This is a genomic window from Litchfieldia stipae (assembly GCF_014837155.1).
Taxonomy (GTDB): Bacteria; Bacillota; Bacilli; order Bacillales; family Bacillaceae_L; genus Litchfieldia.
Map to the genome: position 1 here is coordinate 1 of NZ_JACYHA010000025.1, position 48,298 is coordinate 48,298.

The window sequence follows — 48,298 nt, forward strand, 5'->3', positions numbered from 1 at the left end:
GGTCTGTAAGCTAAAGAAGGAGTTATTCTAGCCTATAAACGGCTAAATACATCAAAGTAAAGAAGCAGAAAATAACTGCTCTTATTAGAGTTGCCCAAAAAGAACGTAAATCATAATTTAGAGTGGGAGCCTTGACAGTTTCGTTCATATCAGGAGGCTCACCGTTCACCCCACAGGACGCGGAGTGTATTCATGCTGCGGGTATAACAAGTAAAAAAATTCATACAAAAACAACCTACATAAAAAACGGCCCTCAAGGAAAAATTCCCCCGAGGACACTTTAGCTACTAATCAGCTTACTTTTATATTCAGTCGGTGTGACGCCTGTATGCTTTTTGAACACTTGACCAAAATAGCGTGGATTGGTGCCGAAGCCTACTTCTTCTGCAATTTCGATCACCTTGACTTGATCAGATTGATTAATAAGCTCAATTGCCTTATCTACTCGCTTGTTAATCAAGTAGGTTGAAAATTTCTCATTCATCTCTTTTTTGAACAGCTTCCCGACATAATCCGGATTCATATAAAGGATCTCATTCGCAATCTTTGTCAGTGATAAGTCCGGATCTGATAAATGCTCATCGACATATGTAATTAAGAGCTTAAGCATCGCGTTTTGAGTTTGCTTTGTTTTTTCATAATAATCTTGCGTAATTTGAGTCGTCGTATATTCTATAAATGCTTTAATTTCCTCAAAGGACTTTGAACTATGGAAAAACGTGATTTGTTCAAAATATTGATCTAGTTGATCTTTAGTTGACTGTTTGATGATCGTCAAAAACAGCTCTAGACACTCTGATTTCACAATGTTCTCGTTATACTGCTCGATTTTAAATGCCTTAAAGAATTTCTCCAGATAGTCTTGCACTTGCTTCACATTCCCACTTTTAATAGAGAAGATTAATTCTTCGTGGTCTAGCTGGAAGGTTTCATACTCAGACTCATCATGAGTGATGTCGTCTGAGGTAATCACACTACCTTCGCTTAGGTAAAATCGTTGCGCCAAGCAATTAAGAGCTTCCTTATACAAGGATTTTAACTTATCGATTGTGCCTGTATGGCTAACTGCTGTTGTAAATGTCAGATGATAAATCTGGTGAAAGCTTTCCTTCACATGAGAAAATGTCAGAAAAAGCTGTTCAAGTGACGTACATTTTGACATCATGACCACCTTCTCACCAATGGTCGTTAACAGGACGGGGTGTTCCTTTCCCATTTCCTCCATTAATAATTCCTTAATAGCAAATACATGCTCATAATCATGCTCACCATCAACACTAATGACAACAATTCGGAAATTATCACCATCAACATCTAGCTGGAATAACTGTCGGTAACTATCCCAATCATGAACAAGGTATTTATGATTTATGAGTAAATCTCGCAAAAATTGCTCCTTTGCCTGTGGAATCACACGTTGCAAATTCCTTCGCATATTCGTGATAAAGGCTTCTTTCCCTCTCAACTCGTTCAATTCTGTAGTGATCTTTTTTAAGACCTCTTCAATTTTCGTTTCATTGCTTGGTTTTAACAAATAATGCTTCACATTGCACTCCATTGCCGTTTTCGCAAACTCGAATTCATCATGTCCTGACAACACAATAAACTTAATATCCGGAAAGAGGTGATGAACCTTTTGAATAAGTTCAATCCCATTCATTCCGGGCATTTTCACATCGGTTAAAACAATGTCTGGCTTTTCCCTTGAAATATAATCGAAGGCTTCTCTCCCATTATATGCTTTGAACACAAGCTCTGTTTGGCACGAAGCCCAATCAACAGTTGATGCAATCCCTTCTAAAATTGCGATTTCATCATCGACCAAAAGCACTTTGTACATCGACATCACTCCATCATATTTGGTAATGTTATGATTACTTTGGTTCCTTTGGATACAACACTTTCAATCTGAATCCCATATTCCTCACCAAACATTAATCTGATTCGCTCACGGATATTGTTTAACCCAATTCCCGAACTCTTTTTTGAAACAACCTCACCTGAAAGAATCGCTTTCACTTTACTTTCCTCCATACCAGGTCCATTATCTTCAATGAAGATGATTAGTTCATCCTCTATCGCTTCTAGTTTGACAGAAATATGGCATTCACCAATAATCTCTTCTAATCCATGCTGGATTGCATTTTCGATCATTGGTTGAATGGTCAGCTTCGGTATTTTAATTTTTTCATAGTCTTCATGCGTATCCAATGTAAAATGAATGCGGTCACCATATCTAAACTTCTGAATCGTAATATAGCTTTGGACAATTTCTAATTCTTCTTTGATTGAAATCATTGGCTCCTTTTTACTGATAATTTTGCGCATCATATTTCCAAGTGCTTCTGCTAGCCCTGAGATTTCATGCTGCTTCCGGCTTCTTGCAAGCCAGTTTATTGAGTCTAATGTGTTATATAAAAAATGAGGATTAATTTGAGACTGAAGTGCTTTATATTCGGCTTCTTTGATGACCAATTGCTTTGTGTAGTTTTCACTAATTAAGCTTTTAATTTTTTCGAGCATGACTTGGAAATCATGATGTAGGATTCCGATTTCGTCATTATAATAACGCCCCTCTAACTGATGGTTATTCTCAAAATCCCCTTGTTGAACCAGTCTCATTTTTTCAGTGAGCTGCTCAATCGGCTTTGAAATTCCCTTCGCTGCAAATCTACTTAATATCAAGGTAAGAGCGAGCATTAAGATAAAAAGGGCAAAAATAATTTGTTTAATTTCAGTAGACTGCTGAGTAATATTGTCATAAGGCAAAATATTATAATAGACTAAATCAGAGTAGCTCGAGTGTTTGTAGGAAACTAAAAACTCCTTGTCGTCCATAACCACCTTATTGTAACCGTTATCATTTTTTGTCGAAATAAGGTCTTCACGAAACGGAAGATCGGTTGTTTTGTAGATAATTTCATCATTATTGGTAATGACAAAGTTCTTCGTAGGTGAGAAATCTAAGGTTTCATTTAGTAGCTTGCTAACATCAATTGTAACGATTAGAAGACCCAGCTTAGCTAGGCTAACATTGACTTTTTCCCGGATGACTCTAGCCACAACGAGATGATTTTCCTCTGCCTGTGTCCATATTGACAAGCCCTCTGCAGCCTGAGCAATTTCTGCTAATTTCTTTAGATCTGTCTCAATCGTGGTATCAAACCCTAGCTTATAATTGCCACCTAGGTTATCGAGTACTTGAACAGATGCGATGTATGGTTCTGAGGTTGCATGTCCTAATAATTGTGTCAACAGCCTTGATTTGGCTTGATATTCAAGAAAGTCCATGTCGTTTGCATTAATCTTTGTTAAAGAATTTTGAATCGTATCCTCTGTACCGATTTGAAAAGTCAGTTGTTCAATTTTCTTAAATTCCTTGTCCAATACAGAAGAAGACAGCTGAAGCATATCCTCTGATTCTTCAAAAATACGTTTTTCATATAAATTGATGAAAGAGTCATAGGCAAACAATCCGATACTTGAAAAGATAAAAAGGAGCAGTAGGGAAATAGAGAATATCTTATTTTTGATATTCAGGTTCTTAAAAATAGTAACCATGGGAGACCCTCTTGTCTTTTATTTTGGCTGACTGTTTTTCTAAAAGCTTATTGTTTTAAACATTAATAAATATCAATTAAATTCTCTAGCAGCCTGAATACACGGAGACTCCCGCGGGAATAGTGGGCAAAGTGAGACCCCGCAGGAGTGTGCGACGAGGAGGCTCACCGGTCACCCCGCAGGACGCGGAGTGTATTCAGGCTGCGACACTCAATACGAAGACAGCCTTTTATTAGTTATAATGACACACCTTAATTATTATAACATTATGAATATTACTTCATGAAATAGAATCTTTTAAATATTTTTTCCTAGAAATCAATGCCTTTAAAGTCATTGGGCTGCTATGTTCGTGATTGTGTCGACTTAATTTAAGAACAATCCACGATACGACAATTAATCCCGCTAGCTCTCCTAATGACGCCGCGATTGCTCCATTTATCCCATTCCAATGTGGGTAAAAGTGAACGAGTAGTATGAGACTACCAATGACGATAGCTAGGTTCGCAATTTGAGAGATGACCATGAGGCTCGTTCTCCGTTGCAGCATCAAAAACCCATTCAAGAAATCAACAATCGGGAACACGAGTGTTTTTAAAATAAAGAATTTCAATACGCCCAATGTTGTTGTCGCTAGCACAGCATCAGCCCCCATTACCCCCTGCATGAACCATAGTCCAAGTGGTGAGTAGCATAATAAAATGAGGACGAGACTCGGAATAAAGCTAATTGTCAGCGTAAACTTCACAACTCTTTTTTTATTTTTTTGATAAAACTGCATTACGATTTGATGTGTATACATGAAGAAGCTTAAAATCATATTCGTGATGCTAAATGCAAGTGCAAAAGAGGCGATTCCCATTTGGAGCTGTTCCGTTTTTGCTAGAAAAATATAAATGATCGGAATCATAATCGTTTGAATTAAGAAATAGAAAACGAGTGGTGTGTAGAATTTAGCGATGTCCTTTTTTCTTAGCGTTGTTGATTTATCATTCTTAGGATAATCTTTTACTAAAAAATGACCTTTCCACACACTGATGACACATTCAATCATCATCCCTGCAAGGAATATGATTGAGCCCACTGTACTTGTTACATAATCTAGCGCCACGAAGAGGTAAGCACATGCAAACATCGTGACTAATCTTGCAATCACACCAATCGTCAGCCATTTCGTTTCTAGATGATTAATAATGATTCCTTGATAAATCCCTCGAATCCCCGAAAAAACCAGCACCAATGTAATCACTTTAAACGCCTGTGAAATGGTATGAACCATGTCTGGATCGGCATGAAAAAACTGAACATAAATCCAGTCACCAAATGGGGAGAACGCCATCATCCAACTAAAAATCATAATTCCTAGCATCACATACAGCAGAAACAAATTTAACAGTTTAAAAGACTTCAAATCTTTGACAAGGGCCGAGCTTGTTTGTCTAAACACAATGATCGGCCGCTCAATGATTCCAAAAAGCGCAAAAGCAACCGCATAACATGCAATAATAAAGGCTGCATTCTCCCCTCTTGCAAGAGTCCCATTAATAATGACATGTGTAATAGCTGTTAAACTAGCCGAAATCCCCAACGGAATAAAAAAGGCTGACAGTTGCTTATAAGAAACCTGACCACTCAGGGTACTCAATGAAAAAACCTCTTTTCGTATAGTTTTGGTCTTAAACTTTGGTGAACACCCTTCTAGCTACGTTCGTGCCGTGTCATGCTGTAAAGATCGAACAAGCCAATCATATGACCTACGTCCACTGATCTCATGTGCCCCTTCAAATAAATCATATGCAAAGTCTTCAGGAGTATTAGTTTCACCATACGTTTCTTCTAGAACAGAGATGGCCTGCTTCACATGATCTACTGGAAAAATAGGGTCTCTTTTACCCGATTCAACAAAAAGCTTTCGTGGTGCAATCAAACCGATGATGTCAGGAAGCTCAGCAACATTTAATAAGCCGGGTATGTAGTTACATAAGCAATGATCCGAGGCGAGAATGCTCCCTTTAAATGTATTTGTAAATCCACATAGGACGGTTGAGTGAATCCGCTCATCAAGTGCTGACGTATAAGCCGCAATAAGCCCTCCACCGGAGAAACCCATGATACCAATTTTCCCTTGTTCTACATCCTCTTGCTGCGAGATGTAGTCGATGAGATGCCGTGCCTCAAAGACACGTAGACCCGCTAATGTCTTTCCGGCCATTAATAGATGCGTAGACATCGTATAACAAGAATGGTTTTTACCTTGCCTTTGATCCTGCTCTAGTCTTCGTTCACCCATTCCGATGACCTCTGGTGCAAACACCTTTAATCCCTTCTTCACTAATTTCACAGCAAAATGCTGATGAATTCCAGGGTCCCCCTCATCCTCTAATCCTTCAGCTGTAAGCCCGACAATCTCCTTTACTCCATAGCCATGCCCATGGAGAGATAACACAGCCGGGTAAGCATATTGATTCAGCTTCGGTGTAAGCACATATAGTGGGATTTCTAACCCACCGGTCGACTGAATCAAGATTTTTTCCCGTGTGTATTCATCAAATTCCTTTTTCTCGAGAAACACTGGATTAAATGCCTCTGGCTTATGAAAGGTTCCTATTACGCTCTCTAAATGCTCCTTCACATGTTGTTTATGTTCAGGAAATGTATCCGCATACATTTTCTCAAAAAACTGATCGGTTTGCAGCATGAAACAAGCCCCCTCACCATGTTCGTTAACCTTAGTTTAACGCATTCTTTACAAACTTTGGGTAATTATTTCATTATTTTGGAAAAATAGTAGCGGAAATACAAGCTAAAACGGCGTATTTCTTGCACCTTTCTTATTGAAATTCACAGAAAAAAACCTACTGGAACAAATCGTTCAACAGTAGGTTTCTTCATATTATACCCTGCATGAATACATCACTCTCATCGTTCTAGATATAGCTTATCCACAATAAAAAATGCAAGCGTCCCAGCAATGACCGTTCCGATAAATGGAAATACATTTGACCCACCAAATACAACCTCTTGACTTAAGAGTACATCACCCGGGTTCAACTCAGGTGTGTAAAAAGCCGTTAACAAATACCCTGAACCTATTTGAACTAATAAAAGCAATAAGCAAAAGCTTACTATAAATACTATGTACTTCTTCATCGTATTCTCCCCTTTCCCCTTCATACGAACTTGTTGTAAAAAATGTTTCATCTCTTTTACTAATTTTTCTCATTTTTTTCTTTCTAAAAATGACGTTATTTTCTCAAAATTTGTTATGATAGAGTGAATCCCAAATTGATTAATTAACAGAAACACCAAGAACAGGCGGGAGGGCTGAACGCATGAAGAAATTTGTACTTATTTTATTTTTACTAATGATGACTGGATGCGCAAGCCATGAGGATATCCTCCACGGGATCGAAGATGGGAAAATCTATGTGGCTGACCCCATCATCACCATCGATGAAGATTATCACGGGGACTTCCAACTGCTTTTAAATGGAGAAACAATAGAGCCTGGGCACACCGTCACTGAAAATGGAGACTATACACTTGAGCTAACCACAAAAAAACTGTGGATGGAGAAAACAACAACTTACTCATTTTCACATGATGATATTCAACCGAAGGCCCCTTCATTCACAACAAACCCTAAACCGGTTTATTTCAAGGAAGCCGTGTTTGATTATAAAAAAGAAAAAAACGTCAGTTATGAAACATTTCTAAATGGGGAACCTGTTGATCTTTCAAAACCCATTACCGAAGAAGGAACCCATTTTTTAAAAATTGTTGCTACGAAAAACAACGGCCTAAAGTCAGAGCGTCGCCAGCTATTTAGCATTGATAACAAAACCTATACGAGTGCTGAGGTCGATACTTTTTTGCATTTTTTCTTTGATAATAACCAGGATTTCCTACCAAAAATCTACAAGTGGACGGATACTGTCACAATTGTTGTAGATGGAAATCCGACTGAACAGGATATGAAGATCTTGAACCAGCATATTGAGACATTAAATAAGCTGTTACCCTTCAAGTTCATTGTCACCGAAGCCGAGAATGGAAAAAGCTATTCACGTCAAATTGATATGCATTTCATTCCAACGTGGAAATTTGTCAATTATGTCGAGGATGAGGATAACCCCGATCTAAAATGGGCTGTTGGCTTAGCATTTCCTACAATGATGAGTAGGGATGAACGACAAGGACTCATAGCTTCAACGGTGCTAATTGGGACTGATATCCCTCAAAGTGAACGGAATCATGTTATCCTGCATGAACTTATCCATTCAATTGGAATGTACAATCATTTTGAAGATGATGAGAGCAGCATCCTCTATCCATTCGTGTACCCAGTGGTCACTGAACTTAATGAAATAGATTTAAAAATGATTGAAATCCTTTATCGCAAGGACTTACTAGGCGGCATGACCAAACCAGATGTGGAACGGGTGCTGAAGCCTAGGGTGAGAGATTGATTTGTGGGAGAAAGGGCATCCAGGATGGGTGTCCTTTTTGGATTGTTTATTGATTTGGATAGGCTGTATTCTCAAAGTTTGTTGTTGTTTTGAGATGAATTATTGAGATTGAGATTTCTAGCAGCCTGAATACACGGGGGACTCCCGTGGGACTAGTTGGCTCCCACAGGACGCGGAGTGTATTCAGGCTGCGGTATCAAAAGCAACAATATATACGAAAACACCCTATGGATAAGCTCAAAAGAGAGCGAGGGAATGAGTGCCCTTATACACCCATTCACCTCTTAAACACAATAAACTTACTCGCAAAATAATTAAAAATGACCACAAATACATTCGCAATCAATTTGGCTACAAGATCATCTACACGCAACACACTCACTAGCAAAATCATCGAGAAAAGATCTAGTAAATAAGACAACCACCTAAACGCAACAAAAGAAACAAACTCTTTCATCACCGTTCGTTTATCTTTATGATGACTTCGAAATACAAACAGCTTATTCGTGATAAAAGCAAACAACACAGATATTATCCAAGCGATTGTCGTCGCTACTTTATAATCAAAATGAAGTACTTTCGTAAAAAAGAGATAGCTGAGGAGATTCACTGCAGTAGTTAAAACCCCAAAAAACAAATAACTTATGACTTCACGTCTCTTCGCATCCATTTATCTCACTACTTTGCGGATATTTGAAAACTCACATTCTACCGTTCACTCTTTCCAATCAATGCACGAACTATACGTTCCAGCTTTTGTTGAAAAAGAAAAAAAGCCGAACGAAGTGCTATACACTTTGTTCAACTTTTTTCAGGTGGTGACAGGCACCACTACGCTCTTTTCGGTGCCAATTCAATCCCTTGGCGAATGGCTTCTTGTAAGCTCTTTTCGTCAGCGATTCCTTTTCCTGCGATGTCAAATGCAGTACCGTGGTCAACGCTTGTGCGGATAATTGGTAAGCCAACTGTGATGTTCACACCAGCGTCTAGTCCTAATACTTTAACAGGTCCGTGACCTTGGTCATGATACATTGCAACAACGATATCGAAGTCGCCACGTACCGTTCGGAAGAATAATGTATCCGCTGGAAGTGGACCGACTACGTCGATTCCCTCTTGTTGAGCTTTTTCGACAGCTGGGATGACCTTTTCTTCCTCTTCGCCGTAACCAAATAATCCATTTTCACCAGCATGTGGGTTGATTCCACAAACTGCGATTTTTGGATTTGTGTAGCCTGCTTTTTTCAATGTTTCATCAGCAAGCTGAATCACCTTGTAGACACGGTCTGGATTGATCATCTTCACTGCATCAAGGATGCCAACATGTGTGGTTACGTGGATCACCTTAAGGTTTGGTGCGGATAACATCATAGAGAAATCTTCTGTATTTGTTAGCTCAGCTAAGATTTCTGTGTGACCTGGGTATAGATGTCCACCTTTGTGTAGAGCTTCTTTGTTTAATGGAGCTGTACAGATTGCATCGATTTTCTTCTCGTTCGCTAGCTCAATGGCTGTGCGTAGGAATTCAAATGCAGCATGTCCCGCTTCAGCAGATACTTGACCAATCGGTAAATCCGCTGGTACTAGGTCTAAATCTAGCACATGAACCTTCCCAAACTCAGTTTTCAAGTTATCCATGTCTGTGATTTTGACGATTTCTAAATTTGTATTTACATACGCTTGTGCTCTATCTAAAATTTTCGCATCACCAATAACGAATGGTTGGCATTGTCCGTAGACTTCTTCATGATTTAAGCTTTTCAAAATAATTTCTGGACCCACACCTGCAGGATCCCCCATTGTAATTCCGATAACTGGAAGTGTACTCATCTTAATTGACCCCTTTCAATTCTTGGACTGCATGGACTAATGAATTCTCTGTGCCAAATGCGCCCGCTTTTGTAATTGCATATAATTCGTATTGACCAGATAATTTCCCTAGTGGAATGCCTGGTTCAACTTCTTTTAATAAGGTTAAACCACTTGAACCTAAATATCGGCAAACATCCTTCGCTGTATCTCCGCCTGTCAAAACAAGTCCAGAAACGATGGCATTGTTTTTCACTACTTCACTTGCTATTTCACCTAAGCCTTTAGAGATTTTATCACTAATTTCAGAAGGTGAAAGGGCTAATTCCTTGCCTCGAGCTGCCGATTTCTCTCGGTTTTCAAGTGATGAATCCACGTATAAAACAACATTTTGACCTTGTTCATAGATGGAAACCATTTTTTCAATATAAAGTTGTTTTAATTCTTCCCATCTTGCACTGTTTTCAAAAACATGAAGTGGATCCACTTCAACAGCTTGCATGCCATCCATGTCTAGCAATCTATCGATTTGTGTTTTCGTGATCGCTGATAAGCTACCTGATACGACTAACACATGTTCCTCACGAACACTTATAGCTGCTGATTCTTCATGACGATTCATAGCTAGATTCTCTGGTAAATACTCTGCCAAACCAGCTGAACCTACCCAAACAACATTCGTTGTGATCGTTGAAATTGATGCAGCGATCCATTCAAGATGAACATCTTCTTCTGCATCAAACACTAACCAGCTTACTCCCTGCTCCTTAAAGCGCGCTAATTCTTTCTTCCATGCTTCAAGATCAAGTCCTAATTCCTTCGTATTGATCTGACCAACTTGAACATCCACTTGACCCTCGATTAGCTTTTTAATAGAAGATTCCTTCACCGGACACTTTGGATCCTTAGATATTTCCGTGTTAGCAATGGCTGTTCCCTGTAAATAGTGAATGCCATCCTTTGTCGTTCTTCCGATCCTTGGAAAAGCCGGGGCAATAATACAAAATTCTGGTTCAAACACATCAACCACCGCTTGTATTTCTGGCCCGAGATTCCCTCTTAAGGTTGAATCCACTTTTTTATAAATTTGAGTAAATCCATGTTCCTTCAAAAATGAAGCAGCCTTACGAGAACGCTCATAAGACTCCTTCGCTAATATCGCGCGGCTATCTGTATCAATGACCACAACATCATTGTCTACATTTACCGCAGATGGATTCAAATCAAATATGACTGAGGAACGTAGTCCTTTTTTTGCAAGCTGGACACCGCTGTCATTGGAGCCTGTTAAGTCATCGGCGATGATGCCCAATTTTTCTGTCGTCATGATTCTCAAGTCTCCCTTCCTGATCAAACGGCTTTTCCATTACTTTTCGCAAAATCAAAGCCTTTCTTTTCTAACCTCTTCACCAAGAATCCAATATATAGAGGTAATAGGATAGCTGATGTTACAACAGATGCTGCAACCTGAACTGTTGCTAAATCTGAGTTTGCTGCAAATCCTGCACTGGCTGCTGCAATCGCTGCTGGCGTTGCTACTGCATTACCTGCTGTTGAACCTTCTGCTGCACCTGGAATTGGGTTCCAACCAAGCGCTTTGAATACAAAATATCCAGCCGTACCAGTGATAAATACTGTTGCTAAACCTAGCATAATTCCTGCTAATCCACCTTCAATGATCTTACCGAAATCAATTCCCATCCCTAACGCAAATGCGAAGAACGGAATTAACATCGAGCTACCTTGATCAAGGAAGTCACGCATGTCACCATCAAGATTACCTAAGATCATACCAATGACGATTGGTAATAATACTGAAACGAATGAAACGACTGAGAACATTCCATCTACAAATCCCATCGCCCCAAAGATGGATAGGGCAACCATTGTTAAGAAAGGTCCATCATTTAACGCTAATAATGAATAGGCTGCTTTGTCGTCTTTTCCACCGTATTGACCAACGATTGCCATGTATAGACCACCGTTACTGTTTGTCATTGCTGCAATAATTGCAACAGGTGCAAGTCCTAACCAAAGTCCGTTTTCACCCATGAACATGTAGGCTAACAATCCGAAGATCGCACCAACTACCCATTTCGTCGCAAGAAGTGTTGCTCCTTTTCCTAAGCTCACTCCTACCATACGCATGTTGATTTGTGCACCAGTACATAGTAAGAATAGTGCGATAAGTGTTGAGGCACCGTTTACAAAAAGCGCTTCCGTAAAATTCCCGATTCTAAGTAACTCTGGAAAAAATGTATTTATTGTTGCAGCTAATAATAATGGAACAACCATCATTCCACCTGGAATACTTTCCAATCTTGCTTTAATTTTCATCTTGAATCCCCCTAATTCTATCATAGTGTTGTATTTTGAAACAATCACTTTATTTTGTAAACCGCTTACAGTGATTATAATAAATGAAACGGTTGCAAAACGCAATACTATTTGTGAACTTTTTTTGTCTTTTTTGCATAAAAAAATAGCACAAGTTAAGATTTCAACTTGCGCCATAGAGTCGAACGGTTGATACCAAGCCGTTCTGCAGCCTTAGATTGGTTCATTCCTTCTTCTTCTAAAACCTGCTTAATGATTTGTTTTTCGATTTCATCGAGTGTTCCAACGTAATTTACGTTGTTTTTTGCAACACTTTGTTCTTTTAACGGTTGCAAAAGCTCTCTGACATCCTCCATTTCAATATAATAGCTGCTAGAATGTAAAATTAATTGCTCGACCATTTGGATTAATTGATCAATATTCCCTGGCCAATCATAGTCACTGAGCTCCTGCAACGCTTCAGGTCTGATGCCTGCAAGCTGTTTGCCATAGCGTGCGTGAAATTGCGACAGATACAGATGAACGAGCTCTGAAAGATCGTCCTTCCGTTCTCTTAGAGGTGCAAGGTGAAGGGATACCTTTGATAAAAAATAATATAAATCATGATCGAATTGACCATTTTCAACTAAGTCAAGCATCATACGGCTAGTAGAAATAATTAACCTCGGACCAACTGTTCTTCTTTGTAATCGTTGAAAAAGCTTTTTCTGGGAATCTAGCGTTAGTTTATGCGGCTCTCGTACATAAATACTTCCGATCGAAGGATTTGAAAAATAGTTCCCTTCTAACACGCTTGCCCATTCTTTTTCACTCATTGCATCACAGGACATGATCACAATCGGGAGATGACCCACAGTGCTTTGTTTATGTATCGCTTTTGCGATCAATTCTTTGCCAGTTCCCTTTTCTCCAGTTAACCAAATGGGAAACGGTTCATTGCTAAATACATTTATCTGTTCACGTAATCGTTCCACATGCTCTGTTGTGCCCGCAATCGCTGGGACTGTACTTACATATTCCCAGTGGACTCCCTCTGGAAGAGCTTGCTTTGATTGCGCCTCGAGATAAAGAACACAGAAATCACTGTCTTGAATAGGTGTGGACGTCACATTTAACAGTGTTTCTTCATTCTGGAGGATTGACGTTTGTTCTTTTTTTGTAGTTAGGGTTGTTTTGACCAACTGTTTTGTTTCTTCTTTAAAATGGTGGACAATTTTTTCTGCCATTTTATTATGCTGAATGAGCTTTTCCCCTTTAAACACTATGATGCCACGTTGGTCCTTGTCGATGATGGTTTTGTAGGTGTCGAGCTCAGCTTTCATTTGATCTAACTGATGATAAATTCGTTCTGCATCTTGGAATGCAGCAGTCACTGCCTCCACCCCTGAGGTGATGAGTATCCCGGTTAATCCGACTTCCTTTGCTTCATTAAATGTAACAACATCACCAATGACAAGCTTGTATTCCTTTTGCTTTAATTGTTGAAGAGTTGCCTTTACCTCTTCTCCACTTTCAATCGTCAGGTTTTCGATTTTCATGTCTAGCAAGCTACAAATTGTTGATGCTCCTTGTGAAATGTTCGGAAACCCGACAATCGCAGATTTTCCTGGAAAACCATTCACCAAGGTCATCACGCGTAGCATATCATAACCGGATACTTGAATATCAATGACTGGAATGTCAACAACCTCTCGAATGAAGGCGGCGGTTCCTCCACGACTGATAATCACGTCAAAGCCAGAATGAGACTTTGCCTTTACTATGTCTGAACCTTCTTCAAGGTTACCAATTTCTATTTCTATATCAAAATGCGTAAATGCATCTGCCACCTGTTGGACAACTTCTTTCAATCCCTCATATGGGGCGATGACTAGCGCCTTAATTCTTTTCATACGTACTCTCCTCATTGTTGCAAAATTAAACAACTGTAATCATTTTATTATAAACATAGGGGGCATCACAAGGGAATAGTTGGGGTGTAGGAACACGTTAAGCTATTCGACAAATTTCGGGTGGTGCCAGGCACCACAAAAAAAGCCCACGGAATTCCGCAGACTTTCGCACGATCATTGTAATCGACAACATTCGGGTGGTGACAGGCACCACCTATTTCGCTGTGCTCGTTTTGTCCATAAATTTCAGTAAGTCAGTTAAGAGCGTGCTGAATGTGCTCAAGTGTTCTTGGATTCGACCTGGGTATTCTCGTTCAATAAATTCAAGAGTGTCGTTACTTGTGTGCCATATTCCTCCGTGCTCGACTGTTTGGTCATAACCATCCTGAGCTCCAATTTCCCAGTTGGTTGCTTCTAAGTATCCGATTGGAATGCCGATTCTTTTAAATGGAGCATGGTCACTCCAGTCACCTGTTGTTCCATAAGGATACGCAGGGTTGATTCCTGGGTTTGTTCCAACATTTAACTTCTTTTTCTCAGCAATCTTTAGTGCTTGGTCACGAATAAAGCCATCCTCACCAGCACTTCCGTATACGTACATTTTATCCCCTACTGCTAAGCTGTCTAAATTAATCATACCTACTGTGTTCGCTATTTCTTCTGGCGACATATTGCGAGCAAAATAATTTGAACCCTGAAGCCCAACCTCTTCTGCACCAAAAGCAATGTAGACAATGGAGTATGGTGTGTTAATTTTCTTCAAGACCTCTGCCACCTCAAGCATCACGCCAACGCCTGATGCATTATCATCTACCCCTAACCCTGCTGACACAGAATCATAATGGGCACCCACAATGATTTGCTTCGAGGATTTCCCAGGCTTATAAGCAATGACGTTAGAAGAACTAGTTGTTCGACCACTTCTCGTATACGTAAATTCCTGTACCTCTGTTTCTAACCCCATTCGTTCAAATTGTCCCTTAATATAGCTCTCTGCTAATCTCTCATTTGCACTTCCTGCTATTCTCTGACCAATTTCATAAGCTAAATATTTCGTATGTTCATAGGCCATCGCCCCACTTTTATGAGCAAGTGATGGGTGATATGTAACTGATTGAGCAGCGGCAGAACTTACGATTGAAAAAACTAGTAAGCATAACGTGACTAAGGATATTGATAACTTCTTTTTCATAAAAATTCCTCCTCTTAAAATTATCAGAATAATTAGAGATTAGTACCTTTCCCATGAAATGTAAAGAAATCAATCCAAGAACTTTTCGATAAATTTCGAGTTTTAGAGGTATTTCACTTTAATCCATTGCATATTTGAAAGCATTCAAAAAACGCTGAGAGTAGTTACATTCTCAGCGTTTTAACATTTTACAATGAATTTATATATTTATCTCTCAAAAAGCCCTCTCCTCACCACCGATTGCGGTGAGGGGTTGTGAGGTAAAATTAGAGAGGTCAAGCAACATTAGTTGTCGTTTCTTTGTTGGCACCAAATGTAGTAAATTTATTTCTTAAATATGGAAGGACATAATAGTCAGCTCCGAATTTACCTGCATTTGCACCAGCTGCTAAAATAATTACCCCTAGTAAAATCATTAATGGGTTTGTGCTGACAGTTCCAGCGAACATGAACATGAAGTTCATTAGTAATCCGAAGAACATGGCTGCTGTTGTTAAGCATCCCAGTAATAAACCAACACCTACTAAGAACTCTCCCCAAGGAATTAAGAAGTTAATCATTCCTACATTTGGAAGTGCTAAGCCTTCGATAAAAGCTGTATAAGTTGGATAAAGTGCTGCACCTGTTGCTTTGTCTGCAACTGGGTTTGTTACGGCTGCATTCAGGAATCCACTTGCGTCAAATCCACCAGCAGTTAATTTACCCCAACCACCAGTCATCCAGCTCCATCCTAAGTACAATCTAATCACTGTTAAAATTCCTGCTGCAATACGGTTTTCTCTAATAAATTTGTTGATCATCTCGATCCTCTCCTTAAGTGTTTTATTTTTAATTTGTTTTTGTTTTCTCTCTATGTCTGTATCTTACTATCTTGTGAACATATTCACAATAGTTATGTGAGAAACTTCACAATTCGTTCATAAAGATGTGAACTTTTTATTACAGCCATAGTGTTTATAGGGGAATCGCGTTATTATTCGACAAAATCCGGGTGGTGACAGGCACCTCAAATGAAACTTTTTTCTCTTTTTTTCGTACATAATAGTAATAAGGTGGTGTTTACAATGAAGAGAAAATTACTATTTCCACTGATTCTCTTAACTATTTTGGTGGGTGTCTTCTTTTTACCTGATCGTAGTTATGCAGTGGATTACAACATTACAAACGTTATAATGGAGGCTCAACTCCAAGAAAATGGCAAGGTTTCTGTTACTGAAACACATACGTATGAATTTGATGGAAAGTTTAGTGGAATCACACGAGAAATCGTTCCTAAGAAAGGATCCGCCATCAATGAGTTTCAAGCGATGGAAGATGGAAAAAGTCTAAAAATTGAACAAGATGATCATTTATATAAAATACACCGAAAAGGTTCAGATGAAACGATAACAGTTGAACTCACCTATTTAATTGAAGGTGGCGTCAATATTTATCAGGATATTGCTGAATTTTACTGGCCATTTTTTGATGACCGGAATGAGGTAACCTACGAACAGCTTGAAATCATCGTGCATCCTCCTACACCGACATCGGACGTGATTGCATTTGGGTATGATCAAGCATTCCAGACTGAACACATTGGGCAGGATGGGACCGTTATTTTTCAATTAGGAGAAGTTCCTGATGGAAAAAATGGAGATATTCGTGTTGCTTATGATGTGACACTATTTCCTTCTGCTGCAGTCACAGCAAATAAACCAATGAAAAGTGAAATCCTTGAGACAAAACAGAATCTGATTGATGCAGCCGTAGCAAGAGCGCAAGCGCAAGAACAACTTCGACAATATGGTGGGTTGGGAATCCTTCTTTTTGCCTTGATTTTATTCGTACTCATTCTTCGAACATCATTGCAAGCTCGTAGAACAAGAAGGAACGTCGAGCAAAGCTATGAGAACCATTCATTTTTCGTTCCGAAGCAAGTGATGAGTCTGTCCGCAACGATTTCCTATACAAATGGAAGAATTCTTCCTTCAGAGGCAATGGCTGCTGCACTCCTCGATTTAGTCAGGAAAGGCATTGTTAAGAAAACGGGAAACAATGGATTTAGACTCGCTAATCGTCAAACGGATCTCTTAGAACACGAGCAAATCTTAATCGAATTATTATTTGACAAAATCGGTTCAAATGGTGAATTCAATTTTGAAGAGCTCAATACTTTTACAAAAAACAAAAACAATCATCAAACATTTCAAACCTATAAAATGAAGTGGGCACAAGCAGTTGGAGCTGAAGTACGTCAGCATGATTTATACGAGGATAAAAAGAAGTATCGCACGATCATAGGACTTTCAAGCTTACTTCTCATTCCAATGCTCATTATTTTCCCAGTGTACGGCCTACCTGCCCAGCTATTCTTCACGATTTTGTTATTTATTACGGTGTTAATTTACGCATTTGCGTACCATCCAAAAACAACCGCCGGTCACCAATTAAGCTATGAATGGCGGATATTTAAAACCTATTTTAAAGACCTAGCTGAAGAAGACTGGAAATCACTTACAGAAGATGAACGGATGAGAGCCTACCTCTATGGCCTTGGGGTAAACCAAAAGCAATTAACGGAGCGAAACGAAGTGCTTGTTGAGTCATTTAAACCGTCCATCGGAAGCACACCTGCAGCCGGAATGTATGGGCCAGTCGATATAAGTACCATCGCCTTTTTCGGTCCAATCGCATCTTCGACTTTTCACTCAGTAGACCAAACAACCCAAAGCACAACCAATTCCTCTAGCTCCACTGGTGGAGGCGGCGGAGTTGGCGGTGGTGGCGGCGGTTCTGGCGCATTTTAATAGAAAGAGAAGCTGTTCCATGTTGATGGTGCCTGTCACCTTGATATGGGATGGCTTTTTTTCTATTTTTCAAATTTAAACGCTTGTACAATAGCATTCATGCGGGTTTCCGGCGTCTAAACAAACGTTTGTTTAAAAAATGGAGACTCTCAGGAAGCTTATATTTCACCTCTACTTCCTCTCGTGCCTTCCCTTCACTAGCCAAACTTCATGTATCTCCCTTGATGTATGTGAAGTATCAAATTTTTCATCCCCACGATTCATAAAATACTCCTTTTCGACGCACCACTTTCTATCGTTTATTTTGTAACTACCGACGGAATAAATAGAAAGCGCGCTTTTACAAAGGAACATTTTACAAATGGATACCGCGTTTGAAAAGCTAGTTGATGACTTTAACCCGATGATTTATGGCATCATGAAAAAACTCCACCTCTACCGAGATCAAGAGGCCTTTTATCAAGTAGGATTAATTGCACTGTGGGAAGCACATACCCGCTTTGACCCGGAAAAAGGAACATTCTCAACGTTTGCCTACGCAACCATCCGAGGAAGACTTCTCGAGTACTTAACAAAGGAAAAACAATTCTATGATAACCACCAGGGGCTCCCATCAGAAGACGCCATCGGGCTAGTCGACACAACTTCATTTCTCCTGCTCGAAAACGAAATGATTGACCAATACTGTGAAGGACTCTCTGACAAACAACGAAAATGGGTCCAAAAACGAATCATCGAAGACAAAAGAATCATCGACATCGCAAACGAAGAAGGCGTCACACCCGACGCCGTCAAATCCTGGGGGAAAGCCGCCCTCAAAAAACTCCGTGGGAGAATTGGTGTGGGTTAACTTTTGGGGGTTCTTGTGTCGTGGCAAACTTGGGTCGGTTCTTGCGCTTCCACAACGCGCTAACAGGGGCTGCGAACTCGGAACTCGGGACGGTTCTCACGCTTCCATAAAAAAAAAGCATGAGAACTTCTCCCATGCTTCCTAGGACAAATAAGAACCGTCCCCAATCTTCCCTTTCTTCATTTCACGGCTGATGGTCGTTCCTTAGCTTTGTCAGATTCCGCTGCATTTTTGCGGGCATCTTCTTTATTTTGTGCCATTTCTTCTATTGATTTTACCTTTAATCTTGCAGCTCCTTGGTAATCCTTTGTTGGTAGGAGGTTACCCGCTGCAAGTCTTTCCTTCGCTTTTTTAATAGATTCCGTGAACTGCGGCAGCCATTTTTCCTGAGCAACAAGCATTTCATCTGTCATTTGCCAGATTTCCTTCGGATTGCAGACAGCTCCTACAAGCGGATCCATCATCATCGCTTGGCGAAGCAGCGTGTCATCCCCATGAACCGCCGCTTCGACAGCAAGCCTTTGCACGGAAATACTGACATTACATACCGCTGCACAACCAAGTGGCAGGTCCCCAACAACCGGCATATTAATTCCATTACGGTCAACATACCCCGGCGCCTCAATAATTGCATCATCCGGAAGATTTGTGATAACCCCATTATTCACAACGTTGAAATGACCTCTATACGTTCGCCCCGTTTCAAGCGCTTCGACAATATACGAACCATGCTCCTCCCCACGGTTTTCTTGCTTATACTCAATCGCAGGTTCCTTCATCCAATTTGGAAAATCAGTTTTAAACCAATTACGCCCCTCCGTACACACTCTTAAATATCCACCTGTTTCCCCATTAATCCACTTACCTAAATCAATCCAATCATTGATTTCTTCCGGTCTTTTTCGATACCAAGGAACATATTCACTCAAATGACCGTTTGATTCTGTACTATAAAAACCAAAACGTCGCATCATATCAATTCGAACTTTTTCCGTCTTCGAAAACTCAGGATGATTTTCAAAAGCCTCAAGCATCCGCCCTGTTAAATCTTCTCCCTTGTGCTTCACACTAATATACCAGGTTTGATGATTAATCCCTGCGCAAATAATATCTACCTCTTCCTTCTCTAACCCAAACGCCATCGCAATTTGTCGATGCCCACCCTGAACCCCATGGCAAAGTCCAATTGTATTCACACCACCATATTTATTACAAGCCCATGTCAACATCGCCATCGGATTCGCATAGTTGAGTAACAAGCAATCCTTAGCCGCTACCTCTCGAATATCCTTACAAATCTCAAGCATTTCGGCAATCCCACGCTGGCCATACATAATTCCACCAGCACACAAGGTATCCCCTACACACTGATCAATTCCATATTTCAATGGAATATCGACATCAAGCTGGAATGCCTCCAAGCCCCCAATTCGAACCACACAGAAAATGTACTTTGCATCCCTAAGTGCTTCTCTTCGGTTTAAAGTAGAATGGATTTTGATATCTAAGCCATTTTCATCAATATCCCTCTGACAAAGCTGAGTCACCATCTCTAAGTTAGCTGAACTAATATCAGTAAAAGCCACTTCAATATTATTAAACTCCGGTACAGCCAAAAGATCTCGCAAAAGACCTCTCGTAAAACCAATGCTACCTGCTCCAATAAAGGCGATTTTAAATGACATGATACAACTCTCCTTTTCTATTTATAATGTGTTTCTACTTCTTATCACTTATTCTACCAACAATTAATAGAAAACGCTTCCATTTAAACACTTATCTTATGAATAATATGTGTAAAATACGAACTTTATTCTGCAAATTGGGGACGGTTCTCACTTTGCATTTTCACCAAAAACGGAAGTTTGCGAACCGCCCAGACTTTCCCCCCATGCTTTTCAGGTCAACTCTACTATGTTATTATTTTTTAGATATAATAATTAGAAAGCTGAAAGGAGTAATTAATGACTAACAAGATTTGGATTCCTATCCTTAGTTCTGTCCTGATTTTCCCTACATTAGGGAATTTTGCTCAGGCAGAGTCTCATTCTTCTATTGTGAATGAAATGGGTGAGGAACAGACAGCAACAGGAGATGCTAGTGAAAGCATTAAAATTGTTGAAGAGACTTTTGAAACAGTAGACCAAGAAATTAGTGAGGGTAATGCAGATTCTGAGTCAGACTTTGCAACTATAGTTCCTACTAATTCCATTGAAACAAAGGACTCGCTATCAAATGAACACAGTAAAAAAATTGAAACGCGCACAGTAGTCAATCCGATTGAAAGTAATGATGATCCTGAAGAACAGAACATTGTTTTCAATGTAAATAAACTGGATGAAATTAATTATGGAGAAGTATATTCCAATAATAAACTAATACAAATTCTAGAATTCTATCCAAATACCAAAAAGGATGACTCTGAAAAGAAAATTTTATACAGTTTTGAGATTAATAGTAATGGACATGTCACAGCTGCTGAAAAGCTTGATGAAAAAACACAAGCGATTACCTCGCATTATCAATATTATCCGGAAACAACCTATGGAGAACATGGAAATCGTATTAAATATATATTTGACCTTGATTCGAATAACTACATTGTCAACGCTTCTATGAGAGAGCTTGGTACAAAGCGTATTCTTTCTAGATATCAATACTATCCAAAAACAACATATGGTGATCACGGGAATAATATTTTGAACATCTTCGATTTAGATCCTTCTGGATTTATTACTAGCGCGAGCAAGAGAGAACAAGGCACAAAGCGTATTCTTTCGAGGTATCAATATTATCCGAAAACAACTTTTGGCGATCATGGAAATAATATTATGAACATCTTTGATATCGACAGTTCTGGTTATATCACTAGTGCTAGTAAAAGAAAACAAGGGTCGAAACGTATCCTTTCGAGATATCAATATTATCCGAAAACGACCTTTGGCAATCATGGAAATAATATTATGAACATCTTTGATATCGACTCCTCTGGATTTATCAAAGGGGCAAGTAAAAGAGAAAAAGGCTCAAAACGAATTACTGCTAGATATACATATTATAAGAAAACGACTTTTGGTAATCACGGTAATAATATTTTGAATATCTTCAACATAGATGCCAATGGATATGTTACTAAGGCCAGTAAAAGAGAAAAAGGCTCAAAACGTATTCTTTCAAGATATGAATATTATCCGAAAACCGTTTATGGAAAACATGGTAGCAATATAAAATACCAATATACTTTGAATAGCAATGACACAATTTCGTCTGCAATTTTAAAAGAACAACATACGAAAAAGATAAAAAGTCAATATACCTTTAAATCAGGCACAAGATATGGAAATCATTGGTCCAATGTGATTGGTGTTGATTTAAATGTACCAATTATAAGTCAATTACCTGAACTGCCAACAGGATGTGAAATTACAGCAGTTACAATGATGCTTCAATATGCTGGAGCTAATGTTAATAAGGTTGCACTAGCTAAGGCGATGCCTAGACATTCTTGGAATCCCAATGCAGGATATGTTGGAGATCCTTTCACTAGAAACGGTTGGACCATCTATCCATCTGCTTTAGTCAGCCTAGTCAGAAAACACGTTGGAAGCGCAACTGACCTAACAGGGAAAAGTATAGCTGGCCTTGAAACACAACTTAAAAATAATAAGCCCGTTGTTGTATTGGTATCACCGATGCATGGATTTACAGTTCACGCCGTAACCCTAACCGGATTTGATCAGTCAAACATATACTTCAATGATCCTTGGACAGGAAAAAAGAATGTAAAAATAAGTAAAAATGAATTTAATAAAATCTGGAACAACCAAAACAAACGAGCTTTAACCTATTAAAATGGCAAATTGGGGACGGTTCTCACTTTGCATTTTCACCAAAAATGGAAGTTTGCGAACCGTCCCACTCTTCAGTGACATCCTCATTACCTTCGTCTATAATAGAAAAAAAGGAGGTGATAAAGTTGGAAGAGATGCTAAAACATATAGGCAGCCAGTTAAACTTTGTCGTTGATAAAATGGGCTCAGTGGAAAAACGATTGGATTCTTTGGATGATAAAGTTGGAACGCTGGATAAGAAATTTGATGTACTTGATCAGAAAGTCTGGGCGCTTGATCTGAAAGTTGATTCACTTGATCAGAAAGTCGGGGCGCTTGATCTGAAAGTTGATTCACTTGATCAGAAAGTCTGGGCGCTTGATCTGAAAGTTGATTCACTTGACCAGAAAGTCGGGGCGCTTGATCTGAAAGTTGATTCACTTGACCAGAAAGTCGGGGCGCTTGATCTGAAAGTTGATTCACTTGACCAGAAAGTCGGGGCGCTTGATCTGAAAGTTGATTCACTTGACCAGAAAGTCGGCGCGCTTGATCTGAGAGTCGATTCACTAGAAGATGGCCAAACTAAGCTTATCTTAGAACAAAGTGAAATGCGAAAAGAAGTGGCATATTACTATGGCAGTATGATGAAAAAGCTTGATGAGACTAAAACTGAGTTAAGTAGTGATATTAAACATGTTTCTATTGTTCAGCAGCAACATCAAACTGTTTTGGAATACTTAAACGAAAAACAATAAGACCTCACTACACTCTACAGCTTACACTTCATAGGGTAACTCCATAACTATTTTCAAAAAAACTAGGGGACGGTTCGAGACCAGTGAAAAACTAACGTTTTTTTGCCAGAGTTCTTCAACAGAAAATGAAAGTTCCAATTTTTAACTTAAAAATCAGAGAGTTTCTTATAATATACGTGGAAAAAGAGGATACTATTGCTGCTATCCTCTTTATATTTACTGCTAACGCAGCTAATTTCGATTGTATGGACACACTTAATAGACCATACCCCCTTGCTCGAGATAGGCCATGAAATCTTTTGAGCTCCGCATTTTTACCTTCAATGGATGCTCTTTTCTTATATTTTTCTTTGAACTCATCTGTTTTTTGATATTGCGAGATTTCATAAAAATCTACCGTATTTAATCCTACCGTAAGTATTCTTCTCGCACTCTTTTTGGCACATTCATCATGTAAAGGGCATGCTTTACATTGATTGAGTTCAAAATAATATTTATAGCCTTCTCTGTCACTTCCTTCCTTTCTTTTAGATTTAAATCGCTTCTTTGCTACCGTTGTGTTTCCCTGACTACATTGCCATTCATCCGAATCTTTGTTGTACGTATACTCCCTTTCATCAAGCCTGTATACTACGGCGCTAACGGGTATGTATGCTTTTGCTTCTAACAGTTTAATATCATCTAAGATTGGCTTTCTAAAATAAGCTTTATCTCCATATACTTCTTCCAAAGTCATACCTGACTGTTTAGTGTCAGCTAACATTTCTTTGGCATAACTACCATCCATATAAGCTCCATCTGCTGTTCTTACAGAAGTAATAATACGTTCATCAGTTGTCATCACGAACTCGGTTTTATAACCATAAAAATCTTTTGTTTTACTTTTCCTACCAACTCTTGCATCCTCATCTATGAGGGACCGTATACCTTTTTGGTTAATAAATTTTGGGTCCTCTAATATCTCTCGAGATTTTTGGATTACCTCATTCGTTTTAATCTCCTCCGGAGATGCTTTCCCCTCAACCTGTTCGATGATAGTTTCTAAATAGGTTTTCATCACAACTTTTGCTTCTTTATGATCTTCTATTTCTTCATATTTTGGTGCGAACGGCACACCTTCTAATGATTCTCCAGTTTCGGCCTCATATGTATTAATAATTTTCTTACCTAAGTGTTTCATTAATCGTTCGGGAGTTAGCTTTTTTGTATTTGCTTCAATGTGTGTAGCGTCGATACTCACACTCTTACCTTCAATAATTCCTTTTTCTACACACTGTCTTACGACCTCTAGGATCATCTCATCAAGCGTTGTTTCTCCCAAACGTTGTGTCCGAAATTTGGATAATAAACTTTTATCGGGAAGATTCGTTTCTGGATTTACTCCTAGAAAGTATAAATAGGCAAGGTTTAGATTTGCTTCTAAAATAACCTTTTCATCTGATAGGTTGTATAAATGCTGAAGTAACAGAAGTTTACACATCATTTCTGGCTCCTTGGCAGGACGACCAAAATTTTCACAGTAACTATCTTTTAATAACTTATTAATAAAACTAAAGTCAACTACTAAAGAAATCTGCTTTAGTGTGTGATTCTCTGGAATTTTATCGTATAATATAGAATGAAAACTTGATTGCTTTGGCTCATGTCGAAGCATAAAAAAGCCCTCCTAATGGATATTTTGGTGCTTGGTCGTACCTAATTATACCATTGGTAGGGCTTTTTTGTGTTTGAAATCTTATTATATCAAGGGTTGAGGAGCTATTTTCATTAAATTAACCGAAGGTTTATCTAAAACAAACTTTAGTAATGGATTGACTTTTTCACTGGTCTCGGACGGTTCTCGCGCTTCATTTAGGACAAGCAATTTTCCTAAACAAGAAGCATGAGAACCGTCCCCATTCTTCATATCTTGTAAATGAGATTAGTTGAGATCCCCAATATTCTAGCCGCCTGGCGTTGTGAAACAACTTCAATTCTTTTTATTTTTTGCAGGACTTTGGTTCTTTGAAGCTTTGGTAAACTTTTCACCTGTGCAATTTCAATTCCGTCTAACATCTCTTTGATTATTGGTCTTGCCTCTTCATCAGATAACCTTCGTCTTTCATCGTCTCGATTCCCTAGACATTTATCATCATTCACCAGTTCGTTATATTGCTTGAATCGGTGTATTGCTACCCTTCTGTCAGGAGCAAAGTACTCCAGAATGACGTGATCATCAAGCAGGTTCATCGCCTGATTTGACTGCCTATAGTAACCTTGACAACTACTCCACCTCCACTCATCAGCCCGACTGACCATTCCTGCTTTTACAGGATTCTGATGAATATACCTGACCACCGTCAATAAGTACCGTGTTGTTTCCACATTTTCACTCTTAAACCTGTCCTGAAAGAGATGTCCTGTCGTTAAATATTTAAAGTTATAGTACATAACAAAGCTAACACCGATTCGTTTCATCGTTATTGAAATATCCTCCTCCCCTTCCTTCAACAACAAATGAACATGATTATCCATCAAACACCAAGCATAGACATTCATTTTCGTCATCTTCTTGTACTTCTCAAGCGTATCTAGAAATTTCACACAATCCTCATCATCGTGAAAAATCTCCTGCTTATTCGCACCTCTTAACATAATGTGATACATTCCACTTGTACTTTTCACCCTAGCAACGCGGGGCATCTTAACACACTCCTTACTTATTTTTTGGATGTTAAAAATGAAGGGTTTGAGAGAATTAATAATTGCGGATTTAAAAGAAGATAATCGGACGGATTAGCTAGAAAACGAGTAGTATAATGCAGGAAGGAAAAAACCAAATGAGAGCGAAATGGAGGAAGCATAAGAACCGTCCCCACGCTTCTTATGCAAAAGTCGTGTGTTTTGCTTTCCATTTTTCTAAAGCAATGTATAGCCAAAATGTATAAATGCCAAGGGTGATAATACAGAGTAACCACCATTTTATCCAGTTGCCAAACAAGCCAATTGCTGATCCATTGAACTTCAAACGTCGACCTTCAACAACTGTGTGGTTGATTTTCCACCCATAAATCATCGTAAGTGACCAAGGATATAAAATACCAAACGAACAAATCGTTACCAACCAGCCTAAAATAGACCAACCGATAAGCTGCAATAAGCCACCATCAAAATATGACCTACCAGTAGATTGACTTTCAACATTAACACCTTCTGAACTCATATTACATGCACCTCCCTTCTATCTGCCAACCAGTATACTATAACCAGAAGAAATATCCCCAATAATAGAGGAATATCTACAAAATGTTCACATGGGCAATTTGGGGACGGTTCTAACGCTTCCCACTGACTTGAGGCAAATCCGGGACGGTTCTCACACTTCTTTCCAAACGCTTTGGCAAATTAAGAACCGTCCCCACCCTTCCTTTTTGTTCACGTTTATATCACATTTTTTTGACACTTCTTCATTTATAATGAGAGGTAGAGATTATTTTACGGACATTTGTGAAATAAGTAACAAACCACCAAAAGGAGGATTATTATTTTGGCTTATTCGCATCTTTTTGAAACAGGAAACATTGGAAATGTTACGTTAAAGAATAGAATTGTGATGCCTGCGATGGGAACGAATTTGGCCGGAGCTCATGGCGAGGTCACTGATCATCTAATTCGATATTATGAAGAACGCGCACAAGGTGGAACGGGCTTAATCATCACTGAGTTCACGTCGATTGACTATGAATATGGAAAAGGCATGACGAACCAGCTACGCATCGACGATGATCGTTTTCTCACTGGATTTTATCGGTTGGCAAACGCCATACATAAATATGGGGCAAAGCTATTTGTTCAGCTCCATCATGCTGGAAGACAATCCAATTCTGGACTGCTGGGTGGAAAGCAGATTGTCGCACCAAGTCCAGTGACATGTGAAGCAATTGGTGAAGAGCCTCGGGAATTAACGACCAATGAAGTAAAGGAAATCATTCAAAAGTTCATCAAAGGTGCAGTTCGGTGTAAGCATGCTGGAATTGATGGTGTCGAGCTCCATGGCGCCCATGGTTACTTAATTAATCAATTTCTAGGCCCTTGTACAAATCTACGGACTGACGAGTATGGCGGCAATTTCGAAAATAGAATGCGATTTTTAGAGGAAATCGTTACAGGGATTAAGGCTCAATGTGGTGAGGATTTCCCTGTAACTGTGAGGCTAAGTATAGATGAGTTCGATGAAGGCGGACTAAAGATTGAGTTGAGCAAGAAAATTAGCCGATATTTAGAAAAAGTTGGTGTAGATGGACTTCACGCAAGTGCAGGAAATTACAATTCTTCTGATAAAATCATTGAATCTCCACTCTACGAACAAGGATGGAAGGTGTACCTTGCCGAAGCGATAAAAAGCGAAGTAAATATCCCTGTTATTGCCGTTGGATCGATTCGTGAGCCAAGCTATGTTGACTCCATTTTAGCAAAGAAAAAAGCAGACTTTGTAGCAATTGGACGTGGGTTAATCGCTGATCCTGAGTGGGCTCGGAAAGCATATGAAGATCGGGAGAATGAAATAAGAATGTGCATTTCTTGCCTGCATTGCATCTACTCTAAGGGTCATGTCGCATGCTCTATCAATGCCAGAGCAGGACGTGAGCTTGAATTTCCAGAACTAAAACCTGTTGAAAAGCACCAAATCGTTGTAGTTGGCGGAGGTCCAGGTGGGATGGAAACAGCAAGAGTCCTCTCATTAAAAGGCTATAAGGTGACATTATTTGAAAAAACCGCAGCGCTCGGTGGCCAATTAAAACTCGTCGATGAACCTGTTTATCGGAAAAAAATGACGTGGTACGTTGATTACCTTCGTCTTGAAATGGAACGATTACAAGTCGAACTTCACTTAAATACGGAAGCAACCATTGAACAGCTCCTAGCCCTCCAGCCCTATGCAATCATTTTGGCAACAGGTGGCAAGCCACTCATTCCAGATATCAAAGGATGTGAGCTTCCAAATGTCCATCAATATGAAGTATTAAAACGTGGAGAAAAAACATTTTATAAAAAAAAGATTGCCGTTTTAGGAAGCGGAATGATTTGTTATGGGACTGCTCGCAGATTAGCTGAGCAAGGAAATGAAGTTACTTTGATTGAATTATCAACGAAATCTGGTCGAAAAATTGGGGTGCAAACAAGATCAAAGCTGTTTACTAAATTGAAACAGCAAAACGTAGAGATTTTATCAGATCACAAGGTTCGAGAGATTTTACCAAATGCTATTATTTTAACAGATGTATGTGGAAAAATTGTTGAGTTACCCATTGATGGCGCGGTGTTGACCATGGGAGTAGCGCCCTATAATCCATTAGAAGAGATCTGTAAAAACCATTTCGAAAACGTCTTCGTAATTGGAGATGCTGCAGGGTTTGCCTCTCTTTCTGAGGCTACACGTGGTGGATTTGAAACGGCTTATTTGCTTGAAACACTCGTAACGACAAAAAAAGAAAAAGTACTTAGTTAATATGTGGGGCGGGTCTATTCAAAACCCGCTCCACCAACTTATAATAGATAAAACCCAATCCCCATGATTAAATAAGCAGCCAGCAATGTCGCCCCTTCAAACCAGTTCGTATCACCATCATTGGAAATCGAAATCGTTAGAAAAACGGCCGTAATCATGGATACTAACTCTGGCCAAGTAAAGACCAACGGCATCTGTATGGGGAAAAATAATGAGATTAGCACGAGGACTGGTGCAACAAACATTGCCACTTGTAAGGTTGAGCCGACTGCGATTTCGACCGCAATACTCATTTTATTTTTATAAGCCATTAAAATTGCTGACGCATGCTCCGCAGCATTTCCAACAATTGCGACCACAATAACCCCAATAAATAGTTCGGTCCAGCCTAGTGTTTCACCAATATAATGGAAGGTGTGGACAAGCGCTTCAGACACATATGCAACGGCAAGTGTCGCAACTCCAAGAACGGTCATCGCCCGCCCTTTTGTCCACTCAGGCGTCTCATCCTCATGTACCTCTTCCTCACCAGGTGCGTTATAAGCTCCACGGTGGGTCACTAATTTAAACAACAACGCAGCAAGATACAAAATAATCATGATGATCGAAATCCCGATGCTTAAATTTAAGATGTCTTGATCCGGCATCGTTGTCGAGAAAACCTCTGGAATCACAAAGGCAACAATCACCGCAAACACAAGTAAAACTGAATTGTGACGCCCATCATGGGCATTGAAGCTCTGCCTTTTATACTTCAAGCCACCAATAAAAAAAGACAGACCCCCGACCAAAAGGAGATTTCCTAACACAGAACCTGTTAAAGAAGCCAAAACAACCCCAACAAGCCCCGCCTTTAACGAGAAAATTGATATAATTAATTCAACTGCATTCCCAAACGTTGCATTTAATAGCCCACCAATCCGTGGTCCACTTATAATCGCTAAGGATTCCGTCGCTCGCCCCATGAAACTGGACAACGCCACAATGGTGACACAATAAATAATAAACATAAGTAACTGATTCCAATGCAGTAAATTTCCCACCACAGAGAGCGGCAAACCAACTAACACCAATCCAGTAAAAATTTTATTCATCAAACCTCACCTCTCCTAAATATGCCAACTTAGTTTCACCCGTCAGCCAAGATGAAATACATGGGGACGGTTCTTAGTTTGCCAAAAAGAGGGTAATACAGCTTGAAAGCAAGCATACCTGTGGGAACGATACCATATATTTATAAAGAAAGACTAGAGATAGGTTCTCACGTTTCCAAAATGCCACCTCACTTGGCAATGTGAGAACCGTCCCTCTGCCACTTTATGACACTACCGTGAATTCTCCTTCCCTTGACTTCCATGTTCCACAAAACTTTAGTAGAATGAAACACATGACAGCAAGGGAGGACTTATACATGTCTTATAAAATGATCGTACTTGACTTAGATGATACATTATTGCGAAATGACCATTCGATTTCTGATAGAACAAAGCAGGCTTTAATGACAGCACAGGAAAATGGGGTGAAGGTTGTTCTTGCTTCTGGTCGCCCAACCTTTGGAATGAGACCAGTTGCCGAAGAGCTTTCTTTATCTCAATATGATAGCTTTATTCTTTCTTTTAATGGTGGGAAGATTATTAAATCTCAATCTAATGAAGAAATGTTTAGTAGCACTTTATCAATTGAATCGGTTCATAAATTGTATGAATTAAGCCGACGTGAAGGCGTGTTTATTCACACTTATATCGGGGATTCAATTGTAACTGAGGATGACAATCCTTATACGATGAGAGAATCAGAGATTACTAAGCTTCCAGTGAATCTCGTAGATTCATTTAAAGAGGGCGTCACAGAGCCGGTTGTGAAAGTGTTAATGGTGGCTGACCCAGATCGTTTGAAAGAAGTAGAAGCTAAGCTACAGGTGGAGCTAGCTGATGATTTTAGTGTAATGCGTTCGAAGCCTTATTTCCTTGAATTTACTGAAAAGGGTGTGACAAAAGGGACAAGCCTAGAGCAATTAATCAAATTCTGTGGAATTACTCGTGAAGAAGTCATTGCCATCGGTGACAGCTATAATGACCAAGAAATGATCGAATTTGCTGGACTTGGAGTAGCCATGGGTAATGCGCCTGATGACATCAAGCAAATTGCTAACTACATCACAGATACCAATATGAATGACGGTGTAGCCAAAGTCGTTGAAAAATTTGTTCTTGAAGCACAACTGATCCAAAGCTGATTTGTGGGCTGTGAGGCAAAGCTAGTGGCAAAGCCGGGACGGTTCTTACGCTTCCTCAAAAAAAAAGAAGCATAAGAACTGGCCCTCACTCTGCCCAATCTCCCTACTCCTAGTTAAATAACCTCAATGCTACTATCACTAATAAAAACAACAACCCCGCCCCAAAGATGGGCACTAAAAACAAAAGAAACGTATGAAAAGGACTCTTTGAGCTTCTCCATTCTTTCTCGAAGGTTGAAAAACCACCTGTCAAAAACAGATTCCAAAACACGTCTCTTCTACTTCTTTTATCTCCTAGATTTCTCGGCTTCTCATGATTATTATTCATAGAACATCTCCCCTTTTAACAGGGACCCGGTTCTCTTTTTCCCATCATCCAAAAAATGATGCACGAGAACCGTCCCAAGTTTGCCCCACGAGAACCGCCCCCAACCCTACCCGCCTCGCCATTTTGTCACAGATCAATCGGAAGCGTGAGAACCGTCCCAAATTAGCTTAGAACCATCCCAATTAGCCTATTCCCCGCTGTGGAATTTAAGTTCTTGGAAGTTGATGCGGTTGGCTTGAGATAGTGGGTCTGTGTGATTCATGACTGATTTAACGTTTCCGAATGGATCGACGTATCCAATCTTAGAATGGCTTGTGTCGTATAGACTTAGATTTCCTTGGACGTCTTCTTTAATGGTAGCAGTGCGCTCTCCGTCTTGGTAAACGTCAGTGCCATCTATTAGATTCGGCTTTGTTTCTGCCACCTTTTCATGACCGTCAAATGTACTTGTTGAATCTGGGAAGAGACCTGCTTTTTGCGTTGCAATAACTTGCCCGTGATGATTCAATGTCTTTTCTCCGAATGTATTTGTATCAACTGTTGACTGATTTAGAGTTTCACCATTTGTAAAAATAGAATCCATCCTGTGTCTGCACCTCTCCAACTTTTTTCCTATAACTCTCCTGATTATAACACTTTTTGACAATATTTTTCCTTTTTCTCTCCCAAAAATCGCTATTTTTATAGTAAAATAGCATTAAACATTACCGACTAAGGTGGCTACGACAACATGGCGAATTATATGAATCTACATGAATATGAATTAAAAAAACAAAAAGTCCTTACTTACATATATGAAGTGATTAATATCGCAGAAGAACTTAATGCGCGCGAGTTGATTCATTATCTTAACGAAACCATTCAACAGCTTCAAAAAGACGCCTTCACACTAACTGTCGTTGGTGAATTCTCACGCGGAAAATCCACGTTTATCAATGCAATGCTTGGAGCTAATGTCCTTCCGTCAAAAGTGAAACCAACAACAGCGATGATTAATAAAATATATTACCAAGAAGAACCAAGCTATTCACTCCACTTCCGTGACCAAAATGAAGAACCAAAAACACTTGATCCAAAAGCCTTCCGAAAGCTAGCAGCACCTCGTGAAGCAGATGAAGATGATCCTGAAGATCAAGAGCGTTACGAGCAAGAAATTGAAATCTTCAAGAAAATCTCGATGGCAGAAGTCGGATACCCAAATCACTTCTGTGAAGCTGGTGTCGAAATCTATGATACCCCAGGAACAAACGATATCGATGAAACGAGAGAAGAAATCACGTTTACATTTGTGCCTAAATCCGATGCTGTTGTTTTCCTTTTATCAGCAACGGCTCCTTTTGCCGGAACCGAAATGGAGTTTCTAAAGGAACGCATTTTGAGTGAACACATCAATAAAGTGTTCTTTGTGATCAATTACAAAGACCGATTACAAACTGATGCTGATCAGGTGAAGGTGCTAAATTATGTTCGGGAAAAATTACAGCCCTTACTCCCAGATCCACGACTGTATCTTGTATCGTCCTATGAAGCGTTAACGATTCGACGTCTGGAAAACAACGAAGAATTTAAGATCAAATCGCAAAAATATACCCAACTTGCAGACACTGGATTTGTCCAATTGGAAACAGATTTAGCGCATTTTTTCCAGCATGAAAAAGGACAAGTAAAGCTTGAAAAACCAATTAGACGTCTTATAAAAAAAGCGAAAGAACTCAGAACCGAAACAATCGCTCTACGAATTTCCGCATCTAACATGGAAATCGAAGAAATTGATGCAAAAATTGCCGAACTAGCACCACAGGTAACGCGTTTCAAGCAGAATGCAAGCTCGATTATCGAGAATCTAATGGTCGACTTAGCAAGTGAAGAAACGACAATCACAAGAAAAGTAGAATCACTGCTGAAAGAAATGTCAGACAGCCTGTCACGATCACTCGATTCTTATTCTGGTAGTTTAGAAGAAAAAGACGTAAAGCGATTTCTCAAAAACCACACTAAGTCCTCTCAAAATAGGATTCAAACAGAGCTTAATCAGCTCAAAAGTGAAATCATGGAGACACATGTCACAAATGCGTACCGCCGTCTGAACTCCGAAGAGGAGCAATTAAATCAAGCAATTAAGGATAGCTTCAATCTTGAACTGGAAATGAGTTACAATTTCGACTTATCGATTTATGAAAATAATGAGGATATCACAGGATTATTGGTCGGTGCCGCAGGCCTCGGTATTGGGGCACTGATATTAGCACCGGCATTATTATTTGTTGGTGGAATTGGAGCAGCGATTGGTGCCTTCTTCTTCGGCGACAGCATTTGGGATTCCTTCACTGGATACCGTCGCAAAAAACGAATTGAAGAAATAAAGAAGCAGGTTAAACAAAGCCTCCACGAAAATCGACCCGCAATCGTATCGCAATTCCGTTCCGAATGGAAAAAGCTCTCTCAAGCAATCGAACTAACCTTTGAAAAGGAAGTTCATGAGAAAACACTCCGATTACAAGAGGACCTGCATCAGATCCGCTTGGAAAAAGAAACCGAAAAACGCTCTGTCGAGGAACAAAGACAGTACTTTGAAGCACTTAGAGACAAGCTCCACACCATCCAAGAGCAAGCGCAAAAAATCACGCAGTAAAAGGAGAACAAGATGCTCACCCTTAATGAAAAACATGCAGAATTAATACAGCAGACTCAAAGCCTTTTAACATTAATCGAAGAAAAAATTCCACACGCCGCATATAAAGAGGCGATTCGTGATTTATTACATGACATTCAGGCAGATGAACATCTAATCACTGTGCTTGGCGAATTTAAACGTGGAAAATCAACGCTAATAAACGCGCTCATTGAGCAGCCCTTATTACCGTCAGACGTGACACCAACAACGGCAACCATCAATGTGCTAAGACACGCGGAACAAAGTGGTACAACTGTCTATATGCAGAATGGAGAAATAATCGACGATCAAGTCAGTCCTCAGCATTTGAAGAGCTTCACCTTTGAAGAAGGGTCGGATTTACAGGACATTCACCACCTTGAAATTAAGCTCCCACTTGGTCAGCTTGGTGAAAAAATGGTGATTGTCGATACTCCTGGAGTCGGTGATTTGAACGAACATCGCTTAGACGTATCCTATAGCTACATCCCACGCTCTAGCGTTGTCCTGTTTGTCTTTGATGCGACCACTCCGCTTCGAAAGTCTGAGATGGAGTATTTAACAGAGACAGTTCTAAAGCTTTCATTTGGTGAGGTTGTCTTTGTTGCGAACTTCATCGATCGATTGGACGAGGATGAGCTTGAGGAAACATTGGATTACATGAACACGCGTCTAAAAAAAGTGATGAAGGATGTGCCATTTAGGCTATTTCCCCTCTCTTCAAAAGACGCGCTATGTGATCCACAGAACCCAGAATTCGTACAGCTGCTTTCATATTTGAAAAAGCAAGCACATCAGGGCGCGGGTTCAATTACAAAATTTAGTTTTTTTGAGGAACGACTTTCAAAGCTTTTCACTGTGGTTCAGCAGGACATTGAGCAAATTGAGGACATGCGCCAAGCTACAGATACTGAACTCGAACAGGCGTTAGCGGAAATCCAAGATTTTAACCAGCAAGCGAAAGTTCATGAGGACACGTTAAGTGACTATATTGCTTCTCGCAAGCATGAGATTGTCCAATTGACGTTTAAATCAATTGATCACTTCGAAGAGAATGTAAAAGAGAGTATTCGCGAAAATATTGAACTGTTTGATGGTCCGAAGTTTAAAAACTATGTCGAAAAAACGATCCCTGTAACGATAAAACATCAAATAAAAGGCTGGGTCAACAGCTACAGCCCTCAAATCGAGACGCTCATTAAGAAGCTTGAGAAGGAAATCTTGAACGGGTTCTCCACTCTTTTTAAACAGGAAATGAGCTTGCTTCGGAAAAGTGACTCAAGCCATTCTCTACAAGAATTGGGCTTATCGATTAAAACGGCGGCGAAGTCCTCTGATACAACAGTGACAAGTGGACTGATTACAGCTGGGGCTGGAACGATTATGGTGTTATTAAGTGGTGGATTGCTTCTGCCTGTGATTACGCTAGCCGGCTTTCCACTTCTGAATAAATTGTTGGGAGAGAAGAAGCTTGCCGAGGCTAAGGCAGAGGTTCTACCACAGATTGACGAGGAAATTTCGCATCTAATTGAAAAATTAAAGACATCGACCGGACAATATATTGCAGATGAAGTCGATCAGTTAGAGCGTAAAGCCTTTCTGCGATTTGAACAATATGTGGCTTCCTACAAACAATCATTAGAATTCGAGCTAGCTAAACGTGAACGCAAGCATGCCGAGAACCACCCTGACATTAAGATGGAAGAGCTTTTATCTATAAAAAATTGAGTGAGTGATCGTATATGGTTTTAACTAATGAACAACAACTAGCACAGAAAATATTTTACCAGGCGATGGACCTTGGAGTTGAGACTTCACAGCAGGTTCTAGCCCTATCCAAACAATTAAACCAACGCACGCATTCAAGTGACGAGATACGATTTGCGCAAGCAGAGCTTTATTTCAATCTAGAAGACTTTGAAACGGCGGTTTTCAAGTGGGAGCAAATTGAGAAAAGCTCTCCTCTTTCTGGCTGGGCTACTAAGAATATTGGTGATGCATATGTGTTAATGGGCCGCGCGCGAGAGGCCGAAATGATTTATCAATCGTTGAACACCCCGTCGGACGCTCTAAAAATGGAGGGGCTGTTGGCACAATATGCATTGTACTTGGCACAGCATCAAGAAGAAAAGCTTGGATCGATTGTTGATTCTCTCGTTGCAACAGATTGGTCATATCAGCATGTGTTTGAGCTTGCGCTTGCTTTTTATGAGGAGAAGGAAGAATACTTATCTGCGTTTACTTTGGTTGTGAATAAGCTGGAGCGAGAGTTTGATGAGTCTCTCTTTTCGAAGATATTCTCGTATTTGCACCTGTCTGAAGGAACTGAGTTAAGCCCTGTATTTACAGTACCAAAACTTCTAAAGATTCTATGGTGCGAGGATCAAGAAAAGCTGAATGCCTGTTTTGTAGCGCTACATAACTATTATCTGGCCTCAGATTTGTTCATTCATTGGCTTGATAGTTTGTTTGTTTCGATACAGGAATCGGATCAGGCATTTGCTGTATTTTTACTGGATACGCATTCTCACAGCTTTTATCAGATGATGAATCAGTTAGTTTCGGCGAGATTCACGGTGAAAGAGATTGAGCATGTGGTTGAAATGCATTTGCCTGCTTACCAAGCGCTGTGCGAGGACTTACCGTTGAAGCAAGCGATCACCTCATGTTTGCTGGCGTGGAAAGAGAAGTTTCCTCATTCAAGCGTTGCAATTAAGGATTTCACGTTTTCTCATCAAAAAATCTATGATTGGGGCGCGGTGAACGCCACCTATCATTCGATTATCGAGTGGATGGACGAGCGCGGGGTGAATCATGACAGCTATAGTAAGTGGTGGCTGGATTATTTCTTAGAGGATTCGACGAAAAAGGTGATGATTACTGGGACCTTCAGTAATGGGAAATCTAGCTTTATCAACTCTGTCCTTGGAGAGGAACTGCTCATCACTGATTTGCTTCCAACAACAGCTGTTGTCACCCTGCTCCAATATGGTGAGACGAAGCAAATGGTGGAGATTGGCAAGCAGACGATTGCTGTTGTGAATCCAACTGAATTGGAGCATCGAACGACGATTGACCATGAGAAGGATGGAAAGCATTCGGCGGCGATTTTTTCGATTCATACGAACGCGACTCCGCTTCTAGAGCATCAAGTAACATTTATTGATACACCTGGATTTAATGATCTTGAACATGCCCAGAACCCAACCTATCACCATCTGGATCTAGCAGATGAAGTACTCTTTATTTTCAGTGCCGAGACCCCTTTTAAAAAGACAGAAAAGGAGATTCTCTTGAAAATGATCGAGCTACGTCCTGAGCTTCCGGTTCGATTTATTTTAAATAAGGCTGATTTCCTTGATGAAGATGAGCTTGAGGACGTGATAGAGGATGTGAGCCGTAAGCTTTCGAAGCAGCTTGGACTTGAGCCGGAGGTGATTCCATATAGCTCGGTTCACCCTGGAGCTGACGAGGCTTCTGATCTTCAGCGATATTTGAATGAACGGAATGATTCGCATATTGGACAAACCCGGATCGAGCATGCAATTCCATATTTCCAGCAGCTTCTTCGGAAATTTGATGAGTTTGTTCATGAGAAGGAAATGCATTTAAATGTCCTGTTCCAGCGTCATCGCAAAGAGGTAGAAGAGTTAAATGTGTTGAAGCAAAAGGTTCAGCAGGTAAAAAATGAGCTGACCTCGCAATGTTTGCAGCAATATGTAAAGCTCATCTCAGGCATTTATCATGAAGTGAAGGAATCAACAAGTGCTGAACTTAAACAATTTGCTGGTAAAATTACGACTAACACCGACCTTGATCGTGTCCATCTCATCTTAAATCAGGAAATGAACCAAACTCTTGAGTGGAAACAATTAAACCAGATTCTCCCACAGGTTAATCAGAAGTTCAATTTCTGGTTGTTTATGATCCGACGACATTTTGAGCCTGCCAAGAACACGCTTGGGGTATATCAACTAGAGCTTGAGGATATTCTTAATTCGGATGAGTCTGTACAAGTTACTTATCAGTATGAGCACACACTTGAAGACATGAAGCAGCAGTTCGAACAACTTGTGGCGACTATTACTTATCAACAGATCGACATTCTTAACCGGATTAACCCTTTCCAAACGTTCCTAAAGGGCGTTGGAAAACTACTCGGCGGGGCAAGCCCTTCGATGACATTAAAGGTTGATCAATATCGAAATTACTTAGAAAATAAATCATACGACGATGCTATTTCAAAGTACATCTATAACATTACGAAAACACTTGGGCAATTCGAGGCTGTCATTCGCGAACAAGTTCATTCAACCTTTGGCGCGTTTGAAACAGCACTCGAAACAGAAGTCAAAAGCAGTACTGAAAAAATGATGAACCAAGCCAAACAACTAAGGCAACTTCATGCAGACAAAGCTGCCAACAGCGAAATCATCGACATGCACCTACTTCATATTCGCGCAATGGAAATCGATTATCACCAATTGGAGCTTAGCGAAGTTGAGCTTGGCAAAATGGGTGGCGAAATGGGGACGGTTCTTTAGTTCACCACAGTGAAGACACAAAGAGTGGCAAAGTCGGGACGGTTCTCATGCTTCCAATCAGATTAAAAGGCAGCATGAGAACCGACCCCACGCTGCCTATATTTCATTTATCCTTGTTCCTTCGCCCGCTGTGCATCTCTAATGTTCTTTTGAACCGTAATCGCCGCAAACAGACTGAGCACAAAGGACATCGCATAAAATCCTTTTTCGCTTAATATGATACTTCCAGCATTGTATAAACCAATCACCATTAATGAAATAGACACAATAAGTGCAAACCAACTAATACCATAATAAATCCCCGTAACAGGTACGCCCTCTTCTTTATCTCTGACTGCTTTTTGCAATGATACCGCTGAATATAGTCCAAACACGAGAACGGCGAAATAATATCCTTTTTCATTCAGTTCCATTGTCGCGTTAAACAAACCAATGAGATAGGCCGCCACCCCTACTAACAACGCTCCCCATGAGGCTCCTTTGAAGGCTGCAGTCGGTTCACCCGGCTTCCTTTCTTCCTTGATTTTCGGTTCACTTTGCTTCCCTTTGTCCACAACTACCTCTTGATCGTTAGACATCAAGTGTCTCTCCCCCATCATTTGATCTAAAAAAAACGGAGCACCGCAGTTACACGATTGTGCCCCTTCCTAAATTCATTATATGGAGAATAATAGCAAATAGTAAATATATTTTTATCTAGGTCATTTGAGACGGTTTGTTGCAGGTTTCTCAAAAAAAGAAGCGTGAGAACCGTCCCCATACTTCAACTATCCAGCACTTTGAAACTAAGATATTCTATAGTAAAATCAAAGCAACATGGGGACGGTTCTCACGTCTCCATCATTTCGTGAAACACAATGTGAAACAAGAAAATTCGGGTGGTGACAGGCACTAAATGGCTAAAAAACAAGAAATAATCGATGGTTACACAATTAAATACCATGCAAATGGAGAGACCATGTGGTCAAAGGGAAAAGTCAATGAAGACATGCCAGAGGGCTACTGGGAGTGGTACCGAATAGACGGTACCATCAAGCGTTCCGGGTATTTCGAAAATGGTGAACCGATTGGAGAATGGATTACCTACGACAGCAACGGTGAGAAGTATAAAGTCACCAATCGAGATAAGAAATAAAAAAAAGTGGGAGGGGTTCGCCCTCCCACTTTTTAGTGTGGAACAATTTGTGAAACGAGGAAAATCGGGTGGTAACAGGCACTACATCAAATGTATACTTTGTCTCTGATACCATAAAATAAGGTTACATTTAGATTGCTTCTTTGGAGGGTGTTACGTTTGGTGAAGACAAAGGAAGAGAAGAGTCATAGTTTGACTTCGGCGGAGATGTCGGCCCTTTGGCTGCAGTATATGGGAGACAGTATGGCTGTTTGTGTGAATAAATACTTTCTCAATATAGTCGAAGACACTACGGTTAAATCGATTGTGAAGGATGCGTTAATTCAGTCACAAAATCATATAAACCAAATCACTAGTATTTTTAACAGTGCAAATTGCCAAATTCCAAAAGGATTTACAGACGAAGATGTCAATCTTCATGCCCCACGTCTGTTTTCAGATCCATTTATCCATTTTTACTCATACATCATGACTGTGCATGGCTTGACCGCGTACAGCCTAGCGCTGACAACATTAGAGAGAGCAGACTTACAAGACTATTTCTTTGAATGCATAACATCAGCGAAAGATTTATTACAAAAAATTGTGAAATCTGCAAGTACTCAAACCTATTTCTCAAGTATTCCTTCCATTCCTGCCCCTTCAAAGGTGGAATTTACTCAGTCAACAGGGATGATTTCAAATTTATTTGGTGAGAAGAGACCGCTTAATAGTTCAGAAATTTCAACCCTCTTCTTCAATTCAAAGAAGACTGGTTGCATAAGTTCATTAAGCTTAGCCTTCAGTCAGGTTGCTACGAATGAAGATGTTCGTCATTTCATGGTAAGAAACATGAAATTAGCTGGCAAAGATGCCGCAAGCTTTGACACGATTCTAAAAGAAGATCATTTACCCATCCCTGAGAAATGGGATGCTGAAATCACAGACTCAACCGTAAGTCCTTTTTCAGACAAATTGATGATGTTTCATGCGGCATTATTAATTAATGCGGCTCTCTCTTATTATGGAGCATCGATCGGGGCAAGCTTAAGATCTGATATCATGTTGAATTATTCCAAGGTAATGACCCATCTAATGAAGGCTGGAGCGATTTGTTATAACATTTTAGTTAAGCATGAATGGCTAGAAAAACAGCCTGAAGCCATTAATAGAACATCATTATCACAAAAAACAGAGAACTAGTTCCCAGCACTAGCCTTGAAACAAGATTTTTCGACAGGTGCCTGGCACCACGAAGGGATTTGGTCATGTAGCATGTGGAGAAATTTGCCTTCTTATTATAAAATTTCGATACGTATTGTCATTATTTATATTTTAATGAGCTTGACCTGGTTGTTCTTTTCAGATTGGCTTTTATTAGAACACTTCAAAAATCTCCCAGTTTGGTTATTGCATGCAAAAGGCTGCTTTTTTATCCTGACAACTGGGATCATCTTTTATTTTGTCATCATGAAGAGGTTAAAAGAAACGTTTGCAAATGAGCATCAATATCGTCTGATTCTCGAAAATGCGACAGAGTTAATTGCCATTATTGATAATCAAGGCATTCTAAAGTATGCATCACCTTCTTTCAAATCAACATTGGGTTACTCACAGAAAGAGACCATAGGAACACCTGTATATAACTTTATCGATTTTAAAACGCTGCCTGAATCAGCTTCACGACTAAAATCTAGAATAAATAAAGAGCTTGAAGGAGATTTTGTCTCCATTCTCAAGCATAAGAATGGACGTTGTGTGATTGTCGAGGGGAAAGGAATTCCTATAAGTGAAACGAATGGCAAGGTTGAGCAGCTTCTTGTCCTTGCTTATGATATTACCGAACGAAAGAATTCAGAAGAAAAAATGGAATATATGGCTTATCATGACTCATTAACAGGCTTACCTAACCGAAATTATTTTCGTACATCTTTTAATCGAGCCATTGAACAAGCCAAAGAGCATAACCAGAAGATGTCCGTCATTTTTATTGATTTAGATCGTTTTAAAGCGGTCAATGATACATTGGGTCATAGTATCGGGGATGATTTACTCATCAAAATCGCTGAGACACTTAAGTCCTGTATTTATGAAAATGATGTTATTTCGCGACAGGGTGGGGATGAATTTATTATCCTTTTAAATAATTCTTCCTACGAGGAAACTAGCCAAATCGCAACTAATATCCTCCAAGCCTTATCGACACCCTTCCTTTTGTCAGGTCATGAGGTCTATATCACCCCTAGCCTTGGAATTAGTATGTTTCCAAGAGACGGGGAAGACGTTGAGACGCTTATTAAAAATGCAGATATGGCGATGTATGATGCGAAAAACAAAGGGAAAAACAATTACCAATTTTATTGTAATCATCTAGCTTCAACAAATTTTAGGAAGATACTGCTAGAAAGTAAATTAAGAAAAGCATTACAGAAAAACGCACTTACGCTCCACTATCAGCCCAAGGTGAATTTACACTTAAATAAAGTGACGGGTTTTGAAGCACTGCTTCGGTGGAATGACCCAGATGTAGGAATGATTCCCCCTTCCGAATTCATCCCGATTTCCGAAGAAACAGGTCTTATTGTTCAAATTGGAAACTGGGTACTACGTGAAGCGTGTCGTCAAACAAAGCGTTGGCAGACGGAAGGAAATCCACCGCTGTGTATTTGTGTGAACATCTCTGTCCGTCAATTTTTAGACGATGGGTTCTTAGAATCGGTTAAGTTGATTCTAGAGGAAACGAAACTTGACCCAGAGCATTTGAACCTTGAAATTACAGAATCCATTGCCATGTCCGATGTCGAAAAAACTATTACTATTCTAACTGAATTAAAACAGCTTGGTGTCCTGATCTCATTAGACGACTTTGGCACAGGCTACTCATCACTAAGCTATTTAAGCAAATTACCACTTGATTTTGTAAAAATCGATCAATCCTTTGTCAGGGACCTACATCTAAATGAGGAAAATAAAAACATTGTACGAGCCATTATCCAAGTTGCACACAGCTTGAAAAAAATAGTCATCGCTGAAGGTGTAGAAACAAAGGAGCAACTGGACTTCCTCCGCCAAAAAAAATGTGACCATGTCCAAGGCTACTACTACAGCAAACCAGTTCCAGCAGAACAAGCTATCGAATTCCTAATGAATGACTTACAAAGGTAAAGCGCAGGGTTCATGATCCTGCGCTTGGCAAAGTGGGGACGGTTCTCATGCTTCCTATTAGGATGAAGTGTGTCACCTATAACCTTAACCTATGCAACACCTTTGTTTTCCCCGCACTCATATACCAATCAGTCAACTCAAATTCCCTTCAGAGACATCACTTGTCCCAAAATCAGTCGCTCGATATACTTCTAGCGATTGAAGAAAGGCTGTCGGATTTTTCAACTGAGGCTTCTGAAATCTAAGACATGTCATTTGAGCGGTGTGCGTCTTTTATCGCTGGTCCAGCGTGCTTTTGACAGCCGATTGAAGAAATTGATCTCGAATCTTTTGTCGTTGATGTTCCCCCCTTTTGGCGATGTTGTCTGGCACCTATAGATGCTTACCAATCCTTTCAACAACCTCACGATAAAAATCGTCTGGATGTGGTACAAATTGATTTCTATGCACGAAGACTTCTTTAATTATTCGCTTCGATCCATCTCGATTCACTTCAAATCCACTGATTTCGACTTCATCTTTTTCTCCCGTCCAAAGCTGGGCAAAATCAGTGAATTTCACTCTCACCATTCCAGAAACCTCTTCCTTTTGAAGGGTAAAATCCTCAAACGGATGCGAGCATATATAAAGGAAAGCATTCGCAAACTCTCGATCAATGAAATGCTCCTCAAAAACGGTATACTTGATCACACCTAACCCAATCAACTCTTCAATAGCAACATCAATCCCAATTTCTTCCTTAATCTCTCTGACCCCATCCTCCACTTTTTCGTTCGCTAATAAATGTCCTGCGGCGGTAATGTCAAAGAGGTTCGGATAATCCTTCTTATGTTCACTACGGAGCTGCAAATAAATATAAGCGACACCATGTTCATGACACACAAACCAACAATGAAAAGCCTCATGCCAATGCCCGAGCCTATGTACCTCACTCCGCGTTGCAACCCCAATTTGACTCCCCTGTTCATCGAAAATTTTCAACTTCTCCTGCTCACTCATAATTGCCCCCCCTTTTGTGCTACCCTAGCGCCTATAAAAACATCATAATCACCGTTGATAAAATAGGACCTAAAATCACAAAACCTAGAAATAAGGCAATGAACTTGACCGGTGTTGACAGCCCCTTCGGTTCATTTGTTAATTGCTCCAACCTATCAATCCGATCATTTAACTTAATGATTTCCACTAACAGTTCTTTATTCGTGGGTTCCTTCATGAACATAGCCCCCTATACGCATTTTCCTTTATTTTACTATATTTAATAGTGGAGAAGTGAGAATAGAATGAGAAATGTAATTTAAACAAATGTACAACAGTAGCAATAAGGGTTTCACAAGCTTGAACAAACGTTTGTTTAGGCTGTTTTCTCAAAGTTTGTTGTTTTTTTGACAAAAATTATGGGGAATGCGACATCTAGCAGCCTGAATACACTGAGACTCCCGTGGGATGCGTGGGCAAAGTGAGACCCCGCAGGAGCAACGCGACGAGGAGGCTCACCGGTCACCCCACAGGACGCGGAGTGTATTCAGGCTGCGGTATTTAAAGCAACAATATATACGAAATCAGCCTTTGTTTATAATCACACCTCACATAATACGTGGAAATGGAAGCGTGAGAACCGTCCCCAATTCGGCATTTAATTATATACTCAAAATATTTTAAAAACAATTCTATTTTTTCTATTATTTAACAAATATAATTCTTTTGATATTGATAATTTGGAGGCGCATTGATGCGAAAATTACTTTCTGTTTTGCTTATTGTTATGTTAAGTTTTAGCGTTTTACCAACGGTTGGTTTGGCTGCTCCATCTGATGCAGAGTTAGAGTCATATTTAACTGAAATTGGGTTAACGAAAGAAGAGTTAGTTGAGTATCTTGATTACTATGGTTTAACAATTGAAGACTTTGTAGATGTTGAAGAAGTAAGGATTTTTATTGGTCCTGTTTTAACAGAGGAAAATCTGCAAGAAATACTTTTGGAGTATGAAATTACATTAGAAGAGCTTGAAGCACTATTGGTTGAGTATGGTGAAATTGAAGAAGGACAAGCTGTTTTTGATGTTTATTATTTTTATGATGATTTATATTGGACAGTAAGTTCATACTTGGACATGTATGGCACTCCGATTACCCCTGAAAATCTGCAAGAACTTCTTGATAAATATGAATTAACTCATCAGGAGTTAGTTGAGCTTTTCGAAGCAAATGATGATTCGATTGAGTACTATGAATACATTGAGGACTTAGATCTCATGACGGAATACTATCTCTACTATCCAGAATTCGATATCGATACGATCTTAAGTGAGATTGGATTAACGGACGACGAATTGGACGCTCTAATTAATCATTTAATGAGCACCCTTGATTATGAAGACCCTGCGTTTGAGGCGAAATTGCTAGAGTTATCTGATCGCCTAGAGAGCTTCGACTATTTTGATACCATTGACGAATTAACAGCTGAGCAAATTGCGGAACTAGCGTATATTTTCAGTGAGCTACTAGATTTATTCCAATTAGATGTCGACTATTATCTAGTAAATGGGGACGAAAAGAAACCATTAAACCTGCAAACTCTTATCACAATGACTGAGTTAAAAGGTGCCGACCTTTTGATCGAATTTTTCAATAAAGAAGGACTTTTCCTTGCTGATATCTTAATTACGGGTGAAAAGTTTGATTCCGATTTGATTGAAGAAGTTGGGAAAGACGTGAAGGAAGTTGACAAGATGGTAAAAGAAACACCAAAACCACCCGTTACTAAAACAGTGAAAGGTGGCAAGTTGCCTAACACAGCTTCTGATTACCCTATAAACACATTAATCGGAGGATTAGTTGCTGGATTAGGAATCATCTTATTCCGTCGTTGGAAGAAGCATTATGCGGCTTAAGCGGTTAGCATTAAAAGAAGTCGGAACCAAGCGTTTCCTTCTTCTTTTTTTCAGTATTGTTCTAATTGCAGGTGGGACATGGTTTACGGGGACAAATGGATATAAGTTTCTAAAGGGGTATTTTCTATATAAAACAAACTCGGTTGCGGCTCAGCCTATGCCAACACCTGCGATTGAAAAGCCAACGCCTGTCGTGACCAAGAAACTGCCAGCGAATGCGAATGTAAGCTCTCTCTATGAAAAAACACCCCAAATTGGTGAGGTGATCGGCGATCTCTATATTCCGAAGATTGATGCCACCCTTCCCATCTATCACGGCACAGATGAGGATGAGCTGGAAAAAGGGGTCGGTCACTACAAAGGGTCCGTGTTGCCCGGTGAAAATGACAACACCGTCTTAGCAGGACATCGCGACACCGTGTTTCGCCGTCTCGGAGAAGTCGGTGTGGGTGATACTCTCGTGGTCACAACGAGTGCGGGGACCTTCAAATATAAGGTTCGAAAGGTGCGGATTGTTGATAGTGATGACCGGACCGTTATCGTGCCAAAGCCAAAGGCTACGTTGACAGTATCGACCTGCTATCCGTTCGACTTCATCGGAGATGCGCCTGAGAGGTATGTGCTTGTTGCTGATTTGATTGGGGATAAGAAAAAATAGGACGTGGATGTTGGAGCTAGCTGCTTTTGTGGCTGGCTTTTTTTAGTTTTGGGTGATGGATTGAGATTGGGGTGTGGGGCTGCACTGGAGGAAGCGTGAGAACCGTCCCCAATTCACCACAAAAAAAAGGATTTCCCCCACCCCATCTTGAATTATTACTCTTATAGTCCAAACCCGAGAGGAGAGCCATCCAGTGAATATGATCGATAAACGTTTGCATGAATTAGGGATCAAATTACCAGACCCAACTCCCCCGCTATTCAATTATGTCCCAGTCATGATTCACCAAGGTATAGCATACATTAGTGGACAGGTACCACGCGTGAATGGAGTCATTCCTTATCCGGGAAAAGTCGGTCAAGACGTAACAATCGAGCAGGCACGAGAGCTTGCTGAAATCTGTGTGTTAAAGGGATTAAGCTGCCTAAAAGCAGAAATCGGTAGCCTTGACGAGGTCATACAAGTATTAAAAGTAACAGGCTATGTCCAATCCGCACCAGGATTCACTGAGCAACCGAAGATAATTGACGTCGTTTCAGAATTACTGGAGAAGATTTTCGGTGAAAAAGGTCGTCATGCCCGCACAGCTGTTGGAGCATCCGAACTCCCGAACAACACACCAATCGAGGTTGATTTTATCATTGCCGTAAAACAAGGAGGCACACAATGATTCAGTTAAATGATGTAAAAGAAGCGAGAGAACGAATCAAGGATATCACGTACATAACCCCCATTTTAACATCAGAACAGCTTTCACAACTCTGTGGAAACCACATCTTCTTAAAATCAGAGCATCTTCAAAAGACCGGGTCGTTCAAAATTCGTGGAGCTAGCAATCGCGTGATCCAAGCAATTGAGGAAGGAGCGAAATACGTCACAGCGGCCTCTTCAGGAAATCATGGCCAAGCCGTCGCCTACGTCGCAAACAAATACGGCATTCCAGCGACAATCGTTGTTCCAGAAGATGCGAGTCAATGCAAAATCAATGCCATCCAAGCCTACAATGGAAAAATTGAGAAATGCGGCACCACTTCAGCAGAACGCTTGCCACGAGCAAAAGAAATCGCAAGGCAAGAAAACGGAGTCTTCATCCCGCCATACGACGACCCTTATATCATGGCTGGTCAAGGAACTGTAGGACTTGAAATCCTCGACCAAATTCAAGATGTCGATGTCGTCATCGTCCCAATCGGAGGTGGAGGACTCATCTCTGGAATCCTAACTGCTATCAAGGAAACGAATCCGAAAATCAAAGTAATTGGTGTAGAACCTGAGCTTGCCAACGACACATACCTTTCCCTTCAAAACAAACAAATTACAGCGATCCAAGGAACAACCACCATTGCAGATGGCTTAAGAACAAACCAGCCAGGTGACCTCACCTTCCCTGTGCTCGAAAATTACCTTGATGACATCGTCCTAGTCAGTGAAGATGACATTCGACAAGCATTCAGCTTTGTGATGGAACGGATGAAACAACTCATCGAACCATCCAGCGCAACCACCATCGCCGCTGCTCGAAAACTACCTTACCAAGGAAAAAACATCGTCACCATCATCTCAGGCGGAAACGTCGACCTAGACAAAGTACCCAGCTTCCTAGTTTGAAACATGGGGACGGTTCTGTAGTGCACCCCAAAAGTTAGAGTGAAATCTGACTTTTGGGGTGTTTATTTTTGAGTAAATATAGCGAAGATTTTAAGCTTATGGTTGTAAAAGAGTATCAGGAGGGGAA

39 protein-coding genes are annotated in these 48,298 nt (G+C 40.0%); 17 read left to right on the top strand and 22 right to left on the bottom strand.

Annotated features, from left to right (window positions below; genetic code table 11):
• Positions 1-280: 280 nt before the first annotated feature.
• The 5 genes from F7888_RS19675 to F7888_RS19695 all read right to left on the bottom strand — a co-directional run bounded on the left by F7888_RS19675 (position 281) and on the right by F7888_RS19695 (position 6,711).
• Entirely contained in the window at positions 281-1,840 is a 1,560-nt protein-coding gene (locus F7888_RS19675; RefSeq protein WP_191782604.1) for a response regulator transcription factor, read from the bottom strand.
• 5 nt (positions 1,841-1,845) lie between these two features.
• Positions 1,846-3,561, bottom strand: a complete 1,716-nt coding sequence (locus tag F7888_RS19680; RefSeq protein ID WP_191782606.1) for a sensor histidine kinase — start codon at positions 3,559-3,561, stop codon at positions 1,846-1,848.
• Between the two features lie 280 nt (positions 3,562-3,841).
• Complete coding sequence (locus F7888_RS19685; protein ID WP_191782608.1) at positions 3,842-5,206, bottom strand: multi antimicrobial extrusion protein MatE; 1,365 nt, start codon at positions 5,204-5,206, stop codon at positions 3,842-3,844.
• A gap of 57 nt (positions 5,207-5,263) precedes the next feature.
• Positions 5,264-6,259 (bottom strand): dienelactone hydrolase family protein, encoded by a 996-nt coding sequence (locus F7888_RS19690; protein ID WP_191782609.1) that lies wholly within the window; start codon positions 6,257-6,259, stop codon positions 5,264-5,266.
• Between the two features lie 221 nt (positions 6,260-6,480).
• A complete protein-coding gene (locus F7888_RS19695) occupies positions 6,481-6,711 on the bottom strand; it encodes a hypothetical protein (protein ID WP_191782611.1) in 231 nt (76 codons plus the stop codon).
• A 182-nt stretch (positions 6,712-6,893) separates the two neighbouring features.
• Here F7888_RS19695 and F7888_RS19700 point away from each other — a divergent pair, with 182 nt between their 5' ends.
• The gene (locus F7888_RS19700; protein ID WP_191782613.1) at positions 6,894-8,030 is read left to right on the top strand and encodes a DUF2927 domain-containing protein; all 1,137 of its coding nucleotides are present in this window, start codon (positions 6,894-6,896) and stop codon (positions 8,028-8,030) included.
• Positions 8,031-8,307: 277 nt separating this feature from the next.
• Here F7888_RS19700 and F7888_RS19705 read toward each other — a convergent pair whose 3' ends face one another.
• The 7 genes from F7888_RS19705 to F7888_RS19735 form a co-directional block, all read right to left on the bottom strand.
• Positions 8,308-8,700 carry a GtrA family protein gene (locus F7888_RS19705; RefSeq protein WP_191782615.1) on the bottom strand — a complete coding sequence of 131 codons (393 nt, stop codon included), beginning with the start codon at positions 8,698-8,700 and terminating at the stop codon, positions 8,308-8,310.
• Between the two features lie 161 nt (positions 8,701-8,861).
• Positions 8,862-9,860: a 4-hydroxythreonine-4-phosphate dehydrogenase PdxA gene (gene pdxA / locus F7888_RS19710; protein WP_191782617.1), complete on the bottom strand. Its 999-nt coding sequence runs from the start codon at positions 9,858-9,860 to the stop codon at positions 8,862-8,864.
• A 1-nt stretch (position 9,861) separates the two neighbouring features.
• The gene (locus F7888_RS19715) at positions 9,862-11,166 is read right to left on the bottom strand and encodes a four-carbon acid sugar kinase family protein (protein ID WP_191782619.1); all 1,305 of its coding nucleotides are present in this window, start codon (positions 11,164-11,166) and stop codon (positions 9,862-9,864) included.
• A gap of 23 nt (positions 11,167-11,189) precedes the next feature.
• Positions 11,190-12,176: a 2-keto-3-deoxygluconate permease gene (locus F7888_RS19720; protein ID WP_191782622.1), complete on the bottom strand. Its 987-nt coding sequence runs from the start codon at positions 12,174-12,176 to the stop codon at positions 11,190-11,192.
• 155 nt (positions 12,177-12,331) lie between these two features.
• Positions 12,332-14,068 (bottom strand): PrpR N-terminal domain-containing protein, encoded by a 1,737-nt coding sequence (locus tag F7888_RS19725; protein ID WP_191782624.1) that lies wholly within the window; start codon positions 14,066-14,068, stop codon positions 12,332-12,334.
• A gap of 214 nt (positions 14,069-14,282) precedes the next feature.
• On the bottom strand, positions 14,283-15,260 hold the full coding sequence (locus F7888_RS19730; RefSeq protein WP_191782626.1) for a M20/M25/M40 family metallo-hydrolase: 978 nt from the start codon (positions 15,258-15,260) through the stop codon (positions 14,283-14,285).
• A 275-nt stretch (positions 15,261-15,535) separates the two neighbouring features.
• Positions 15,536-16,060, bottom strand: a complete 525-nt coding sequence (locus F7888_RS19735) for a DoxX family protein (protein ID WP_191782628.1) — start codon at positions 16,058-16,060, stop codon at positions 15,536-15,538.
• A 264-nt stretch (positions 16,061-16,324) separates the two neighbouring features.
• On the opposite strand from F7888_RS19735, the gene F7888_RS19740 reads away from it, so the two are divergent.
• Positions 16,325-18,049 carry a DUF2207 domain-containing protein gene (locus F7888_RS19740; RefSeq protein WP_191782630.1) on the top strand — a complete coding sequence of 575 codons (1,725 nt, stop codon included), beginning with the start codon at positions 16,325-16,327 and terminating at the stop codon, positions 18,047-18,049.
• 361 nt (positions 18,050-18,410) lie between these two features.
• A complete protein-coding gene (locus tag F7888_RS19745) occupies positions 18,411-18,899 on the top strand; it encodes a sigma-70 family RNA polymerase sigma factor (protein WP_191782632.1) in 489 nt (162 codons plus the stop codon).
• Between the two features lie 179 nt (positions 18,900-19,078).
• On the opposite strand, the gene melA is transcribed toward F7888_RS19745, so the two are convergent.
• Positions 19,079-20,584, bottom strand: a complete 1,506-nt coding sequence (melA, locus tag F7888_RS19750) for an alpha-glucosidase/alpha-galactosidase (RefSeq protein ID WP_191782634.1) — start codon at positions 20,582-20,584, stop codon at positions 19,079-19,081.
• 279 nt (positions 20,585-20,863) lie between these two features.
• On the opposite strand from melA, the gene F7888_RS22735 reads away from it, so the two are divergent.
• Together F7888_RS22735 and F7888_RS19760 are read left to right on the top strand one after the other, a co-directional pair.
• The gene (locus F7888_RS22735) at positions 20,864-22,750 is read left to right on the top strand and encodes a C39 family peptidase (protein ID WP_225228917.1); all 1,887 of its coding nucleotides are present in this window, start codon (positions 20,864-20,866) and stop codon (positions 22,748-22,750) included.
• Positions 22,751-22,875: 125 nt separating this feature from the next.
• Positions 22,876-23,484: a hypothetical protein gene (locus tag F7888_RS19760; protein WP_191782635.1), complete on the top strand. Its 609-nt coding sequence runs from the start codon at positions 22,876-22,878 to the stop codon at positions 23,482-23,484.
• 115 nt (positions 23,485-23,599) lie between these two features.
• Here F7888_RS19760 and F7888_RS19765 read toward each other — a convergent pair whose 3' ends face one another.
• The 3 genes from F7888_RS19765 to F7888_RS19775 form a co-directional block, all read right to left on the bottom strand.
• The gene (locus tag F7888_RS19765; protein ID WP_191782637.1) at positions 23,600-25,138 is read right to left on the bottom strand and encodes an IS1182 family transposase; all 1,539 of its coding nucleotides are present in this window, start codon (positions 25,136-25,138) and stop codon (positions 23,600-23,602) included.
• A 248-nt stretch (positions 25,139-25,386) separates the two neighbouring features.
• A complete protein-coding gene (locus F7888_RS19770; RefSeq protein ID WP_191782639.1) occupies positions 25,387-26,166 on the bottom strand; it encodes an REP-associated tyrosine transposase in 780 nt (259 codons plus the stop codon).
• 181 nt (positions 26,167-26,347) lie between these two features.
• A complete protein-coding gene (locus F7888_RS19775; RefSeq protein ID WP_191782641.1) occupies positions 26,348-26,686 on the bottom strand; it encodes a YjgN family protein in 339 nt (112 codons plus the stop codon).
• A gap of 324 nt (positions 26,687-27,010) precedes the next feature.
• Here F7888_RS19775 and F7888_RS19780 point away from each other — a divergent pair, with 324 nt between their 5' ends.
• Positions 27,011-28,972: an oxidoreductase gene (locus F7888_RS19780; RefSeq protein ID WP_191782644.1), complete on the top strand. Its 1,962-nt coding sequence runs from the start codon at positions 27,011-27,013 to the stop codon at positions 28,970-28,972.
• A gap of 38 nt (positions 28,973-29,010) precedes the next feature.
• Here F7888_RS19780 and cax read toward each other — a convergent pair whose 3' ends face one another.
• Positions 29,011-30,069 (bottom strand): calcium/proton exchanger, encoded by a 1,059-nt coding sequence (gene cax / locus F7888_RS19785; RefSeq protein ID WP_191782646.1) that lies wholly within the window; start codon positions 30,067-30,069, stop codon positions 29,011-29,013.
• 314 nt (positions 30,070-30,383) lie between these two features.
• Here cax and F7888_RS19790 point away from each other — a divergent pair, with 314 nt between their 5' ends.
• Positions 30,384-31,208: a Cof-type HAD-IIB family hydrolase gene (locus tag F7888_RS19790; RefSeq protein ID WP_191782648.1), complete on the top strand. Its 825-nt coding sequence runs from the start codon at positions 30,384-30,386 to the stop codon at positions 31,206-31,208.
• 109 nt (positions 31,209-31,317) lie between these two features.
• Here F7888_RS19790 and F7888_RS19795 read toward each other — a convergent pair whose 3' ends face one another.
• Positions 31,318-31,536: a hypothetical protein gene (locus F7888_RS19795; protein ID WP_191782650.1), complete on the bottom strand. Its 219-nt coding sequence runs from the start codon at positions 31,534-31,536 to the stop codon at positions 31,318-31,320.
• Positions 31,537-31,723: 187 nt separating this feature from the next.
• Positions 31,724-32,119 carry a hypothetical protein gene (locus F7888_RS19800; protein ID WP_191782652.1) on the bottom strand — a complete coding sequence of 132 codons (396 nt, stop codon included), beginning with the start codon at positions 32,117-32,119 and terminating at the stop codon, positions 31,724-31,726.
• A gap of 147 nt (positions 32,120-32,266) precedes the next feature.
• On the opposite strand from F7888_RS19800, the gene F7888_RS19805 reads away from it, so the two are divergent.
• Genes F7888_RS19805 through F7888_RS19815 form a run of 3 tightly spaced genes read left to right on the top strand, consistent with a single transcriptional unit; the run spans position 32,267 to position 38,733 of the window.
• Positions 32,267-34,168, top strand: a complete 1,902-nt coding sequence (locus tag F7888_RS19805; protein ID WP_191782654.1) for a dynamin family protein — start codon at positions 32,267-32,269, stop codon at positions 34,166-34,168.
• 12 nt (positions 34,169-34,180) lie between these two features.
• Entirely contained in the window at positions 34,181-35,917 is a 1,737-nt protein-coding gene (locus tag F7888_RS19810; RefSeq protein WP_191782656.1) for a dynamin family protein, read from the top strand.
• A gap of 14 nt (positions 35,918-35,931) precedes the next feature.
• A complete protein-coding gene (locus tag F7888_RS19815) occupies positions 35,932-38,733 on the top strand; it encodes a dynamin family protein (protein ID WP_191782658.1) in 2,802 nt (933 codons plus the stop codon).
• 107 nt (positions 38,734-38,840) lie between these two features.
• On the opposite strand, the gene yiaA is transcribed toward F7888_RS19815, so the two are convergent.
• Entirely contained in the window at positions 38,841-39,311 is a 471-nt protein-coding gene (yiaA, locus tag F7888_RS19820) for an inner membrane protein YiaA (protein ID WP_191782660.1), read from the bottom strand.
• A gap of 317 nt (positions 39,312-39,628) precedes the next feature.
• Between yiaA and F7888_RS19825 the strand changes: the two genes are divergently transcribed.
• The 3 genes from F7888_RS19825 to F7888_RS19835 all read left to right on the top strand — a co-directional run bounded on the left by F7888_RS19825 (position 39,629) and on the right by F7888_RS19835 (position 43,012).
• Positions 39,629-39,868, top strand: coding sequence for a toxin-antitoxin system YwqK family antitoxin (locus tag F7888_RS19825; RefSeq protein ID WP_191782661.1), 240 nt, complete (start codon positions 39,629-39,631; stop codon positions 39,866-39,868).
• Between the two features lie 162 nt (positions 39,869-40,030).
• Positions 40,031-41,050 (top strand): DUF3231 family protein, encoded by a 1,020-nt coding sequence (locus F7888_RS19830; RefSeq protein WP_318246328.1) that lies wholly within the window; start codon positions 40,031-40,033, stop codon positions 41,048-41,050.
• A gap of 84 nt (positions 41,051-41,134) precedes the next feature.
• The gene (locus F7888_RS19835) at positions 41,135-43,012 is read left to right on the top strand and encodes an EAL domain-containing protein (RefSeq protein WP_191782663.1); all 1,878 of its coding nucleotides are present in this window, start codon (positions 41,135-41,137) and stop codon (positions 43,010-43,012) included.
• Between the two features lie 372 nt (positions 43,013-43,384).
• On the opposite strand, the gene F7888_RS19840 is transcribed toward F7888_RS19835, so the two are convergent.
• On the bottom strand, positions 43,385-44,011 hold the full coding sequence (locus tag F7888_RS19840; RefSeq protein ID WP_191782665.1) for an NUDIX hydrolase: 627 nt from the start codon (positions 44,009-44,011) through the stop codon (positions 43,385-43,387).
• Between the two features lie 31 nt (positions 44,012-44,042).
• Positions 44,043-44,228 carry a hypothetical protein gene (locus F7888_RS19845; protein ID WP_191782667.1) on the bottom strand — a complete coding sequence of 62 codons (186 nt, stop codon included), beginning with the start codon at positions 44,226-44,228 and terminating at the stop codon, positions 44,043-44,045.
• A 516-nt stretch (positions 44,229-44,744) separates the two neighbouring features.
• On the opposite strand from F7888_RS19845, the gene F7888_RS19850 reads away from it, so the two are divergent.
• The 4 genes from F7888_RS19850 (at position 44,745) to F7888_RS19865 (ending at position 48,171) form a co-directional block, all read left to right on the top strand.
• Entirely contained in the window at positions 44,745-45,905 is a 1,161-nt protein-coding gene (locus tag F7888_RS19850; protein WP_191782669.1) for a processed acidic surface protein, read from the top strand.
• Positions 45,895-46,563: a class D sortase gene (locus F7888_RS19855; RefSeq protein WP_191782671.1), complete on the top strand. Its 669-nt coding sequence runs from the start codon at positions 45,895-45,897 to the stop codon at positions 46,561-46,563. Before F7888_RS19850 ends, F7888_RS19855 begins: the two co-directional genes overlap by 11 nt.
• 199 nt (positions 46,564-46,762) lie before the next feature.
• On the top strand, positions 46,763-47,233 hold the full coding sequence (locus tag F7888_RS19860; RefSeq protein WP_191782679.1) for a RidA family protein: 471 nt from the start codon (positions 46,763-46,765) through the stop codon (positions 47,231-47,233).
• Entirely contained in the window at positions 47,230-48,171 is a 942-nt protein-coding gene (locus F7888_RS19865) for a threonine ammonia-lyase (RefSeq protein ID WP_191782672.1), read from the top strand. The genes F7888_RS19860 and F7888_RS19865 overlap by 4 nt, the downstream gene beginning before the upstream one ends.
• The last annotated feature ends 127 nt before the right edge of the window (positions 48,172-48,298 follow it).

Coding starts and splice junctions, on each gene's coding strand:
- F7888_RS19675 (WP_191782604.1), bottom strand. CDS start 1,840: ATGTACAAAGTGCTTTTGGTCGATGATGAAATCGCAATTTTAGAAGGG.
- F7888_RS19680 (WP_191782606.1), bottom strand. CDS start 3,561: ATGGTTACTATTTTTAAGAACCTGAATATCAAAAATAAGATATTCTCT.
- F7888_RS19690 (WP_191782609.1), bottom strand. CDS start 6,259: ATGCTGCAAACCGATCAGTTTTTTGAGAAAATGTATGCGGATACATTT.
- F7888_RS19695 (WP_191782611.1), bottom strand. CDS start 6,711: ATGAAGAAGTACATAGTATTTATAGTAAGCTTTTGCTTATTGCTTTTA.
- F7888_RS19700 (WP_191782613.1), top strand. CDS start 6,894: ATGAAGAAATTTGTACTTATTTTATTTTTACTAATGATGACTGGATGC.
- F7888_RS19705 (WP_191782615.1), bottom strand. CDS start 8,700: ATGGATGCGAAGAGACGTGAAGTCATAAGTTATTTGTTTTTTGGGGTT.
- pdxA (WP_191782617.1), bottom strand. CDS start 9,860: ATGAGTACACTTCCAGTTATCGGAATTACAATGGGGGATCCTGCAGGT.
- F7888_RS19715 (WP_191782619.1), bottom strand. CDS start 11,166: ATGACGACAGAAAAATTGGGCATCATCGCCGATGACTTAACAGGCTCC.
- F7888_RS19720 (WP_191782622.1), bottom strand. CDS start 12,176: ATGAAAATTAAAGCAAGATTGGAAAGTATTCCAGGTGGAATGATGGTT.
- F7888_RS19725 (WP_191782624.1), bottom strand. CDS start 14,068: ATGAAAAGAATTAAGGCGCTAGTCATCGCCCCATATGAGGGATTGAAA.
- F7888_RS19730 (WP_191782626.1), bottom strand. CDS start 15,260: ATGAAAAAGAAGTTATCAATATCCTTAGTCACGTTATGCTTACTAGTT.
- F7888_RS19735 (WP_191782628.1), bottom strand. CDS start 16,060: ATGATCAACAAATTTATTAGAGAAAACCGTATTGCAGCAGGAATTTTA.
- F7888_RS19740 (WP_191782630.1), top strand. CDS start 16,325: ATGAAGAGAAAATTACTATTTCCACTGATTCTCTTAACTATTTTGGTG.
- F7888_RS19745 (WP_191782632.1), top strand. CDS start 18,411: ATGGATACCGCGTTTGAAAAGCTAGTTGATGACTTTAACCCGATGATT.
- melA (WP_191782634.1), bottom strand. CDS start 20,584: ATGTCATTTAAAATCGCCTTTATTGGAGCAGGTAGCATTGGTTTTACG.
- F7888_RS22735 (WP_225228917.1), top strand. CDS start 20,864: ATGACTAACAAGATTTGGATTCCTATCCTTAGTTCTGTCCTGATTTTC.
- F7888_RS19765 (WP_191782637.1), bottom strand. CDS start 25,138: ATGCTTCGACATGAGCCAAAGCAATCAAGTTTTCATTCTATATTATAC.
- F7888_RS19770 (WP_191782639.1), bottom strand. CDS start 26,166: ATGCCCCGCGTTGCTAGGGTGAAAAGTACAAGTGGAATGTATCACATT.
- F7888_RS19775 (WP_191782641.1), bottom strand. CDS start 26,686: ATGAGTTCAGAAGGTGTTAATGTTGAAAGTCAATCTACTGGTAGGTCA.
- F7888_RS19790 (WP_191782648.1), top strand. CDS start 30,384: ATGTCTTATAAAATGATCGTACTTGACTTAGATGATACATTATTGCGA.
- F7888_RS19795 (WP_191782650.1), bottom strand. CDS start 31,536: ATGAATAATAATCATGAGAAGCCGAGAAATCTAGGAGATAAAAGAAGT.
- F7888_RS19800 (WP_191782652.1), bottom strand. CDS start 32,119: ATGGATTCTATTTTTACAAATGGTGAAACTCTAAATCAGTCAACAGTT.
- F7888_RS19805 (WP_191782654.1), top strand. CDS start 32,267: ATGGCGAATTATATGAATCTACATGAATATGAATTAAAAAAACAAAAA.
- F7888_RS19810 (WP_191782656.1), top strand. CDS start 34,181: ATGCTCACCCTTAATGAAAAACATGCAGAATTAATACAGCAGACTCAA.
- F7888_RS19815 (WP_191782658.1), top strand. CDS start 35,932: ATGGTTTTAACTAATGAACAACAACTAGCACAGAAAATATTTTACCAG.
- yiaA (WP_191782660.1), bottom strand. CDS start 39,311: ATGTCTAACGATCAAGAGGTAGTTGTGGACAAAGGGAAGCAAAGTGAA.
- F7888_RS19825 (WP_191782661.1), top strand. CDS start 39,629: ATGGCTAAAAAACAAGAAATAATCGATGGTTACACAATTAAATACCAT.
- F7888_RS19840 (WP_191782665.1), bottom strand. CDS start 44,011: ATGAGTGAGCAGGAGAAGTTGAAAATTTTCGATGAACAGGGGAGTCAA.
- F7888_RS19845 (WP_191782667.1), bottom strand. CDS start 44,228: ATGAAGGAACCCACGAATAAAGAACTGTTAGTGGAAATCATTAAGTTA.
- F7888_RS19850 (WP_191782669.1), top strand. CDS start 44,745: ATGCGAAAATTACTTTCTGTTTTGCTTATTGTTATGTTAAGTTTTAGC.
- F7888_RS19855 (WP_191782671.1), top strand. CDS start 45,895: ATGCGGCTTAAGCGGTTAGCATTAAAAGAAGTCGGAACCAAGCGTTTC.
- F7888_RS19860 (WP_191782679.1), top strand. CDS start 46,763: ATGATCGATAAACGTTTGCATGAATTAGGGATCAAATTACCAGACCCA.
- F7888_RS19865 (WP_191782672.1), top strand. CDS start 47,230: ATGATTCAGTTAAATGATGTAAAAGAAGCGAGAGAACGAATCAAGGAT.